This is a genomic window from Paenibacillus sp. FSL L8-0340, assembly GCF_038593145.1.
GTDB lineage: Bacteria > Bacillota > Bacilli > Paenibacillales > Paenibacillaceae > Paenibacillus_AQ.
The window spans coordinates 4,439,835-4,497,505 of sequence record NZ_CP151967.1; the positions used below are offsets into that span (position 1 = coordinate 4,439,835).

At 48.7% G+C, this 57,671-nt stretch carries 58 protein-coding genes and 1 pseudogene (1 of these 59 only partly in view); all 59 read right to left on the reverse strand.

Features of this window, described 5'->3' with window-relative positions; translation table 11 throughout:
* Positions 1-617: the 5' portion of a polysaccharide deacetylase family protein gene (locus NST07_RS19860; RefSeq protein ID WP_341378933.1), read on the reverse strand. Its footprint begins 370 nt before the window's first position; 617 of the gene's 987 nt are visible here — the first part of the coding sequence; it begins with the start codon at positions 615-617; the stop codon falls past the left edge of the window.
* 279 nt (positions 618-896) lie between these two features.
* Positions 897-2,999, reverse strand: a complete 2,103-nt coding sequence (pnp, locus tag NST07_RS19865) for a polyribonucleotide nucleotidyltransferase (protein WP_341093959.1) — start codon at positions 2,997-2,999, stop codon at positions 897-899.
* A 302-nt stretch (positions 3,000-3,301) separates the two neighbouring features.
* Positions 3,302-3,571 carry a 30S ribosomal protein S15 gene (rpsO, locus tag NST07_RS19870; RefSeq protein WP_019910460.1) on the reverse strand — a complete coding sequence of 90 codons (270 nt, stop codon included), beginning with the start codon at positions 3,569-3,571 and terminating at the stop codon, positions 3,302-3,304.
* 150 nt (positions 3,572-3,721) lie between these two features.
* Complete coding sequence (locus tag NST07_RS19875; RefSeq protein ID WP_341093960.1) at positions 3,722-4,669, reverse strand: bifunctional riboflavin kinase/FAD synthetase; 948 nt, start codon at positions 4,667-4,669, stop codon at positions 3,722-3,724.
* A gap of 37 nt (positions 4,670-4,706) precedes the next feature.
* Positions 4,707-5,621 (reverse strand): tRNA pseudouridine(55) synthase TruB, encoded by a 915-nt coding sequence (gene truB, locus NST07_RS19880; protein WP_341093961.1) that lies wholly within the window; start codon positions 5,619-5,621, stop codon positions 4,707-4,709.
* Positions 5,618-6,595 (reverse strand): bifunctional oligoribonuclease/PAP phosphatase NrnA, encoded by a 978-nt coding sequence (locus NST07_RS19885; protein ID WP_038593408.1) that lies wholly within the window; start codon positions 6,593-6,595, stop codon positions 5,618-5,620. Before NST07_RS19885 ends, truB begins: the two co-directional genes overlap by 4 nt.
* A gap of 20 nt (positions 6,596-6,615) precedes the next feature.
* Positions 6,616-6,969 (reverse strand): 30S ribosome-binding factor RbfA, encoded by a 354-nt coding sequence (gene rbfA, locus NST07_RS19890; protein WP_341093963.1) that lies wholly within the window; start codon positions 6,967-6,969, stop codon positions 6,616-6,618.
* A gap of 18 nt (positions 6,970-6,987) precedes the next feature.
* Positions 6,988-9,693 (reverse strand): translation initiation factor IF-2, encoded by a 2,706-nt coding sequence (infB, locus tag NST07_RS19895; RefSeq protein ID WP_341097705.1) that lies wholly within the window; start codon positions 9,691-9,693, stop codon positions 6,988-6,990.
* Positions 9,691-10,009: pseudogene (locus NST07_RS19900) on the reverse strand (YlxQ family RNA-binding protein); the annotation flags it as partial. The pseudogene NST07_RS19900 and the gene infB, both read right to left, overlap by 3 nt.
* On the reverse strand, positions 10,002-10,310 hold the full coding sequence (locus tag NST07_RS19905) for a YlxR family protein (RefSeq protein ID WP_038593419.1): 309 nt from the start codon (positions 10,308-10,310) through the stop codon (positions 10,002-10,004). The gene NST07_RS19905 and the pseudogene NST07_RS19900, both read right to left, overlap by 8 nt.
* 32 nt (positions 10,311-10,342) lie before the next feature.
* Positions 10,343-11,440 carry a transcription termination factor NusA gene (gene nusA / locus NST07_RS19910; protein WP_341093964.1) on the reverse strand — a complete coding sequence of 366 codons (1,098 nt, stop codon included), beginning with the start codon at positions 11,438-11,440 and terminating at the stop codon, positions 10,343-10,345.
* Positions 11,441-11,466: 26 nt separating this feature from the next.
* Positions 11,467-11,934 (reverse strand): ribosome maturation factor RimP, encoded by a 468-nt coding sequence (gene rimP / locus NST07_RS19915; RefSeq protein ID WP_038593427.1) that lies wholly within the window; start codon positions 11,932-11,934, stop codon positions 11,467-11,469.
* A 233-nt stretch (positions 11,935-12,167) separates the two neighbouring features.
* Positions 12,168-16,496, reverse strand: coding sequence for a PolC-type DNA polymerase III (locus NST07_RS19920; protein ID WP_341093965.1), 4,329 nt, complete (start codon positions 16,494-16,496; stop codon positions 12,168-12,170).
* 306 nt (positions 16,497-16,802) lie between these two features.
* The gene (gene proS / locus NST07_RS19925) at positions 16,803-18,251 is read right to left on the reverse strand and encodes a proline--tRNA ligase (protein ID WP_341093966.1); all 1,449 of its coding nucleotides are present in this window, start codon (positions 18,249-18,251) and stop codon (positions 16,803-16,805) included.
* 105 nt (positions 18,252-18,356) lie between these two features.
* Positions 18,357-19,631, reverse strand: a complete 1,275-nt coding sequence (gene rseP / locus NST07_RS19930) for an RIP metalloprotease RseP (protein ID WP_341093967.1) — start codon at positions 19,629-19,631, stop codon at positions 18,357-18,359.
* A gap of 150 nt (positions 19,632-19,781) precedes the next feature.
* Positions 19,782-20,921 (reverse strand): 1-deoxy-D-xylulose-5-phosphate reductoisomerase, encoded by a 1,140-nt coding sequence (locus NST07_RS19935; protein ID WP_341093968.1) that lies wholly within the window; start codon positions 20,919-20,921, stop codon positions 19,782-19,784.
* A gap of 23 nt (positions 20,922-20,944) precedes the next feature.
* On the reverse strand, positions 20,945-21,748 hold the full coding sequence (locus NST07_RS19940; protein WP_341093969.1) for a phosphatidate cytidylyltransferase: 804 nt from the start codon (positions 21,746-21,748) through the stop codon (positions 20,945-20,947).
* Positions 21,749-21,769: 21 nt separating this feature from the next.
* The gene (locus tag NST07_RS19945) at positions 21,770-22,543 is read right to left on the reverse strand and encodes an isoprenyl transferase (protein ID WP_341093970.1); all 774 of its coding nucleotides are present in this window, start codon (positions 22,541-22,543) and stop codon (positions 21,770-21,772) included.
* A gap of 79 nt (positions 22,544-22,622) precedes the next feature.
* On the reverse strand, positions 22,623-23,177 hold the full coding sequence (frr, locus tag NST07_RS19950) for a ribosome recycling factor (protein WP_038593444.1): 555 nt from the start codon (positions 23,175-23,177) through the stop codon (positions 22,623-22,625).
* On the reverse strand, positions 23,177-23,905 hold the full coding sequence (gene pyrH / locus NST07_RS19955) for a UMP kinase (protein WP_038593446.1): 729 nt from the start codon (positions 23,903-23,905) through the stop codon (positions 23,177-23,179). The genes frr and pyrH overlap by 1 nt, the downstream gene beginning before the upstream one ends.
* 108 nt (positions 23,906-24,013) lie before the next feature.
* Entirely contained in the window at positions 24,014-24,664 is a 651-nt protein-coding gene (gene tsf / locus NST07_RS19960; RefSeq protein ID WP_341093971.1) for a translation elongation factor Ts, read from the reverse strand.
* A 129-nt stretch (positions 24,665-24,793) separates the two neighbouring features.
* Positions 24,794-25,495 (reverse strand): 30S ribosomal protein S2, encoded by a 702-nt coding sequence (gene rpsB, locus NST07_RS19965; RefSeq protein WP_036692565.1) that lies wholly within the window; start codon positions 25,493-25,495, stop codon positions 24,794-24,796.
* A 201-nt stretch (positions 25,496-25,696) separates the two neighbouring features.
* On the reverse strand, positions 25,697-26,323 hold the full coding sequence (locus NST07_RS19970) for a hypothetical protein (protein ID WP_341093972.1): 627 nt from the start codon (positions 26,321-26,323) through the stop codon (positions 25,697-25,699).
* Positions 26,320-26,898: a hypothetical protein gene (locus NST07_RS19975; protein WP_341093973.1), complete on the reverse strand. Its 579-nt coding sequence runs from the start codon at positions 26,896-26,898 to the stop codon at positions 26,320-26,322. The genes NST07_RS19970 and NST07_RS19975 overlap by 4 nt, the downstream gene beginning before the upstream one ends.
* A 37-nt stretch (positions 26,899-26,935) precedes the next feature.
* The gene (locus tag NST07_RS19980; protein ID WP_341093974.1) at positions 26,936-27,247 is read right to left on the reverse strand and encodes a hypothetical protein; all 312 of its coding nucleotides are present in this window, start codon (positions 27,245-27,247) and stop codon (positions 26,936-26,938) included.
* Positions 27,248-27,364: 117 nt separating this feature from the next.
* Positions 27,365-28,768, reverse strand: a complete 1,404-nt coding sequence (locus tag NST07_RS19985) for a FapA family protein (RefSeq protein WP_341378938.1) — start codon at positions 28,766-28,768, stop codon at positions 27,365-27,367.
* A gap of 29 nt (positions 28,769-28,797) precedes the next feature.
* On the reverse strand, positions 28,798-29,586 hold the full coding sequence (locus NST07_RS19990) for a FliA/WhiG family RNA polymerase sigma factor (protein ID WP_076110092.1): 789 nt from the start codon (positions 29,584-29,586) through the stop codon (positions 28,798-28,800).
* Positions 29,587-29,662: 76 nt separating this feature from the next.
* Entirely contained in the window at positions 29,663-30,076 is a 414-nt protein-coding gene (locus NST07_RS19995; protein WP_341093976.1) for a hypothetical protein, read from the reverse strand.
* Between the two features lie 2 nt (positions 30,077-30,078).
* A complete protein-coding gene (locus NST07_RS20000) occupies positions 30,079-30,576 on the reverse strand; it encodes a chemotaxis protein CheD (protein WP_038593467.1) in 498 nt (165 codons plus the stop codon).
* Positions 30,569-31,195: a chemotaxis protein CheC gene (locus NST07_RS20005; RefSeq protein ID WP_038593470.1), complete on the reverse strand. Its 627-nt coding sequence runs from the start codon at positions 31,193-31,195 to the stop codon at positions 30,569-30,571. Before NST07_RS20005 ends, NST07_RS20000 begins: the two co-directional genes overlap by 8 nt.
* Positions 31,196-31,198: 3 nt before the next feature.
* Positions 31,199-31,660 carry a chemotaxis protein CheW gene (locus NST07_RS20010; RefSeq protein WP_341093977.1) on the reverse strand — a complete coding sequence of 154 codons (462 nt, stop codon included), beginning with the start codon at positions 31,658-31,660 and terminating at the stop codon, positions 31,199-31,201.
* Positions 31,661-31,687: 27 nt separating this feature from the next.
* Positions 31,688-33,745 carry a chemotaxis protein CheA gene (locus NST07_RS20015; RefSeq protein ID WP_341378940.1) on the reverse strand — a complete coding sequence of 686 codons (2,058 nt, stop codon included), beginning with the start codon at positions 33,743-33,745 and terminating at the stop codon, positions 31,688-31,690.
* A gap of 34 nt (positions 33,746-33,779) precedes the next feature.
* Positions 33,780-35,183, reverse strand: a complete 1,404-nt coding sequence (locus NST07_RS20020; RefSeq protein WP_341378941.1) for a chemotaxis response regulator protein-glutamate methylesterase — start codon at positions 35,181-35,183, stop codon at positions 33,780-33,782.
* Positions 35,184-35,221: 38 nt separating this feature from the next.
* Complete coding sequence (locus NST07_RS20025) at positions 35,222-36,097, reverse strand: MinD/ParA family protein (protein ID WP_341093981.1); 876 nt, start codon at positions 36,095-36,097, stop codon at positions 35,222-35,224.
* The gene (locus tag NST07_RS20030) at positions 36,097-37,527 is read right to left on the reverse strand and encodes a flagellar biosynthesis protein FlhF (RefSeq protein ID WP_342479992.1); all 1,431 of its coding nucleotides are present in this window, start codon (positions 37,525-37,527) and stop codon (positions 36,097-36,099) included. The genes NST07_RS20025 and NST07_RS20030 overlap by 1 nt, the downstream gene beginning before the upstream one ends.
* Positions 37,524-39,557: a flagellar biosynthesis protein FlhA gene (flhA, locus tag NST07_RS20035; protein WP_342479993.1), complete on the reverse strand. Its 2,034-nt coding sequence runs from the start codon at positions 39,555-39,557 to the stop codon at positions 37,524-37,526. Before flhA ends, NST07_RS20030 begins: the two co-directional genes overlap by 4 nt.
* A gap of 20 nt (positions 39,558-39,577) precedes the next feature.
* Positions 39,578-40,672, reverse strand: coding sequence for a flagellar biosynthesis protein FlhB (gene flhB / locus NST07_RS20040; RefSeq protein WP_341093985.1), 1,095 nt, complete (start codon positions 40,670-40,672; stop codon positions 39,578-39,580).
* A gap of 22 nt (positions 40,673-40,694) precedes the next feature.
* Positions 40,695-41,480, reverse strand: a complete 786-nt coding sequence (fliR, locus tag NST07_RS20045; protein ID WP_038600090.1) for a flagellar biosynthetic protein FliR — start codon at positions 41,478-41,480, stop codon at positions 40,695-40,697.
* A 10-nt stretch (positions 41,481-41,490) separates the two neighbouring features.
* The gene (fliQ, locus tag NST07_RS20050; protein WP_038593488.1) at positions 41,491-41,760 is read right to left on the reverse strand and encodes a flagellar biosynthesis protein FliQ; all 270 of its coding nucleotides are present in this window, start codon (positions 41,758-41,760) and stop codon (positions 41,491-41,493) included.
* Between the two features lie 22 nt (positions 41,761-41,782).
* Entirely contained in the window at positions 41,783-42,550 is a 768-nt protein-coding gene (gene fliP / locus NST07_RS20055) for a flagellar type III secretion system pore protein FliP (RefSeq protein WP_076110099.1), read from the reverse strand.
* Positions 42,547-43,074: a flagellar biosynthetic protein FliO gene (locus NST07_RS20060; protein ID WP_341093986.1), complete on the reverse strand. Its 528-nt coding sequence runs from the start codon at positions 43,072-43,074 to the stop codon at positions 42,547-42,549. Before NST07_RS20060 ends, fliP begins: the two co-directional genes overlap by 4 nt.
* A gap of 9 nt (positions 43,075-43,083) precedes the next feature.
* The gene (locus tag NST07_RS20065; RefSeq protein ID WP_019910416.1) at positions 43,084-43,449 is read right to left on the reverse strand and encodes a response regulator; all 366 of its coding nucleotides are present in this window, start codon (positions 43,447-43,449) and stop codon (positions 43,084-43,086) included.
* A 26-nt stretch (positions 43,450-43,475) separates the two neighbouring features.
* On the reverse strand, positions 43,476-44,786 hold the full coding sequence (gene fliY / locus NST07_RS20070; protein ID WP_341093987.1) for a flagellar motor switch phosphatase FliY: 1,311 nt from the start codon (positions 44,784-44,786) through the stop codon (positions 43,476-43,478).
* Entirely contained in the window at positions 44,776-45,774 is a 999-nt protein-coding gene (fliM, locus tag NST07_RS20075) for a flagellar motor switch protein FliM (RefSeq protein ID WP_038593500.1), read from the reverse strand. The genes fliY and fliM overlap by 11 nt, the downstream gene beginning before the upstream one ends.
* 39 nt (positions 45,775-45,813) lie before the next feature.
* Complete coding sequence (locus NST07_RS20080) at positions 45,814-46,281, reverse strand: flagellar basal body-associated FliL family protein (protein ID WP_038593503.1); 468 nt, start codon at positions 46,279-46,281, stop codon at positions 45,814-45,816.
* Complete coding sequence (locus NST07_RS20085; protein WP_038593507.1) at positions 46,278-46,502, reverse strand: flagellar FlbD family protein; 225 nt, start codon at positions 46,500-46,502, stop codon at positions 46,278-46,280. The genes NST07_RS20080 and NST07_RS20085 overlap by 4 nt, the downstream gene beginning before the upstream one ends.
* An 84-nt stretch (positions 46,503-46,586) precedes the next feature.
* Positions 46,587-47,405, reverse strand: coding sequence for a flagellar basal body rod protein FlgG (gene flgG / locus NST07_RS20090; RefSeq protein ID WP_341093988.1), 819 nt, complete (start codon positions 47,403-47,405; stop codon positions 46,587-46,589).
* A gap of 123 nt (positions 47,406-47,528) precedes the next feature.
* Positions 47,529-47,912, reverse strand: a complete 384-nt coding sequence (locus tag NST07_RS20095; protein ID WP_076110103.1) for a TIGR02530 family flagellar biosynthesis protein — start codon at positions 47,910-47,912, stop codon at positions 47,529-47,531.
* Positions 47,909-48,400 carry a flagellar hook assembly protein FlgD gene (gene flgD / locus NST07_RS20100; RefSeq protein ID WP_341093989.1) on the reverse strand — a complete coding sequence of 164 codons (492 nt, stop codon included), beginning with the start codon at positions 48,398-48,400 and terminating at the stop codon, positions 47,909-47,911. Before flgD ends, NST07_RS20095 begins: the two co-directional genes overlap by 4 nt.
* 28 nt (positions 48,401-48,428) lie before the next feature.
* Positions 48,429-50,063, reverse strand: a complete 1,635-nt coding sequence (locus NST07_RS20105; protein ID WP_342479994.1) for a flagellar hook-length control protein FliK — start codon at positions 50,061-50,063, stop codon at positions 48,429-48,431.
* 23 nt (positions 50,064-50,086) lie between these two features.
* Positions 50,087-51,034 (reverse strand): kinesin, encoded by a 948-nt coding sequence (locus NST07_RS20110; protein ID WP_341093991.1) that lies wholly within the window; start codon positions 51,032-51,034, stop codon positions 50,087-50,089.
* Positions 51,035-51,052: 18 nt separating this feature from the next.
* On the reverse strand, positions 51,053-51,496 hold the full coding sequence (fliJ, locus tag NST07_RS20115; RefSeq protein ID WP_341093992.1) for a flagellar export protein FliJ: 444 nt from the start codon (positions 51,494-51,496) through the stop codon (positions 51,053-51,055).
* Between the two features lie 6 nt (positions 51,497-51,502).
* A complete protein-coding gene (gene fliI, locus NST07_RS20120) occupies positions 51,503-52,828 on the reverse strand; it encodes a flagellar protein export ATPase FliI (RefSeq protein ID WP_231578293.1) in 1,326 nt (441 codons plus the stop codon).
* A complete protein-coding gene (locus NST07_RS20125; protein WP_341093994.1) occupies positions 52,809-53,663 on the reverse strand; it encodes a FliH/SctL family protein in 855 nt (284 codons plus the stop codon). The genes fliI and NST07_RS20125 overlap by 20 nt, the downstream gene beginning before the upstream one ends.
* Complete coding sequence (gene fliG, locus NST07_RS20130; RefSeq protein ID WP_341093995.1) at positions 53,656-54,672, reverse strand: flagellar motor switch protein FliG; 1,017 nt, start codon at positions 54,670-54,672, stop codon at positions 53,656-53,658. The genes NST07_RS20125 and fliG overlap by 8 nt, the downstream gene beginning before the upstream one ends.
* Positions 54,673-54,676: 4 nt before the next feature.
* Complete coding sequence (gene fliF, locus NST07_RS20135) at positions 54,677-56,266, reverse strand: flagellar basal-body MS-ring/collar protein FliF (RefSeq protein WP_341093996.1); 1,590 nt, start codon at positions 56,264-56,266, stop codon at positions 54,677-54,679.
* Positions 56,267-56,301: 35 nt separating this feature from the next.
* Positions 56,302-56,610 (reverse strand): flagellar hook-basal body complex protein FliE, encoded by a 309-nt coding sequence (gene fliE / locus NST07_RS20140; protein ID WP_341093998.1) that lies wholly within the window; start codon positions 56,608-56,610, stop codon positions 56,302-56,304.
* Between the two features lie 30 nt (positions 56,611-56,640).
* Entirely contained in the window at positions 56,641-57,087 is a 447-nt protein-coding gene (gene flgC / locus NST07_RS20145; RefSeq protein ID WP_341093999.1) for a flagellar basal body rod protein FlgC, read from the reverse strand.
* Between the two features lie 6 nt (positions 57,088-57,093).
* Positions 57,094-57,501 (reverse strand): flagellar basal body rod protein FlgB, encoded by a 408-nt coding sequence (gene flgB / locus NST07_RS20150; protein WP_076110108.1) that lies wholly within the window; start codon positions 57,499-57,501, stop codon positions 57,094-57,096.
* Between the last annotated feature and the right edge of the window lie 170 nt (positions 57,502-57,671).

Sequence of the window (57,671 nt, forward strand, 5' to 3'; positions counted from 1 at the left end):
GCCCGGCTTAAAGTGCTCATATTGGGATGGGTATACGCATGATTCTCCATCTCATGCCCGCGTTTCAGCATCTCGGCCGCAAGCTCCCGGTTATGGCTAAGCCAGCTTCCATCCAGAAAAAAGGTCACCTTTACCTTTTCCTCATCCAAAATGTTAAGCATCGGTACAATGAATTGATTGCCCCATGCTACATTGATCATCAGCGAGACCATCGGCTTAGCCGGATTCCCCCGGTAAATCGGGTGAGCACCCAGATCATTCAGCGACACCTTTGGCGGGATTTGCCGGTACACCCATTTCAGACCCTCTCCCGGCCCCTGCAGCAGTGTACTGCGGTACGTGGCCTCTACATCCACTTCAAGGCCATTATAACCCGGAATTGCCTTCCACACCCGGTCTACAACAGCATCCACCGGTGCGGCATTCAGCTTGGCCGCTTTGCTCTCAATCAAAGAACGCAGCTCCTGATCACGCTCTTTCGGAATATTACTCCACACAGCCAGTCCATCCTGCGGCTTAAGCTCGGCCAGCATTTCCTTCACCGGTCCAAATGTACTGCCAAGGCCGATTACTACAGCAATACAGGCAAGCACAAGCGCAGCTTTTTCCGTCTTCATGACGTCTTTCCTCCCCGGCAGAAACGTCTCACGCTCGTCCCCGCACAGGGTGCAAGGACGCTTTGTCCCAGCCTATGTATGGTTGGAGAAGAATATGCATACAACCTGCGCCTTACGCAAATTAAAATAACCCCACAAAGTGGGGCCCGAGAAATATAAGGATAATTTATAGTGTGAAGCCTATAAATTCTTATATTTTTAAAAAAGAGCCAGAATGCATAAGCTTCTGTCTCTTCTCAATTATACAATTGACACTGTTTCCAAAAGGGAGAGGCCGGCTTACGCCTTTGCTCCGCTTTCCGAAGTCAATACCGCTTTGCGCGACAGATTCACACGGCCCTGCTGGTCAATTTCGGTAACTTTTACAGTGATAGTGTCGCCGATGGCAACAACATCTTCTACCTTAGCTACGCGCTCAGTGGAGAGCTGGGAAATATGCACCAATCCGTCTTTACCCGGAATCAGTTCAACAAATGCGCCGAACTTCTCGATGCGTCTAACGGTACCCACATAAATTTCGCCGACCTGCACTTCACGCACAATGCCTTCGATAATGCCGCGGGCTTTCTGAATCATTTCTTCATCCGAAGATCCGATAAAGACACGGCCATCCTGTTCGATGTCGATCTTCACGCCGGTTTCTTCAATGATTTTATTGATAATCTTACCACCTGCACCGATAACATCACGGATCTTGTCCGGATTGATATTGATGATAATGATCTTAGGAGCGTATTTCGACAAGCTTGGTCTAGGCTCGGAGATAGCTTCCATCATTTTGCCCAAGATGAACATACGTCCTTCTTTAGCCTGCTGCAAAGCATCCTGCAGGATTTTACGGTCGATGCCGTCGATTTTGATATCCATCTGAATCGCCGTTACACCTTCAGCCGTACCTGCTACCTTGAAGTCCATATCGCCAAGATGATCTTCCATACCTTGAATATCTGTCAGGATTGACACATGCTCTCCGTCCTTGATCAGACCCATCGCTACTCCCGCTACAGGGGCTTTGATCGGCACACCCGCATCCATCATTGCCAGAATGCTTGCGCAGATACTTGCCTGGGAAGTAGATCCGTTGGATTCAATCGCTTCAGATACCAAACGGATGGTGTACGGGAATTCGGTTTCACTAGGAATGACTTTGGACAACGCGCGTTCTCCAAGGGCTCCGTGGCCAATCTCGCGGCGTCCCGGTGCTCTAAGCGGACGTGCCTCCCCTACGCTGAACGGAGGGAAATTGTAGTGATGCATAAACCGTTTGGTTTCTGCCGGATCAATACCGTCAAGAATCTGTACATCACCCAGTGCACCCAGTGTACATACGCTAAGGATTTGTGTTTGTCCACGGGTGAACAGTCCGGAACCGTGCGTACGCGGAAGCAGGGAAGTATCACATTCAATCGGACGGATTTCATCCAGCTTACGGCCATCCGGGCGAATCTTATCATGTGTAATCAAACGTCTGACTTCATCCTTCACGATATCGTGCAGGACTTCCTTCACATCTTTAAGAAGTTCAGGTGTCTCTATGTATTTCTCAACGAAATACTCCACCGTTTCATTGTTGACCAAGTCGATGGCATCCTGACGGGCATGCTTCTCGGCAATTTTCACGGCATCTACCAGACGGCTTTCAGCATAAGCGCGAACCTCTGTGTTGACATCAGCGTTAACCGCATGCAGCTTCACAGCCATCTTCTCTTTGCCGGCAACTGCTACCAGCTGCTCAATTGTTGCTACGATCTTACGGACTTCATCATGACCGAACATGATGGCTTCCAGCATTACATCTTCCGGCACTTCGTTGGCTTCCGCTTCCACCATCATGATGGCGTCTTTAGTTCCTGCTACCACCACGTAGATGTCACTTGCAGCCTGCTGTGCAACGTCAGGATTAATGATGAATTGACCGTCAATGCGGCCGACAGCCACACCGCCGATAGGACCATTGAAAGGAACATCGGAAATACTGAGTGCTGCGGAAGTACCGATCATAGCAGCAATATCCGGCGCACAATCCTGATCCACGCTCATAACCATATTCAATACTTGCACGTCATTGCGGAATCCTTCCGGAAACAGCGGACGAATCGGACGGTCAGTCAGACGGCTGGACAAAATAGCCTTCTCACTCGGTCTGCCTTCGCGTTTAATAAATCCGCCCGGAATTTTACCCACTGCGTATAATCTTTCTTCATAGTTAACCGTAAGCGGGAAAAAATCCAGATCTTTAGGTTCGTTAGACGCTGTAACCGTACACAATACAGCAGTATCTCCGTAACGAACCATTACGGCTGCGTTCGCTTGTTTGGCCAGACGGCCTGTTTCCAGCACAAGGCGTCTTCCGCCAAGCTGCATTTCTACACGTTGTTCCATAAAATCCCTCCTTGAATGGTAGTAGACCCGCTGTACATTATCGCAGGTTCAGTGAATTGTCATTGTTGAAACGGATGTCTTGATCACTTTGGGGTCAAGGGCCGGTTCTCTATGTTTTATACAAGCAAAAACGGCTTGTCCTCCATAAGAGGTAAAATAGCCGTTTTTGCGAATAAGTTAAGCTTGCCTAATTGTAAAAGTTTTCCCTAAATTTTCAAAAAGCAACCCGGCTGTCCCGCTGTCGCTCCGAGAAGGACATACGGTATACAACCAGGCTGCTTTAAGGGTAATCTTATGGAAAATTAACGACGCAATCCCAGTTTTTCGATCAGGGCGCTGTAACGTCTGATGTCTTTGTTCTTCAAATACGCCAGCAGTTTACGACGTTGTCCAACCATCTTCAGCAATCCGCGACGGGAATGATGATCCTTCTTGTGCGTACGCAAGTGGTCAGTCAAATTAACGATGTTCTCCGTAAGGATAGCAACTTGCACCTCAGGGGATCCAGTATCGGATTCATGAGTTTTGTGCTCGTCGATCAATTGGTGTTTACGTTCTTGAGTCAATGCCATCCTGTTCACCTCCTTCATTATAATCGCCAGTAGCCTCGTCACCGTCGGTGAGAACGCGCAACCAAGCTATGGTTATGATGCTGTTTTTCCAGCAACGTTAATCAGTATAGCATTATCGGAAAGAAAAGTAAACGGCTTGTCCCGTGCAGATTAAGAATGATAGCCCAGCAGCTCTTTAGCCGTTTCGGCATCTGCAGCAATCTGTGAAATCAGGGCATCAATCGACTCAAATTTACGCTCAGGCCGGATAAAGGAGACCAGTTCTACCCTAAGTTCCTCTTCATAGATGTCTCCTGCAAAATCAAACAGATGCACCTCAAAGCTCGGGGCAATCATCCCCTCATGGAACGTTGGCTTCACGCCGACATTCATTACGCCGTACAGAACGTCTTCCTTATAAAAGACCCGCACTGCATACACCCCTTTAGCCGGGATGACATAAAGGTCTTCAAGCTGAAGATTTGCAGTCGGAAAACCAATCGTGCGGCCTCTCTTCTCGCCGTGCCCTACAACTCCGCGCAGATGATAGCAGCGCCCAAACCATGCGTTGGCCAGAGTTAGATCTCCGTTCTGAAGGCTCTTCCGAATGCCGGAGCTGCTTACCTTCTCTCCTTCAAGCAGAAAAGGAGGCACCGTCTCCACATTCATCACACCGTCCCCCAGCTCACGGAGCATATCGGCATCCCCTTCGCCCATGTAGCCAAAGCGGAAATCGAAGCCGATAACTGCAGTTACAATATGCAGCGGCAGCAGCATTACAGAGACAAAATCCTGCGGGCTAACCCGGGACAGCTGCTCATTAAATTCAATTACATACAAAATATCGACCCCCATGCCGGCAAGCAGTTCCTGCTTGTCCTTCGCCGGGGTCAAATATCCATCATAGTCACCTTTGCCCATTACATCCTTGGGATGAGGATGAAAGGTCATGACTGCTGCCGGTACGCCTTGTTTACGGGCCAGAGCTACAGCGGAAGTAATGACGCTGGCATGTCCGCGGTGCAGTCCGTCAAACTGGCCAAGGGCAGTCACTTGCGGCTGCGCCCACTGCGCTGCGGTCTCCGCTGGCATTGGATAACTTAAGGTTACGGTTCTCACGCTGTTTCTCACCTACAATTCACTAATAAAATTAATATTATGCTTGTGCGAATACCTTTACAGGGGCTATAGCTCCTGTGTCATCCAATTCATAAATGCCCAGGAACTCTCCCTGTAGATCATAAAGCCGAAAATGGCCGGCCTGCTTTACTTCAGGTGCTACGTAACGTGTTGAAAGGCGCTGCCCCTGCAGGGCGGCCTTCCTCTTCTCATCCATTACCGAATGCCGGGACAGATGGGAAATCGCTTCATCCGCCGCGATCAGATGTTCATCGAGTGTGCCTGCTTCTTTATGCTCGGCAATTTGCTCAAGAGTTAGACAGTGACTGGCAGATATCCCTGCGGACATCGTCCGTTCCAGCTTGACCATCACACCGGGCACTCCAAGCGCCCGGCCGATATCTACGCAAAGCGTACGGATGTATGTACCCTTGGAACACAGCACACGGAAGGTAATATCGGGATAATTGCCGCTGTACACCATATCCGTCATCTCAATTTCGTAAATCTCCACTTCACGGCTCTTTCGCTCTACAGTCTTGCCTTCTCTAGCCAGCTCATAGAGGCGTTTGCCTTCCACTTTCACCGCCGAGTACATCGGGGGAATCTGAGAGATTACTCCTTTAAAGGAGTTCAGTACCGCCAGAACTTCTTCCTCGGTAACTTTCACTTCATCCACACTTTCCGTAATGGTCCCGGTTAAGTCTTCGGTATCGCTTGCCATACCTAGTCTCAGTGTGGCTACATATTCCTTAGGCAGCTCCTGGATATACTCCACAACCCGGGTTGCCCTTCCAAGACAAAGCGGCAATACGCCTGTCACTTGAGGATCCAGAGTTCCGGTGTGTCCGATGCGCTTCATACCAAGAATCCGCCGGGCTTTGGCCACAACATCATGTGAAGTGTACCCTGCTGGCTTAAAAACAGCCAAAACACCTGTAAGCTCACTCATAAAAGACGTCTGACCTCCTCCAGCACCCGTGGTATTGCCTGCTCCAGCGTCCCCTCAACCCGGGCACCTGCTGCGCGGGTATGTCCTCCGCCTCCGAAGACTTGAGCCAGCGCCGCGACATCGACCTTGCCGGCCGAACGCAGGCTGACCTTCACAGCAGTCTCATCGATGACCTTGAACAGCATACCGACCTCTACACCGCGGATATTACGCGGATAATTAACAATGCCTTCAAGATCCTCATTGGCGGCATTACATTCGAGCATATCCTGTGGTGTTACATAAACCCAGGCAACATCGCCCTGCGGAGTTAATTGCAAAGTGTTCAGTGCCCGGTTCAGCACCTTCACCTGAGCTAATGTCATTTCCTCCAGCAACGTCTCCGCCAGCTCGGGACCGTTAACTCCCAGTGCCAGCAGCTCAGAGACAGCCGCCATCACTTTAGGTGAGGTATTGGTGTAGCGGAAGCCGCCGGTATCGGTCAGCAATCCTGTATAGATTGCTGTAGCAATATCTATATCCCATTCCACCTCAAACGTCTTCAGCAGGTCGAACAAAATTTCAGCAGTGGCAGCAGCATCCGGCTTAATCAGCGTAACGAATCCGTAACCGTTGTTGGTGGGATGATGATCAATGTTTGCGATAAGGGCATCCTGAGCAAAAAAGCGCTGGGTCAGCCCCACACGCTGAAAATCTGCACAATCGACGCAAATGACGTTACTGTACGTCCGGGGCAATTCACCGTCCGCCAGATTGACAATCTCATCGGCATGCCATAAGTATTCCATCCGTTTGGGAATCGGGCCTTCATTCAGCATAGTATATTTTTTGCCCAGACATGAGAGAAGCCAGCCCACCGCGAGGGTGGAGCTGACTGCATCTCCGTCCGGCTGAACATGCGACACTACAAGATAATCGTCGTGTTCCAGCAGAAACTTACGGGTCTGCTGGAGACTTTGTTCATAGCTCTGCATTCGCCGTCTCCTTTATTTTCCTAACTTTCTTGGTTCTTGCCGATCTCGCCGAGCAGCTTCTCAATATGGCTTCCGTAAGCAACGGATTCGTCCATCTTGAAGATCAGCTCAGGCGTGTGGCGCAGGCGGATTGCCTTGCCAAGCTCGGAGCGGAGAAAGCCATTGGCTTTCTCAATCGCTTTTAGCGAATCGCTCTTCTGCTCTTCGTCTCCGAACACGCTCAGGTATACCTTGGCCTGCGAGAGATCGTTCGTTACATCTACCCCTGTTACTGTTACGAACCCGATGCGCGGGTCCTTCAGTCCGCTTTGGATAAGCTGGCTCAGCTCTTTCTTGATCTGTTCGCCAACCCGTCCCGCTCTGATTTTAGACATCTATATTCACCTCTTCGCTTAGCGCTCTACCGTTTCCATAATGAACGCTTCGATAATGTCGCCCTCTTGGACGTCATTATAGCGTTCCAAAGTTATGCCGCATTCATAACCCTGCGCCACTTCTTTGGCATCATCTTTGAAACGTTTTAAGGTGTCGATCTTGCCTTGGAAGACAACGATACCGCTGCGGATCAAGCGCATTTCGGCATTGCGGGCAATTTTGCCGGAAGTAACCATACAACCTGCAATGGTACCCACTTTGCTGATTTTGAAGACGTTGCGCACTTCTGCATGACCGATAACGTTCTCTTTATAGATCGGATCAAGCATCCCTTTCATCGCACTTTCAATTTCCTCAATTACGTTGTAGATGATGTTGTGCAGACGAACATCCACTTTTTCTTGCTCGGCAGCCGCTTTCGTCTGGGCATCCGGACGAACATTGAAGCCGATAACAATAGCATTGGATGCAGCAGCGAGTGTAATATCAGATTCCGTAATGGCACCTGCACCGCTGTGAATGATCTTCACGCGTACACCTTCGACTTCGATCTTGGCCAAAGAGCCCTTCAGCGCTTCAACCGATCCCTGCACGTCCGCTTTAATGATTACGTTCAGGTCTTTGATCTCGCCATCCTTGATGTGCTTGAACAGGTCATCCAAGGTTACACGGGTATTCGTGTTCAGCTCGGACTGACGCTGGGTTGTAGAACGTCTGTCTGCGATAGCACGGGCTTTACGCTCATCTTCAAAGGCCATAAACGGATCGCCTGCCTGAGGCACCTCAGTCAAACCGGTAATTTCCACAGGTGTGGAAGGACCTGCTTCCTTGATCTTGCGTCCTTTGTCATTAACCATGGCGCGTACGCGTCCGAAGCAGTTACCTGCTACAAAAGCGTCCCCGACTTTCAACGTACCGTTCTGCACGAGAATACGGGCAACCGGTCCACGGTTCTTGTCAAGCTCAGCTTCGATTACAGTACCGCGTGCCCGTTTGTCCGGGTTAGCCTTGTACTCATTCACTTCAGCAACGAGCAGAATCATTTCCAGCAGTTCTTCCAGGTTGATGCGCTGTTTGGCCGACAGGTTAACGAAGATGGTGTCTCCGCCCCACTCTTCCGGAACCAGCTCATAGCTTGTAAGCTCTTGCTTTACCTTATCAGGGTCTGCACCCGGCTTGTCGATTTTGTTGACTGCAACGATAATCGGAAGACCTGCAGCTTTTGCATGGTTGATGGCTTCAACCGTCTGAGGCATTACACCGTCATCGGCAGCTACTACGATAATCGTCATATCTGTTACTTGGGCACCACGAGCACGCATCGCGGTAAACGCTTCGTGACCCGGTGTATCCAGGAATGTGATTTTCTTGTGGTTGATTTCAACTTGATAAGCACCGATATGCTGAGTAATTCCGCCAGCTTCGCCGCCAGTTACGTTCGTGGAACGAATGGCATCAAGCAGTGTTGTTTTACCATGGTCAACGTGACCCATGATCGTTACTACCGGAGGACGAGCCTGAAGATCCTCTTCGGAGTCATTCTCTTCAACGGTCTCGAAGCTGTCTTCATCCACTGGAATCTTCACTTCTACTTCTACGCCGAACTCACCGGCCAGCAGCAGAATGGTGTCAATATCAAGTTCCTGGTTGATGGTTGCCATAACACCCATCGAGATCAGCTTCTTGATCACTTCAGAAGCATCCTTATGAAGCAGCTTGGCAGTTTCACCAACGGTCATGCTGCCGCGTACGATAATTTTCTTCGGTGTGTTGTCAATCTTCTCGCGGCGTTCCATTGACTGGTTTCTGCCACGGTTGTTCTTGCCGCCACGTCCGCGGTAGTTGCCGCCTTTGCCGTCTTCAAAGCGCTTTTGGCCGCTGTTGTTGTTCGGTCTGCCGCCTGTAGTGTTTCTCTTAGCGCCTCTGTCACCGCCACCGCCACGTGAGAAGTCTCCGCCGGTGCCGCCGCCTTGAGCTTGCGGACGGTTATCGCCAGTGCGTGGTGCGCCGCCTTGAGCTTGTGGACGGGTGCCAGTCGAGCCGCCTTGCGGACGGTTGCCGCCAGTCGAGCTGCCTTGCGGACGGCTGCCGCCAGTCGAGCTGCCCTGCGGGCGGCTGCCGCCAGTCGAGCTGCCCTGCGGACGGTTGCCGCCGGTCGAACTGCCTTGCGGACGGCTGCTGCTAGTGGAGCTGCCTTGCGGGCGGCTGCTGCTAGTCGAGCTGCCTTGCGGACGGCTGCCGCTAGTGGAGCTGCCTTGCGGACGGCTGCTGCTAGTGGAGCTGCCTTGCGGGCGGCTGCCGCTAGTGGAGCTGCCCTGAGGGCGGGAATTTTGAGTGGATCCTGTTGTTCTGCGGGAATCTTGTCCGCTTTGGGGCCTTGGGGACGTCGTCGATTGGTTGTTGTTTTGGTTACTGTTCATACCTACCTGCTTTTCCGGTTGATTTTTGTTGGCATTCTGAGCACTTTGAGGTTCGGCTGTTACCGAGCCGGTAGTTACCGGCCGGCTGCTGGTGCCGGGATCCCGCTTGGCTGCAGCGTTTGACTTAATATCCTTGAAGAACTGTTCTACTTTGGTCACAGAGCCATTCTCCATGACACTCATATGATTATTCACAGGGACATCCAAACGCTTCAGAATTGTAATAATTTCTTTACTGCTCATGTTCAAAGATTTCGCGTATTCATAAACGCGCAGCTTATCTTTATTGTCTTCTTTAGTCAATAACTCCACCTCCGACAGTATCTCCGAGTTGCTTGGAGATCATTTCCGCGAATCCTTTATCCGTAACGGCCAGCACAACGCGCTGGTCTTTACCAATACTTGCACCGAGTTCATCCCGGTGAAATGCGATTACTAGTGGAATATCGTAGGTTCCGCATTTATCACGGAACTTTTTTTGGGTATTATCTGAAGCGTCACCCGCCAGAACGACCAGCTTCGCCTCTGAAGACCGTACCGCTTTAAGCACGGCCTCGTCGCCGGTGACAATCTTGCCTGCTCTCATCGCAAGCCCTAAATAAGAAAGTGCCTTACTCATCGTCCTCACTATCCTTTGCTGCCAAAAATTGCTCCTCCACGGATGCAAAATCCCGGGCAAGCTGGGCATAGATTTCAGGACTCACTTGACATTTTAACGCACGGTCAAGTGCTTTATTCTTTTGTGCCAGTTTAAAGCATTCAAGCTTGCCGCAGATATAAGCGCCCCGGCCTGACTTTTTGCCTGTCAGGTCGATCAGCACTTCGCCCTCGGGCGTTCTAACCACGCGAATCAGCTCTTTTTTGGGCATCATCTCCTGGCTGGCAACGCACTTGCGCAGCGGCACCTTTCTTTGCTTCATCATAAACGCCTCCCCTCTAGTGAGCAGGTTAATTAATCAATGGAGACGGAATCCTGATGCATTTCATCGCTTACCGTTCTAGGTCTGCCGTATTCCTGCTCTGCCTGGGTCTCGCTCTTGATATCAATTTTCCAGCCGGTCAGTTTGGCAGCAAGACGGGCATTCTGCCCCTTGATGCCGATCGCCAGTGACAATTGATAATCAGGCACGATGACACGGGCCATTTTTTCCGCTTCAAAGACTTGAACTTCAAGAACTTTGGACGGGCTGAGCGCGTTGGCCACATATTCCTGTACAGCCTCAGAATAACGGACAATGTCAATTTTCTCGCCTCGCAGCTCTGTGACGATGGTCTGCACGCGTGTGCCTCTTGGGCCTACGCAGGAGCCAACCGGATCCACTTCGGAATTGCGCGAGAAGACGGCAATTTTCGAACGGAAGCCTGCTTCGCGGGCTACAGAACGAATTTCAACCACACCGTCAAAAATTTCCGGAACCTCCAGCTCGAATAGACGCTTCAACAATCCGGGATGACTGCGGGACAACATAATCTGCGGCCCTTTGGTCGTATTCTCCACCTTGGTGATATAAGCCTTGATGCGCTCGCTTTGCTTGAACTTTTCTCCAGGCATCAGCTCGCTAAGCGGCAGAACCGCTTCGATTTTGCCTAGGTCAACATAGATGTTGCGCATATCCTGGCGCTGTACAAGCCCGGTAACGATATCATCTTCCTTGTCGATAAAAGCGTTATAGATAAGTCCGCGCTCCGCTTCACGAATACGCTGGGTGACTACCTGCTTGGCAGTCTGTGCAGCAATACGGCCGAAATCGCGCGGCGTTACTTCAAGCTCGGCGATATCCTCAAGCTGGAAGTGCGGGTTGATTTCCCGTGCAGCCGGCAGTGAGATTTCGGTCCGGGTATCCAGAACCTCTTCAACAATCAGCTTGCGGGCAAATACCTTGATTACGCCAGTGTTGCGGTTCATGTCCACACGCACGTTTTGCGCCGCATTAAAATTGCGTTTATAGCTGGAGATCAGCGCAGCTTCGATGGCTTCAAACAGCACATCCTTGCTGATGCCTTTCTCCCTCTCCAGTTCATTCATAGCTTCGATAAAATCCATACTCATGAAAATCCGGTCCCCCTTTCAAGACGTTAAAAAATAATGGCCAATCTCGCGCTGGCGACTTTGGCATACGGTACTACATGTTCTTTTTTGCCCGCGGAGATGAGCAGTTCCTCGTTCTCGAATGAGAGCAAACGACCTTCGAATTCTTTGAGTCCCTGAATCGGCTCATAAACTGTCACATACACGTCCTTGCCTACCGCTTTGGCAACATCCGCCGCTTTCTTAAGCGGGCGCTCAGCACCCGGCGAGGAAACCTCAAGAAAATAAGCCTCAGGTATAGGATCATTCTCGTCCAGCTTTGAGCTGAAATATTCGCTGATGGCACCGCAGTCGTCAATATCTATGCCGCCTTCTTTATCTACGAATATGCGCAAAAACCAGTTGGAGCCTTCCTTCACGTATTCAACGTCCACCAGTTCGAAACCATTGTCCTCGAGATAGGACCCGAGCATCTGCTCTACCGTTTGTTTAATTTTGGATTTGGGTGTGCTCAAAAGAAATTAACCTCCACGAACTTGTCTTTTGCTATATACCAAAGATAAAGAGTGGGTTTCCCCACTCTTTACACAACGGACTTATCTCATTATTACCAAAAAAATTATACCATAGTGCATCAGCACTGACAAGTGCTAGCCCTTGACTGCCACTTTTCAGGCATCCAATTTCACTTGTTTTTACCCATTAGCCCCGCAAAGCACTCGAAGCTTCACCCCTACTAGGGGGTAGTTTAAAACAGGGATAGCTGGTTGCTTTCCGGCAGGCCGCGGAAGCAGCCCATCCCGGTCAGCAGCTCAATTACCGTCTTGCTCGCCTTGGATTTCTGCTGGAAATCCTCGATGGAGAGGAACTCTCCGGCATCCTTGGCGGCGGCAATGTTATAGGCGGCATTCTCACCGATTCCCGCAAGTGCAGAGAACGGTGGAATGAGGCTTTTGCCGTCAACGGTAAATTTGTTGGCATCGGAACGGTACAAATCAATATTTTTGAAAGTAAAACCTCGGGCTGTCATCTCAAGCGCCATTTCAAGAATCGGCAGCATCGCTTTTTCCTTTGGAAGCGCCTGGAAGCCCTTCTGTTCAATATCTACAATCTGGCGGGCGATGGCTTCATAACCCTGGCAGCAAAGTTCAATATCAAAATCAGCCGCCCGCACCGTGAAGTATGTCGCATAATATTCAATAGGATGATACAACTTGAAGTAGGCGGTACGAACCGCAGAAATAACATAGGCGGCGGCGTGCGCCTTCGGGAACATGTACTGGATTTTCAGGCAGGAATCAATGTACCACTGAGGAACCTTGCACTTTTTCATTTCCTCGATCCATTCAGCAGACAGCCCTTTCCCTTTACGCACGCTCTCGGTAATTTTGAAGGCCAGTCCCGCATCCATTCCAGCCTTGTAAATCAGGAACAGCATAATATCATCGCGGCAGCCGATAACTGTCTTGATGTTGCAGGTGTTGTTCTTGATCAGTTCCTGGGCATTGCCAAGCCAAACTCCCGTACCATGCGACAGCCCGGAGATTTGCAGTAAATCGGCAAAGCTGGAAGGCTTCGACTCTACCAGCATCTGGCGGACAAATTTTGTACCCATTTCCGGAACTCCGTAGGTAGCCACAGGGGTCCGGATCTGGTCAGGCCTTACTCCAAGTGCATCAGTAGAGTTGAACATGCTCATGACCTTCGGATCGTTCATCGGGATGGTTGTAGGGTCCACTCCTGTTAAATCCTGCAGCATCCGCATCATTGTCGGATCATCGTGGCCCAGAATATCGAGCTTTAGCAGGTTGGCATCAAAGGCGTGATAGTCAAAGTGGGTGGTCTTCCATTCCGCATTGACATCATCTGCCGGGAATTGCACTGGTGTAATATCCTCTATCTCCATATAATCCGGCAAAACGACAATACCGCCGGGATGCTGGCCAGTGCTTCGCTTGACCCCGGTGCAGCCTGCGGCCAGACGTCCCACTTCCGCTCCCCGCCAGCGCTTCTGATGATGTTCCTCATATTTCTTCGTGAATCCAAAGGCAGTTTTCTCCGCTACCGTACCGATGGTGCCGGCACGGAATACGTTGTCCGGACCAAACATTGTTTTGGTAAAGTTATGGGCGTTCGGCTGATATTCACCCGAAAAGTTAAGGTCGATATCGGGAACCTTATCACCCTTAAAGCCCAGAAACGTTTCAAAGGGGATATCCTGGCCTTCACCCTTGAGCTTGCCGCCACAGTCCGGGCATACCTTGTCCGGCAGGTCAAAGCCGCTTGGCACGCTGCCGTCGAGGAACCATTCACTATGCCGGCATTCCGGATTTACACATATATAATGAGCAGGCAGCGGATTTACCTCGGAGATTCCGAGGAAGGTGGCAACTACAGACGAACCTACCGAACCACGGGAACCCACGAGGTAGCCATCCTTGTTCGATTTTTTCACAAGACGCTCAGAAATCAGATAGTTGGCAGAGAACCCAAATTTGATAATCGGCGCCAGCTCTTTTTCCAGCCGGGCAACGACGACCTCAGGCAATTCCTCACCATAGATTGATTTTGCCGTCTCATAGCAGGTGTTGCGGATTTCGTCATCAGCGCCTTCGATAATCGGCGTAAACAGCTGGTCCGGAAACAGGTCATATTCCTCAAAGCGGTCAGCCAGCTCCACCGTATTGGTGACGACAACTTCCATTGCTTTTTCCGCGCCCAGGAATTCGAATTCGGCCAGCATTTCTTCCGTAGTGCGGAAATGGGCATCCGGCTTGCGCTGGTCTTTCAGCGGGCTGAATCCTGTAATCCCGTGAATCGTAATATCGCGGAACAGCTTGTCCCGCGGCTCCAGATAATGCACATTGCCGGTTGCAATAACAGGCTTGTTCAGCTGTTCGCCGATTTCACAAACCTTGCGCACTACGCCCCGCAAATCCTCTGCGCTGGCCACGAATCCCTTGTCTACCAAATGCATGTACATCGTCAGCGGCTGAATCTCCAGAATATCGTAGAACTGGGCAACCTCCATCGCTTCTTCAGTAGACTTATTGAGCACAGCCTCAAAGAACTCTCCCCGTTCGCAGCCGGAAATGACCAGCAGACCGTCCCTGTGCTCTTCGAGCTTGGACTTAGGAATGCAGGGAACGCGCTTGTAATACTCCGTATGCGACATGGATATCAGCTTGTAAAGGTTCTTCTTGCCAGTCGGGTTGAGTGCATAGATGCCGCAGTGAAACGGCCGGGTGTTCGACAGGTCATTGCCTACATAATCATTCAGCCGGTCAAGCCGGGTCATCCCCTTCATCTTCTCGGCATCAGCCAGCAGACCGTTCAGAATACCTCCCAGGGCAATGGTATCATCCACCGCACGGTGATGGCTTTCCAGCAGAACCTTATATTTGTCGGCGAGTGTATTCAGCCGGTGGTTCTTCATGCTCGGATACAACAGACGTGCCAGTTCCAGCGTATCCAGGGAAGGATTGGGCAGCACAGGCAGACCCAGTTTCACCAGGGAAGCCTGAATGAACCCCATATCAAATCTGGCATTATGGGCAACCAGGATACTGTCGCCTATGAACTCGACGAATTTCTTCAGCACCGGCTCCAAATCAGGAGCGTCCTTAACCATCTCATCAGTAATATTGGTCAGCTGCTGAATGTGGTATGGAATTTTCTCATGCGGATTCACGAACGTTGAGTAGCGGTCTATCTCCTGGCCGCCGGTCATTTTAATCGCAGCAAGTTCGGTAATATTATTCCGGGTGATCGACAAACCGGTGGTTTCTATATCGAATACGACATAGGTGGCGGTCTTCAGGTCCAGCGGCTGCGCGTTCTCCACAATATTTACCGAGTCATTTACCACATTGGCCTCGACGCCGTAGATCATTTTAATCTTATGCTTATGTGCGGCATGGTTGGCGTCCGGAAAGCTCTGCACAACCCCGTGGTCAGAGACGGCAATTGCCGGATGCCCCCACTTCGCTGCGGTCTTGACATACGCATCAATTGGCGCCACTGCGTCCATCGTGCTCATAGTCGTGTGCAGATGGAATTCTACCCGCTTCTGCTTCGCATTATCCTTACGTGCCGGCGGTGCCGATACTTCGTTCAGATCCGATGGAATCATTACGAGCTCCGGAATCTGCATAAAGCGGTCATATTCAACCTTGCCGCGCGCTCTAACCCATTTGCCGTTGGCCAGCTGGCCCATAACCTTCAGATCTTCTTTAGTCTTTGCAAACATCTTCATTTGCAGAGAATCAGTAAAGTCTGTGATACAGAAGGTGAACAAGGTATTGCCGTTGCGCAGCTCCTTGCTGTCCAGTCCGAAGATCGTACCCTGAATTGTGATTTTCTTCTCTTCATCCTGAATTTCCAGAATAGGTACAGCCTGCTCCTTGATTTCATATCCGACCTGAAGCTTAATGACTTCATTCGGATCTCCCTCATCAACCGGTTCATCCGGCTCGCTGGCCATCATCATCATTTCAACGAGTTCGCGCTGCTCCTGCTGAAGCTTCTGCTGGAACTCTTCATAAGCATCCGCTTTGCTGTTTTCGTTCTCGGCAATCTGCAGCTTCACTTTCAGGGGCAGGCCAAAATATTTATCGTAAAATTTAATTATGGCGCCTTCGATTCCCTTTTTACGGGCCAGCTCTAACGACATCGAATCATTTAGACTGAGCAGAAGTGTACTGTCTTGAAGCTCCTGAGTGGAGCGGGTCAGCCAACCATTCACTGAAGGGATCTCGCGCTGCGCCCATTCCAGAAATAAACCCCAGTATTCCTGTACAAGCTCTGCTCTGCTTACTTTTTCATCATATAGAAACAAGAAGCTGACTTTGGCGATATGCTGTAGCTTCTCACGCATTCTCAAACAAAATGTCCGGTAGGTTTGTGCCGGAACAAGAGTATCTTTGGCAATGACGATGTGCCAGTCCCGGTTACCGCGGCTGATTTCCACACGTTCGATATGCCCGTCCAAAAAGTAGGGATCAATGAGTGCAGGCGGAATCTCTCCCTGCTTCATCAACAGCTCGAATCTTTTTCTTCTTTCCACGTTCTGTTCCATGCTTCCCCCACCTAACTTTTAAACAGATAATAAAATCTCCCCGCAAGTAGAAAGGGCTTCGCCGTCCTCAAAAGGACGGAAACCGTTTCAGCGAGAAATAGAAGGATAATTTATAGCGTGCAGCATATAAATTCATATATTTTGAAAAACCTAATTTCCAAAACCAAAGAAGACATAAGGAAGCCTTGAGTCCACTATTTTAAAAAGCTCCCGGGAGGTGAAAGCATTGGGTTCTTTCGGCCCGCCGACTCCTCTCCCAGAAGCTACATTCAGATACTGAAGAATTATATAGTATTGGGCAAAGAATTAATACGCCTTGGCAAAAACAACCGTATGCGCAGCGGGCTTCCCGCAGCAAATACAGGTATCCTTATTCACCGCAGGCTCAAACGGAATATTACGGCTGCCTGCACCCGTTTCTTCCTTGACTTTAGACTCGCATTCTTCGGAACCGCACCAGCCTGCCAATGCAAAACCACGCTGTTCTTCCATCGAATCCTTCATTTCTGCTAACGTATCCACTGAATAGAAATGGTCCTCACGGAATTTCAACGCGCGTTCAAACATTTCATTGTGTACTTGCTCCAGCATGGTATTAACCTCTGCGACAAGGTTCTCCTGCTGAATGATTTTCTTCTCGCCTGTAATACGCGATACCAGAACACAAACCCCGTTTTCCATATCACGAGGACCTAATTCAAGACGGACTGGCACTCCACGCATTTCGTATTCATTGAATTTCCAGCCTGGAGTAACATCAGCACGGTCGTCTACACGCACACGGATGCCTGCGTCTTTCAGATCCTTGAACAGCTCGTCCGTCCGTCCAATGACCGCTTCACGGGTCTTAGGAGGTCCGATTGGAATCATGATTACCTGTGTTGGAGCGACCTTAGGCGGCAAAGCCAAGCCGCGGTCATCCCCGTGCACCATAATAAGCGAGCCGATTAAGCGTGTTGTGGAGCCCCATGAGGTTGTATGAACATATTCCAGCACATTGTCACGGCTTAAATATTGAATATCAAATGCTGCAGCAAACTTGGTTCCCAGATAATGTGAGGTTGCCGCCTGTACAGCTCGTCCATCCTTCATCATGGCTTCTATAGAATACGTGTCAACCGCCCCGGCAAAACGCTCGGAAGGTGTCTTCTGTCCAGTGATGACTGGAATTGCCAAATAGGTCTCGACAAAATCACGGTAATTCTCAAGCATCCGCATCGTTTCCTCACGTGCCTCAGCTTCATTCTCATGCGCCGTATGGCCTTCCTGCCACAGGAACTCTGTGGTACGGATAAACGGCAGCGTACGCTTCTCCCAGCGGACTACGTTGGCCCATTGGTTGATCAATACCGGAAGATCGCGGTAGGATTGAATCCATTTGGAATACATATGCCCGAACATGGTTTCGGAGGTCGGGCGAATCGCCAGACGTTCTTCCAGCACATCACCGCCAGCTTCCGTAACCCAAGGCAGCTCAGGGTTAAAGCCCTCGATATGATCCTTCTCCTTCTGGAAGAAGCTTTCCGGAATAAAGACCGGGAAATAAGCATTACGGTGACCCGTTGCCTTAAGGCGGCGGTTCATTTCCTCCTGAATATGCTCCCAAATCTCGTATCCCTCCGGTTTGAAAACAATACAGCCGCGAACCGGAGAGTAATCCATCAGATCCGCTTTCTTAATTACATCAATATACCAGCGCGAGAAATCCTCGCTCTGTGGGGTGATTTCCGTAACAAACTGCTTATCTTTTGCCATATGATGGAACTCCTCCTAATGCCCTGCAAAGTGTGGCTTTGGTTTCACAACATCGTTCAAGTCCTTTGCGGGGACTGCCAAAGCTCATATTCATTCAAGTAAAAATCAACCGGTGATTAGCCGCAGGATATCATTATAGGTAACGGCGATCATAACCAGAAATAGCAAGGCAAATCCGACAAAATGAACCATCCCTTCACGGCTTGGATCTACCGGCTTGCCGCGAAGTGCTTCTACGCCCAGGAAGACGAGACGGCTTCCGTCAAGTGCAGGGATCGGCAGCAGGTTAAAAATACCCAGGTACAGACTTAGAATAGCCGCCCAATAGGTCAGGTATTGAATGCCTTGCTGAGCGATTTGCCCCGTCATCTTCGCTGTTCCGACCGGACCTGAAATATCATCCATATTAAAGTTATTAATCAGTGTTTTAAAACTTACAAAAATCGTTTTGGTCCAATCCACCATGGCAGTTCCTGATTTAGTAATGGTCTCGCCAAAACCTGGCTGCCTTGTAGGCAACTCAGGAGTGATCCCCACTTTGCCGCCTTCTTCACCCTCCATACTGCGGGGAATCATGGCCACATTTAAGGTTTCATCGCCACGCTGAAGTGTCCACTGCATCTCTTTACCTTTGGAAGCGGAAGTTAATGAGATCATCTTCTGGTAGTCTCCGCCAATCTGTTCTCCATTAATAGAGACGACAATGTCACCTTTTTGCACTCCGGCTTCCTGAGCAGGCATACCTTCGCTGAGATCTCCAATCTTCACAAAGGTTGGATTCTCAATGACGATACCGGCCATCTGCAGATGTACTGCAAATAGCACAAAAGCAAGCAGAAAGTTCATCACCGGCCCGGCAACGATGGCCAAAGCACGCTGACCTACAGTTTTACTGCCGAATTGACGGTCTTTGGGCGCAATCTGTGTCTGCTGACCCCGTTTGATCATCATTGCCTGTGGATGAACATCATAAGTGGTTACATCTCCATCGACATCAAGGCGGATCTTCAGCTCGTTCTCAAGGTCGGTATATTGCGCTTCCCCACGGATTACATTTCTGCGGGTATCGAGCGCGTCTAGAAAGATGCTTTTAACTTTGTTATCCTGCCCCAGTCTTACGGCAATCGTCTGCCCTGGACCGATCTCAATAATTTCGGGATCTTCACCGGCCATCCGTGCATAACCGCCAAAAGGCAGCAGGCGAAGCGTGAACTGGGTTTCATTGCGTTTATAAGAAAACAGTTTCGGACCGAAACCGATAGCAAATTCTCTTACAAGGATACCCGCGCGTTTGGCAAAGTAATAATGCCCCCATTCATGCACGGTCACCAAAACAAAGAACATGAACACCGTTAAAAAGACGACTCTTACCATTTCCATGCGTTACATTCCCCCTTAAGGTGTAAGACCGAAGTATGTCCTCTTAATTTATCATTATTCCAAGGCCTTGCACAAGAGAATCAACTGTCCCACCCAATTTTTCAGGGCAAAGCATATATTTCCATTTTTTAAGTACATAAAGTGATTTATTTAAAGTTTAGCTGCAAGCTCCCGGGTCATCTCATCGCAATGCTGAATCTGCTGTAAATCCGGTTGATTGACATTCACCAGGCGCTGGAGCACTTCTTCAATAATCTCTTCAATACGCAGGAAGGGAATCTCATGCCGGAGAAAACGGGCAACTGCAATTTCATTAGCCGCGTTGAAGGCTGTGGTTGCCGTCCCTCCCGCTTTCCCGCATTCAATCGCCAGCTTCAAGGCTGGAAACCGTACAAAATCCATTTCCCGGAAAGTCAGGCGTCCTATTGCGGCAAGAGACAGCCGCGCGGCAGGCGACTCCCAACGTTCCGGATAGGTCAGTGCATATTGGATCGGGACCCGCATATCCGGATTTCCGAGCTGGGCGACAATACTGCTGTCCCGGAATTCTACATAGGAGTGAATGATACTCTCCGGATGCAGCAGGACATTTATCTGCTCATAGGGCAGATCGAACAGCCAATGCGCTTCAATGACCTCAAGTCCTTTGTTAACCATGGTTGCCGAATCAATTGTTATTTTGGCTCCCATACTCCAGTTGGGGTGGCGAAGCGCATCCTCTACGGAAACCTTCTTCAGCTGCTCGCGGTTGTAATCACGGAAGGACCCTCCGGAGGCGGTGATGGTAATACTGGAAACATCCTCGCGGTTCTCACCGTTCAGACATTGAAAAATTGCAGAGTGTTCACTGTCGATGGGCAGCAGCCTAACACCTTTACGGTTGGCAAGCTCGGTAACCAAATGTCCTGCCGTGACAAGCGTTTCCTTATTGGCTAACCCAATATGCCGTCCGGCTTCGATCGCGGCAAGCGTTGACTGCAAGCCCACGCTGCCCACCACTGCCGTGACGACCGTATCAGCGTCCCCCCCTGCAGCAATTTCTACCAATCCCTCACTTCCGTAAAAAAGCTCAATACCGGAAGGCAGCTCCGGTCTGATCTGCTCAGCGAGTTCTTTCGTGGACACTGATACTCGGCGAGGCTGGAAGCGGCGGACCTGCTCCAGAAGCAGGGCGGTATTGCTACCTGCAGCCAAACCATCAACATCGAAAGAGTCAGGATGCATTGCAACTACATCCAGTGTTTGAGTGCCGATCGAGCCGGTAGATCCGAGAACACTTATTTTCTTCACATGTGAACCTTCTTTCCCGTCGTTTAATAGTAAGGCATAAGCATTACGATATGTACGAAAGGAAATACGATAATCCAGCTGTCGCAGCGGTCAAGAATTCCTCCATGACCTGGCAGCAGCGAGCCTGAATCCTTAATACCGTACACCCGTTTATAGGCAGATTGTACAAGATCTCCAAGCTGACCGAGCACAGCGCAGGACAAACCGATAAGCAGCGCGCGTCCGTAAGTCAGCAGATCAGGAACAAATATCGCGAAAATAATGGAAATTACGATAGAGATCAGTACCCCGCCAAGGGCTCCCTCTACCGTTTTATTGGGACTGATCGCCGGCCAGAGCTTATTTCTCCCAAAGCTTCTCCCTACAAAATAAGCACCTGCGTCACTGCCCCAAATGCAGCACAACAAAAGGAAGGTCCAGAAGAGCCCATGACCGTCGCCCGCAGCCCGGGCCGCAGCCATATAGGAAAAGCCCATTCCTATGTATACAATCCCTGTGAACAGGAGTGAAGTAATCTTAATATCCTGCTTATTCTTACTGAACACCGTCACCAGCAGGAACAGCAGCAACAGAAGCCATATGCCTTGTTCCCAGGACAGCCATGGATTCGCTCCGAGCAGGCTCCAAGGAATCATGTAGAAGGCTACAGCAGCATAACCAAGTATCGCAGTACCACCAAACCCCCGGACACCTGTCATTTTAACAAATTCATAAAACCCGATGAGCGCCATACCGGCAAGCAAAAGCTGATAAGCCCAGCCGCCTAAAAAACACAATCCCAAAAACACTGCTCCGGCAACAATTCCGGTGATCAATCGCTGCTTCAAAGATTCCCATCTCCCATCAGGCTACTTCAGTCCACCATAACGGCGTGTGCGTCTCTGGTACTCCGCCACAGCCTGCAGCAAATGCGTTTTATCAAACTCCGGCCAGAATACATCTGTAAACCAGAGCTCGCTGTAAGCGACCTGCCAGAGCATAAAGTTGCTGAGCCGCATCTCTCCACTGGTCCGGATCAGCAGATCCGGATCCGGCAGCCCGCCTGATAACAGTCGGCTGTCGATCAGCTCCGATGTAATCTCCTCCGGGGACAGCAGCCCTGCTTGGATATCCTGACCCAATCTGCGCATGCAATCCTCGATTTCTTTACGTCCTCCATAATTCAGGGCAAAATTTAATATAAGTCCAGTATTCCCTTGTGTCCGGGCAACGGCTTCTTCCATCGCCTTCCGGGTATGTGTAGGCAAAGCATCGGTATCACCCATCACGCGCACTTGTACGTTTTTCTCAATCAGCTCGTCCAGTTCAAGGGCCAGGAACTCCACAGGCAAACGCATCAGGAAATCAACTTCATCCTTAGGACGTTTCCAGTTCTCTGTAGAAAAAGCGTACATGGTCAAAAACTCAACGCCTAGGTCGTTCGCGGCAATCGTTGCACGTTTTACAGCTTTCATCCCATTCTGATGGCCGACAATGCGTGGCAAACCACGCCGTTTAGCCCAGCGTCCATTGCCGTCCATAATTACAGCCACATGCCGGGGAATGTTGTCCGGTGAAATCTCGACTGGCTGTGGCTCCTGCCTGTCTTTACGGCTCAGCCATGCTTGAATCCGTTTGATCATTTCCGTTTCCTCCAAGCTCTTATCAGAAAGAGACAAACCCCACCATAAACGGAGGGGCCCTGAAGTCTCTTGATTGTCATTATACTTCCATAATCTCTTTTTCTTTGGACAAGAGCACCTTATCAACTTCAGCTATGAACTTATCCGTTGATTTCTGAATATCTTCTTGGTGTCCGTGTGATTCATCTTCGGAGATGCCGTTCTTCTCCATTTTCTTGATATCATCGTTGGCATCGCGGCGGATATTGCGGATGGCTACCTTTGCTTCCTCACCGAACTTTTTGGTGAACTTCACAAGCTCAGTACGACGTTCCTCGGTTAGCGCAGGGATGGACAAACGGATGATTGTACCGTCGTTAGCCGGTGTAAGTCCCAGATCGGACTTCATAATTGCCCGTTCAATGTCGGAAAGCGATGATCTGTCCCAAGGCTGAATCAGCAGCGTCCGTGAATCCGGTGTACTGATGTTGGCCAGCTGGTTGACAGGGGTAGGTGCACCATAATATTCAACTTGAATGCGATCCAGCAGCGCTGTCGAAGCGCGTCCCGCCCGCAATGAGGCCAAATCACGTTTCAGCGATAAAATCGCTTTTTCCATACGCTCTTCGGCATTTTTCTTGACCGCTTGTGGCATTAATCTACACTCCCTTTAACAATCGTCCCGATCTTCTCACCGAGAACGACACGTTTGATATTGCCTTGCTCTGTAATAGCAAACACAATGAGCGGTATATTATTGTCCATGCACAGAGAGGATGCAGTGGAATCCATGACACCAAGATTTTTGTTCAGCACGTCCATATAGGTCAGCTGCTCGTATTTCTCAGCAGTACTGTCTTTGAAAGGATCTGCTGAGTAGACACCGTCCACTTTATTCTTCGCCATCAGGATAACTTCCGCTTCAATCTCAGCTGCTCTGAGAGCTGCTGTCGTATCCGTCGAGAAGAAGGGGTTGCCCGTTCCTGCGGCAAAGATTACCACGCGGCCTTTCTCCAAATGGCGAATGGCGCGGCGGCGGATGTAAGGCTCAGCAATCTGCTGCATCGAAATGGAGGTCTGTACCCGGGTAGGAACATCGATTTGCTCCAATGCATCCTGCAGTGCAAGTGAGTTCATCACTGTTGCCAGCATCCCCATGTAGTCGGCTGTTGCACGGTCTATACCGCTTGCGCTTCCTGCGATTCCGCGCCAGATATTGCCTCCGCCGCAAACAATAGCGACTTGAACTCCAAGCTCAACAACTTCCTTGACCTGCTCTGCGATGGAAATAATCGTCTCGGCATCAATGCCATATCCGTTTTGTCCTGATAGTGACTCACCGCTTACCTTAAGGACTACTCTTTTAAATACCGGCTGTTCCAAATGTATACCCTCACTTTCTTACAAAAGACGGAACACGATTGTGCCTGTGTTCCGTTCATTTGATGCTTGCATTATTCAGTTCAATGAAGTTGTAATCAGTCTTGCTTCTTATTGATTAACTTGCGCCATTACTTCTTCAACAAAGTTGTCGACTTTCTTTTCCAGGCCTTCGCCCAGTTCAAAACGAACAAAACGACGGATGGAGATGTTTTCGCCAATGGTGCTGATTTTTTCGTTCAGCAGCTGGGAAATAGTTTTGTCCGGATCTTTAACGAAGGATTGCTCAAGCAAACAATATTCTTCGTAGAACTTGCTGATACGGCCTTCAACCATTTTTTCAACGATTTTCTCAGGCTTGCCTTCATTAAGTGCTTGTGCCTTCAGAATTTCTTTTTCTTTCTCTACAGCTTCTGCCGGAACTTCTTCACGACGAACATACAGCGGGTTAGCTGCAGCAATTTGCATTGCGATATCGCGTGCAAATTCTTTGAAGGAATCCGTTTTACCTACGAAGTCAGTTTCGCAGTTGATTTCTACAAGTACGCCAATACGTCCGCCAGCGTGGATGTAAGATTCTACTGTACCTTCAGTAGCAATACGTCCAGCTTTGTTTGCTGCTGCGGAAAGACCTTTTTCGCGAAGCAATTCAGCGGCTTTGGTGATGTCATTGTTAGCTTCTTCAAGCGCTTTTTTGCAATCCAGCATCCCTGCGCCTGTTCTTTCACGAAGTTCCTTTACTGCTTTTGCATCTACTGCCATTGTTATTCCCTCCAGATAATTGTCGTTTTATACCATTTTGGTCCATTATCCTAAAAAAAGGGCAGTGAGAGGTTATCCACCTGCCAACCACCCTTTTCATTTAAGTTCTTGTTTGATTCCGGCTGCTATTTAAGCAGTAGTTGTGTCTTCGCCCTGGTGAGCTTCGACAACGGCATCAGCCATTTTACCAGTAAGCAATTTCACGGCGCGGATTGCGTCGTCGTTGCCCGGGATAACATAGTCGATTTCGTCCGGATCACAGTTAGTATCAACGATAGCCACGATAGGAATACCCAATTTGCGAGCTTCCGCAACAGCGATGCGCTCTTTACGCGGGTCGATGATGAACAGCGCGCTTGGCAGACCTTTCATGTTCTTGATGCCGCCCAGGAATTTTTCAAGACGATCTTTCTCTTTGCGGAGAAGGATTACTTCTTTCTTAGGCAGAACTGCGAAGGTACCGTCTTCTTCCCAAGCTTCCAGTTTCTTCAGGCGATCAATACGCTTCTGAATAGTTTGGAAGTTAGTCAGGGTACCACCCAGCCAACGTTGGTTAATGAAGAACATACCCGAACGTTCAGCTTCTTCTTTTACGGAATCTTGAGCTTGTTTCTTTGTTCCTACGAACAGGATTGTGCCGTTGTCGCCAGCGACGCTTTTCACAAAGTTGTAAGCTTCCTCTACCTTTTTAACCGTTTTTTGCAGGTCAATAATGTAAATTCCGTTTCTTTCAGTGAAGATATAACGATCCATCTTTGGATTCCAACGACGAGTCTGATGACCGAAGTGTACCCCAGCTTCGAGAAGCTGCTTCATGGAAATTACTGCCATCTTCACACACCTCCTAGTTTTGGTTTATTGTGTGTCTCCTCCGCCGTGCGTCATTTTTCTACAAGACTTTCTTCTGAAGAAAGCACCCCTTGTCGAAATCAACCGGCGTGTGTTTTAACACCGTCAATTACTATACCATAATAAAATAATGTATGCAACGATTCATGAAAAGTTTTGTGAATTCCAAAGTTCTAAGATAAATTATTTCACTGTAATCAGCTTATCAATGATAACATTATTACTCTCGCCTTTAGTAAAGCTGTACCGTCCATTTTGAATTTTTGTGTTGGCTTTACGGCTTACTGCCGTCTGAAGAAACTTGTTCTTATCCGTAATTACACCTGCTTTGACCAGCAAATCGGCAGTTTCCGTAAGTGTGCTGCCGGTAGGAATTGTAACAGATATCGAGCCGTTTACGGCAACCTCCGGAGTGGCTGGCGCAACTGGGGCACTTGATGGTTTCTTCTCGCTTGCAGGCTTTGACGGGGTAGCCGGCTTAGAAGGAGCAGCGGCAGCGCTTGGCTCCACCGCTGCTTGCGGCGTAGAAGCAGGCGAAGCTGGAGCAGCGGATTCAGTTGCTGACGGAACAACCGCAGCTGTCCCCTCTTTCCCTGATCCTTCTGTTCCCTCTCCTGTGTTACCTGTATTACTAGTGGCAGTAGGTGTTGCACTCGGATCGGTTACGGTAAGGTTCAGCTTCGCAGCTTCCTTGATTAGCTTCTCCTTGGACAAGGGAGCGGCTCCCCCGGTGATCATCACTTGCAGCAGCAATGCTCCGGCAATCAGGCCTGTACCTAGTCCGAACATGAAGGAACGATTCTTGATCATACCGTTTCCTCCTGCTTGGCCAGCTGCAGAATCAGTTGAACCTCTCCACGCTGAAGTCCTGCTGTCTTAGCGATAGCGTCAATAGACTTTCCTTGCTCATGCAGCTCGAACAATCGCGGATAACGCAATTTGATCGAGTTGACCGGCTTTGGTTTCGGCTCCGGCTGTTCTGCAGCGTGCTCTGTTGAAGGCGGTCTCACAGCTTCTGAAGCGCGGCTGGCTGAAGATTCCTTGGCAAATGAAGCTGTTAGCTGCAGCAGGCCCTTTTCTTCAGCCGTCAGACGCGTTTCAAGCAGCATTGAGTTCTTCTGCAGATCGGCAACTTGCTCCCGAAGTGAATTGATCTCCTCCTGCATTGCTGTTCTGTTGTTCTGGGATTGCTGTTTGATGCCGCTGACAAGCTGCAGCATTTTATCATTTTCCCGCTCGATGTCCGCCATATATAGTTCAAGCGCCGCTTCTGTTTCCTTTAGACTCTGCTTATCGGCTGAGTCTTCTTTTGCACGCGCCGGCAGTCTCAGGGCATAAACGATAGCGACAGCGCCTACCAGCACGATATATACCCATGGTTGCAAGTGCCCTATCTCCTTTTACATATCAAATTATATCCTCTCAGAGACTGAGATCGATCCGTCGGCCCTTATAGGGATGTTCAGCGTCGTGAGACGTCTGCTGTTTCTCTTGTTGATGGGAAGAGGACTGACTTCCCGCATGATTTCCCTGGCTATCATCATTGCGCAGCGCAGCTTCCGCAGATTCGTCAACCTCAGTGCTGCGATGGGCCAGCTCCGAGCTCTGCTTGACATTCTGTCCTGCGAGCTGCTGCTGATCCACAGCAGGACGATGCTGCAGCCCATGCTGGACTTTGCCCGCGTCAGTTGTCCGGGGCAGGGCAATCTGCAATTCCACCGGTTTCAGACTCATAGCAACCCTCTTCTCATAAATAGAAACGGACGGGCCGTCCCAAGATTCGCAAATCCTTCCGAAGCCTGCTGTACTTAGACATCAAGGATGGCCGGCCGCCTGTCGCTGCCCGCCTGATTAAACGTACGGCGCCAATGTGATATCGCCTTCACTATAAATAAATACAACCCGTTCCGTAGGATCCTTGACAAAACGTGTATATCTGCCAATTACGATTTTGGAACCTCCGTAAATGGTCTTAACTACTTCCACCCTTGCTCTAACCGTATCCTCGAGCATTCTTTCAATTTCTAGTACACGCTCTTTAATGCGCTTCTCCTCACGCATATGCGATTGCTTAGTGGCGTTCAGTTTAACGCGCAAAGCCACCTTATCAGGAGCAAGCTGACCATTGTTCGCCAATTGATTCAGCAGGTACAGCGCTTTGTTGGTTTTATCCTCATTTTCAAGCAGCTGCCGCAGCTCATGGCGCAGATCGTTAATCTCATTCCGGAGTTCTGGTACAACGCCAACCTCAATAGCCGTCGCCGTAGACATCGTATTTCCGATGGTTCTTGCTACAACTCTTTCACCGGCTTGTACAACTCCACCTACTATAAGTCCCTTTGATCCATTACAAAGCACATCCCGGCCTGCCCGGATATTAGAGTGCATAATACTTTGCGAAACGATAACATCCTCTCCGGCGACAACATTTCCATCCTGGATGAACGATACTTTTACATTTTTGCCTGCACTGACGAGTCCCTTGTTGTATCCGATAATTCCGCCGGCAATCTCGATCGATCCCCCGGAAATCAGTTCAGCACCTTCCACTCCGCCAACCACACGGATATCTCCGGCAGATTTAACCGTAAACCCGGTCAAGACATTGCCACGAATAACAACTGTCCCTACAAAATCAATATTTCCCGTACTGTAATCAACATCACCGTTGACTTCATAAACCGGGAAAACATTGACCTTTCCCTTCTCCGTCAGAGTAACGAGTCCGTCCATCGCGGCATACATCGAAGTTTCATCTTGATCGATCAGAACATTTTTGCCGACTTTAAAGTGTGCGTCTTTTCCCGCCCGATACGGAATTTCCTCACCGGTAACCGTATTGCCGCTTTTGCCGGGCATCGGCGGAATTTTTCTGGCAATCAACTGGCCTTTCTTAACATTGTGAAGCCGGACCAGGTCCTTATAATCGACCTTTCCATCAGCTTTTTCGAGCGGTTTGCGGTCCTCCTCCATATCAATAGTAAGGACCACCCGCCCATCCGTACCATTCTCCGCGGGATCACCAATCGCAATTGGCACCCTGTTGAAGAAATACTCTTCTGGATTACTGCTGATTCGCTGTACAATATCCCGCTGAATACCGTAACGAATATTGTGACTGTTTAGGAAGCTTTCGAGATCTTCACTCGAACAGGAGAAGTTTTCATCCCTTTTGGAAAATTGGAGGTACGCAATCCCTTTATCCTCCGAAAACGTGATACTCACGTACTGGTTCAAAGCATAATTACCGATCAATTTTGCTCCCCCTTGTCACCGTCGCCCGGTTAATCGTTTTGCATGAGAAGATCGCGATTTTTCTCAAGCGTTCCTCTCAGCCGCAAAATAGCTTTTGAATGAAGCTGCGAAATCCGTGAAGGCGACAGTGACATCACCTCGGCGATCTCGCTTAATGATAAATCTTCATAATATAAAAGGGACACAACGGTCCTTTCTTTCACCGTTAGTTTCTCGATGCCTTTAGTCAGCGTATCGCGCAAATAAAACTCATTTACTTTGCGATCCGGATTTTTGGCTTTGTCATCCACCAGGATGGACAAGCGTGTCTCTGATTCTTCCTCGCGAATAGGATCCTCTAGTGAGCAGAGCGACATTACTGCTACGTCCTGCAGCATATTCTGAAATTCCGTCTCCGAAACATTCAGATATTCGCTCATTTCCTCGTCACTGACTGATCTTAGGTATTTCTGCTCCAGCTGCTGGTAAGCATCTTCGATTTTTTTGGCTTTCTCCCTCACGGACCTGGGAACCCAGTCGCTCTGGCGCAATGAATCAAGAATCGCTCCACGCACACGCCAGGAAGCATAAGTCTGAAACTGGAGTCCCCGCTTATAGTCGAATTTCTCGATGGCATCAATCAAACCCATGACACCGTTGCTGGCCAAATCATCTTTAGATACATTTTTGGGTAATCCGACTGCTAAGCGGCTGGACACGTAATCTACAATATGGAGGTAATTCTCAATCAGCTTTTTTTTGGCTTCGGGATTACCTTGCTCTTTCCACTGTTCCCAGAGCCCGTCAGTTTCCGATTGAGAAGCTTTATGCTCGTTCAACGGCTTTCACCCTTCCCAAAGTTTAGTCAGCGGGCATAACACGGAACAGGTGAGCCACTTCCGCAATAGCACACGCTTATTCTTCTTTCAGGTGACGAACGGCCTTGGCCAATTCTTCAGGATCTTTCATAGAGACCAGCTTAGGCGGCTGCAGCGGTGTAAAACCTTCTGTGCTTCCGCTTTCTTCGGCCGGCTTCGGTTTCAGCAGGTTTATTAATTCTTCATCCTCATCCGGAGTAATGACATCGAAATTGCCACCCAGCGCCTCATTGCCCTCTAAGCTTGTCTCATCCTCTTCTGGCTGTACAGACTGTCCAGCAATAAAACCCAATACCCAACTTAAGAGGAATGCAAGCACAAACCAAATAATAAATCCAAAACTGGCCCGAATTAAACTTGTTCCAAGTAAATTATGCCCATAGTTCACAAAAAAGGTAAACAAAAATCCTATCGCTCCGACGATGGTGTTCACTACTATTTTTCTGCTCATGGTTATATTTCCCTAGTGCCTTTTTGCACGCTGCGGATATAGAGTATACCGGTACTGCAGGAAATTTCAATGGTGCGGCCAAAATTGCCGCCTGTGTCCTCGGCAATCAAAGGGATCTTTAGAGCCTCCAAAGCAAGCTTACAGGATTCCACATTACGAGGCCCGATCCTCATGGTGTCATTCCCCCCGGCAAAGGCAAACATTTGAGAGCCTCCGGCCATCTTGGCCACGATCCTGCTGCGCATTGCTCCAAGTGCAAGCAAGCGGTTCAGAAGCTCCGGCACTGCGGTATCTGCAAATTTGGCAATGTTCATTTGTCCCTCACGTGCGATATCCGACGAAGGCAGCATCACATGCGCCATCCCCGCCAGCTTCTTCCCAGGATCAAACAATGTAAGCCCCACGCAGGAACCAAGACCTGTTGTACGCACAAGGCTGTCTTGGCTTCCTACATTAAGATCTGCCATACCTACTTTAATAATGCTTTGTTCTTCAATCATTATCAAACGGTACTCCTAGTGATTTAAAGATCTTCGGGAATGATTCTGGATCGGGAATAAGAAAGAACTGTCCTTCAATTTCGTCCTTGCCTTCCAGGAAAGTTGTGTCGATCAGCAAAGCATCATCGCCCATCTGACCGAACTGCAGCAGACCGTATCCCAGAATGGCCCCGGCCATGTCCATGGCCAGTGCAGGCACTGTAGGGTACATGGAAAGCGATGTGAAGTCGGCAAGTGAAGAAAGGTAAGACCCGGCAAGAATGTTACCAATTTCATTCAAAGCCGAAAGCTCCATTTCACCCAGCTCCTGCTCGGGAGAAATCTCAATACCGGCAACCCGGTTAAGCAGGCTTATAGCCGCTTCCGGAGTAAGAATGAAAAAGAGATTGCCCGGTGCTTCACCTTCGACCCGCAGGAAAACCGCATATACCAGTTCTTCTGCTCCTCCGACCTTTTCAGTGATTTCTTCAAAGCTCAGCAGCTGCACTTTCGGAACAGCCATGTCGATCGGTTTGCCAAGAAGCTGAGATAACGCGGTGGCGGCGTTACCAGCTCCAATGTTGCCCACTTCCTTAAGGACATCCATTTTAAAATCCTTGAAGTTTTTGAAAAGCTCCATATGTTAGCCCTCTAGGCTTTCCAATTGCACGATTTCGCCCTTGTTCAGCACCTCGTTCAAATTGAGCATGATCAGCAAACGTTCTTCTCCAATTTTGGCCACCCCGTCCAGATACTTCGCTCTGATGCCCCCCACAACCTCCGGTGGTGTATCGATGGAATCGCGGTTCAAGTCAATAACATCATTGGCCGAGTCCACAATAAAGCCAACTTCCATTGCATTTACATTGACGATAATGATACGGGTCTGATCAGTATGATCAGCTTCCTCAATTCCGAAACGGCCCCGCAAATCAATTACCGGAATAACCACTCCGCGCAAATTGATAACTCCCTTAATAAAGGAGTAGGTCTTCGGCACACGGGTAATTGGCATCATGCGTTCAATCGTTTGGACTTTCTCCACTTCGATGCCGTACTCTTCAGCGCCTAGTTTAAATACGATTACTTTGATATCTTCAGCCATGGAATGAACCTCCCTGTTCTATCCTGATTATTTAATAAAAGCGTTCGGATCAATAATAAGTGCGACCTGACCGTCACCAAGTATGGTCGCCCCGGAGATGCCTTGAACCTCAGGCAGATACTTGCCAAGATTCTTGATGACGATTTCGTTCTGCCCAATAAAATCCTGAACGGCCAGGGCTACGAGGCGTTCCCCTTTGCGGACTACTACTATTTCCGTTTCCTCTTCAGTACTTTCATCAAAATCAGGTACCGAGAAGAATTTGCTCAGAGAAAGCAGAGGGATATGACCGTTACGGAATTCAATCATTTTGTTGCTATGAATCGTGCGGATCTGAGTTTTCTTCACAATTCCAGTCTCCACGATGGAAGAAAGCGGGATGGCATATTTCTCAGAACCAAGCCGCACCAGCATGGCCGCGATAATCGATAAGGTTAGTGGAAGCTGTACTGAAAAGTTAGTTCCTTTACCAAAGGTGGAATAAACAACCACGTTGCCGCCAAGAGAAGTAATCTTGGATTTCACGACATCGAGTCCGACTCCGCGCCCTGATACGTCAGAGATAACCTCTGCGGTACTGAAGCCCGGTGAGAACAAAAGTTGAATGGCTTCATCATCCGAATAGCCAGCAGCCTGATCCTGAGTAAGAATTCCCTTTTTAACGGCAGATTTCAGGATTTTCTGCGGATTTATTCCGGCTCCGTCCTCCTCAATTTCGATAAAGACGTGATTGCCGCTATGGAAAGCTCGCAGATTTATCGTACCCGTCTCCGGTTTGCCGGCAGCAATACGCTCCTGTACGCCTTCAACCCCATGGTCAACGGCATTACGGAGCAAATGCACCAGCGGATCACCGATCTCATCAATAACAGTACGGTCAAGCTCTGTTTCAGCACCCGTAACGATCAGATCGATTTTTTTGTCCAGAGATTTGGCAAGGTCACGAACCATGCGGGGGAATCGGTTAAATACCGTGTCGACCGGTACCATGCGCAGCTTCATGACAATGTTCTGCAAATCGCCGCTGACCCGTCCCATATGTTCAACAGTCTCAGTAAGGTCACTATTCTGCACTTCTGTAGCCAGTTGTTCCAGACGGACACGGTCGATCAGCAGTTCACTAAACAGGTTCATCAGCACATCCAGGCGTTCGATATCTACGCGGATCGTCCGGGAAGGCGCTGCAACTGTTTTGGCAGCTGCCGCTTTGATTGCTTCTTCTCTGACCGGTGCTGCAGCCGATGCCGCTACGGGAGCAGTTTCCTCTTGAACCGGTGCTTCCACAGTAGCGGCAGCCATATCCTGCACCATCTGTTCCAGTGTCTCTTGATCAAGGGCTAAAGCCGTAACCTTATCAATTTCCGATAAGTTTAGGATCATGGATTGAATTTCACTTGCGTCCTTTTGGGTTATGTAATAGAGGGAAAAGCCGTAATCGAATTTTTCCTGCTCTATATCCTGAACCGAAGGGAAGGATTTGACCACCTCTCCTGAACGTTCAAGGAGATCGAAAACCATATATGCCCGCACTGCTTTAAGCTGACAATCCTGACGGATCGCTACATCCACATACAGCACCTGATGGCCTTCCTGCAGCGACTGCTGCAGAACCGAGTATTGGAATTCATCTAAAAACACCGGAGCGTCTCCAGTCTTTTGAGCTGCAGCTGTAACCTCGGCAGCGGCACCGGCTGCAGTAGGAACTTCACCTCGAACAATGGCCTGAAGAGAAGTCACAATTGCCGAGACATCTGCCTTACCTTCGCCCCCAGCCGTAATATCCTCAACCATTGATTCCAGGGCATCCAGACTTTTGAACAGTGTGTCAAAAATGAAATCCTGCATCCGCAGCTTGTTATTGCGCACTAAATCCAGAACATTTTCCATCTGGTGGGTAAGAGAAGCCAAATCCTCAAAACCCATCGTAGCCGCCATACCTTTTAAGGTATGCGCAGAGCGGAATATTACCTGTACAATACTTAGATCATCAGGATTTGCTTCCAACCCCATCATACTTTCGTTCAATGACTGCAGATGATCATTTGACTCATCAATAAACATGGATAAATATTGGTTCATGTCCACTAACGAGCACCTCCCCTTCAAGTTCGCTTTTCCATTATTTAACGGCTTGCACCAGCCTTGGAGCAATTTCATGCAAAGGCAGGATATGTTTAACGCAATTCAATTCCACCGCAGATCGCGGCATTCCATATACAACGCAGGTTTCTTCACTTTCAGCGAAGGTTGAGGTTACACCCGAATCATATAGGGACTTCATCATCCTGGCACCATCGCTGCCCATGCCCGTCATAATCACCGCATGCCGTTCCAGCGTGGTAAGCGGCAATAGTGATTCGAACATCATGTCCACGGATGGACGATGCCCGTTGCGGGCATCCTCACTCGTAAGTTCAATCGCATATTGTCCGCCTGCTGCTGGAACAACCTTCAGATGATAACCTCCGGGAGCAATATAAGCCGCTCCTTGGCGAAGGATCATGCCATGCTCCGCTTCTGCAACCTCAAGCGGGCTGAAGGTATTAAGCCGCTGGGCCAATGATTTGGTGAAATTGGGCGGCATATGCTGGACAATGACTATCGGTGCCGGAAATTCAGCCGGGATGTTCTCCAAAAACGCTTTGAGCGCACGTGGCCCGCCTGTAGAGCAGCCTACAGCAACGAGCTTACGCAGCCCTTTAATACTGCCGGACTTCCGGTCAGCCGAAGCTGCAGGAGGTTCGGCGAACGTACCGGGGACACCCTCCAGTTGCAGACGTACATCAGGTGTGACTGGAGTAGAGTTCGCTTTGGAGCGGTTTTTTGCTTTTTCAGAAGATGCCGGGCTTGCTGGAGCTGCAGCAGGATTGACAGGATTTCGCGGGGATCCGCTATTCCCTGGCTGCTTATCAAGCAAATTCTTGCCCGTTTCCTTAGGGGACGCGGTCTTTGCCTCCGGCTTCAACTTGTTTTGTGCTGGTGTGCCGGGAACTTCCGCAGCTTTTGCTTTCTTGGGAAGTTCCTGCTTGCGTACAGGAGGATCCGCCAGAGGTTTTGGAGTAACCGCAGCTGGCGGCTTGTCCTCACTCTTGGAGGCGGATGCCCGAGCTTCACGCTGCTCACGGGCCATCATCGCTTCTTTCATTTGCTCCCGGAGAGATTCTCCTACAGCAATAATATCCTGGGAGTTGGAAATGGATGGCTTACGTATGAAATCAAATGCTCCTGACTCCAGCGCCATAATCGTTTCCTTCATGCCCTGCTCATTGATTCCTGAGAGCATGATCACCGGCAGCGGACGCTGGGCCATTATTATTTTCAGCGCCTCCAGGCCGTTCATTTCCGGCATCTCCACATCCATCGTTACCAGATCCGGAGAAAGCTGATTCACTTTCTCAATAGCTTCACGGCCGTTTGAAGCCGTAGCGGTAACCTGGAAGTTCGCGTCATTTTCAATCAAATCGGAAATGATCTTGCGCATAAATGCAGAATCATCAACAACCAAAACTTTATATGGCTTCATATCATTTCCACCTCTGCTCCTCTAATTCAGAACAATTATTATTTACGCTTCAACCACCTGTTGATAAATCCCTTTATGCCCTCTACCTTGATTGGTTCCGCTGAATCCGCGGCCAAATAGTTTTGGGCAAGCCGCTGTACGTCCTTGGCTGCTGCACTGTTCGGAAAAGCCACTGAGAATGGAACTTGTTTCTTAACTGCCTGAACAACATGTGCATCACTACTCATATACCCGAGAAACGGAATATCTAATTGTAAAAAGCGGCTTGCCGCCATGCGGATTTTGTCGCTGGTTGCTTTCGCTTCCCTCTCGTCTCCTGCTTGGTTCACAATCAGTCTAAAAGAAGTTTCGGGAAAAGAATTGTGCACTACCTTCATCAATGCATATGCATCAGTTATAGCTGTAGGCTCAGGGGTTGTTACCACAAGGCAATCATCCGCCGAGCTAATAAATTTGAGCGTTTCTTTGGAAAGTCCTGCCCCCGTATCGAACAGGATAAAATCCATAGTATCAGCAATTTGCGCAATCTGTGTTGTAAAGTAATTCAAATCTGATTCCGAGAGAGAAAACAGCTCATCCATACCCGATCCGCCTGCAATGAATTGTAGACCTCCTGGGCCCGTCTGAATAATTTGTCCGATATCCGCCTCTCTTTTCAGCAGGTGGTACAAATTATATTTAGAAGAGACACCCATTAACACGTCTATATTGGCCATTCCGATATCGGCGTCGAACAATAGCACCTTACGGCCCATTGCCTTCAGCGCTAAAGCAAAGTTCAGCGTGAAATTCGACTTTCCGACACCGCCTTTTCCACTGCATACGGTGATGATTCTGGCGGATACCCCGTCTTTGGGCACGAGTTTGGTGTCCTTGTTGGACACCAGCTGTCTCAAGGACTGCGCCTGATCCATTACGCCCCTCCTGTTCCCAGCAACATCCCTGATAGCTGCTCTTTGGTAGCCATTAGCAGGTCATCTGGCACATTCTGGCCATTAGTTATATAAGACAGCATAAGAGGGAAGTCATTCAGAACATTAAATAACGGACCATAGCTTCCTGTCTCGTCCAGCTTTGTGAAGATAACCTTATCAAGCTGATAACGGCCGAAATGCTCGGCGATCGTCTTCATATCGCGGCTTTTGGAGGTCAGGCTGAGTACAAGGAAAGTTTCACTCTTAAGTTCCTTGGCCAGCAGGCTCTGAAGTTCAGCGACGAGCATCTCATTACGGTAATTCCGTCCTGCCGTATCCATCAAAACGAGGTCACAGCTCTCCAGGCGGAACAACGCTCTTTGCAAATCTCCCGGGGACTGAACAACCTCCAGCGGAATATTCAGTATGGATGCATACGTGCGCAGCTGCTCCACCGCGGAAATCCGGTAAGTGTCGGAGGTAATGAGGCCTACCTTCCTGCCTTGTTTAAACAGCTGCTCTGCCGCCAGCTTGGCGATTGTTGTTGTTTTGCCCACTCCGGTTGGCCCGGCAATGTAAACAATCCGCGTATCCGCCGCAATTCCTTTTGCAATTCGGCCTGACAAAAATTCATCCACCTGAGCTTTCAGCATTTCACCGAATTGATCAGGAGCTCCGGTACGCCCCTCATCATTCCAGCGGGTAAACACATTGCTGATCCATTCCTCCACCAGCACCGGGTCAGTCTCCTGGTCCAGTAAACGGATCTTAAGCTGTTCCAGCTGCTCGGGCAATTCCACTCCGCTTGAAGAGTAGCGGGCGATACGTTCCATCCAGTGCTTCATGTCCCTGATTTCGCGAAGGACATCACTTTCCGCTACCGAGACTGCGGGAGGATTGGGTTCAGCACCAAAGTTCTCGTAAAGTGCCGTGACCGATCCAGGCTGTTCCTTCGGAGCAGAAGCCTGCATTGCATATGCAAGCTCTCTATCCAATTCCTCTTTCTGTTCCTCAACAGCAGTTACGGTTGCGGTTGCAGTTGAAGGTAGAACGGCTACATTCCCTCCTGCCTCAGCAATCCCGGTGGCTTCCGATATGGCAGCGGCAATTTCAGCAAAGCTCCGGCCAGCCGCAGGCTCCTTCGTGAGCGATGCTGACGGCGATGATGCTGTGGCGGCTTTCTGATAGGCCTGCGGCACTGCACTACGCGGAATATTCAGCGATTGTACAGGGGCCTTATCAGGTACAGCCGGCTTCCGCACCTCTTCTACTGCGGCTACAACTTCAATTTTTTTCTTTTTAAACATGCCCATAAATCCGCCGACTTTAACTTCCTTGGTGCTTAGGATGACGGCATCGCTTCCTAGCTCGCTGCGGATGGAATGCATGGCGTCAGGCATCGTATCGACCACATAACGCTTCACTCTCATAAGTTCACCACTCCAACGCTTTGAATTTCGATATTAGGTTCCAGTTCGCTGTAGGACAACACTGGAATATCCTGCATCGTCCGCTCAATAACCTGCCGCAAATACATACGAATGGTCGGTGAAGTCAGTACGATAGGCTGCTGCCCGGACTGAAGCAGACGGTTGATCTGTTCTGTAAGCCGCTGATACACGGTTTGTGTCGAAACCGGATCCAGTGCCAGATAGCTGCCCTGTTCCGTTTGCTGCACACTTTCGGAAATTTTCTTCTCCAAATTAGGCCCGACAGTAATTACACGCAGCGTCTCTCCCACTTGGGAAAATTGCTGTGTAATCTGTCTCGACAACGACTGGCGGACATACTCGGTCAGGATATCAGGATCTTTGGTGTAAGTACCATAGTCCGCCAGCGTTTCGAAGATCGTCACCAAATCGCGGATCGAGATCTTTTCGCGCAGCAGCTTACCGAGCACCTTCTGAACATCACCAATTGCCAGTACCGAAGGAATAAGTTCATCAACCAGCACGGGGTAATTCTCCCGGAGATTGTCAACCAGCTGTTTGGTTTCCTGACGTCCTAGCAGCTCATGCCCATGACGTTTGATCAGCTCCGTCAAATGCGTAGCAACCACGGAAGGCGGATCAACTACGGTGTAGCCGGATAATTCCGCCCGTTCTTTCACCGATTCGTCAATCCAAAGTGCCGGAAGTCCAAAAGATGGTTCAACAGTCTCAATACCGTTTATAGATTCATCATCATAACCGGGACTCATGGCAAGATAGTGATTAAGTAATAATTCACCACCGCCGACATTATTCCCTTTAATTTTTATGACATATTCATTCGGTTTTAGCTGAATATTGTCGCGAATACGAATAACGGGCACCACAAGTCCCATTTCTAGGGCACATTGCCGTCTAATCATGATAATTCTGTCGAGTAAATCTCCACCCTGACCTGTATCGGCCAGAGGAATAAGTCCGTAACCGAACTCAAATTCAATGGGATCCACTGTAAGCAAGTTTATGACGCTCTCTGGACTCCGCACCTCTTCAATCTGCTTCTCCTCGACCAGTTGTTCCTCGGCCATTTGTTTTTGGTTTGCCTTCTGGCCCATGCTGTAAGCCGCATATCCCATGAGTGCTGCCAGGGGCAAGGTAGACAGTATTGTAATCGGAGTGAAGAATCCAAGGAAGGCAATTGTCGCCGCAACGATATACAAGAGCTTCGGATAGGACAATAATTGGCCTGTCAAATCCTCTGCCAGGTTTCCTTCTGACGCCGCCCGTGTAACGATCAAACCGGAAGCGGTTGAAATGAGCAAAGCAGGAATTTGGCTGACCAGTCCATCACCAATTGTCAGTACGGAATATGTCGAAAGTGCCTCCTGAAACGACAGTCCATGAATAGTCATCCCGATGACGAAACCGCCGATCAGGTTGATCAGCAGGATGATGATACTGGCAATTGCGTCACCTTTGACGAATTTACTCGCACCATCCATTGCTCCGAAGAAGTCAGCTTCGCGTTCCACATTCCGGCGGCGTTCCCGTGCCTGCTGTTCATTAATCATCCCTGCATTCAAATCAGCATCAATACTCATTTGTTTACCGGGCATCGCGTCCAATGTAAACCGGGCGCCTACTTCAGCAACACGTTCCGAACCTTTGGTAATAACAATGAACTGCACAACAACCAGAATTAGAAAGACGATGAATCCGATAGCGATTTGTCCCCCGGCAATCCAGCTGCCGAACGTGGCAACAACTTCACCCGCATGACCATCCTTAAGGATCAGCTTAGTTGTGGAAATATTGAGTGCGAGACGGAATAAAGTTGTGATCAACAGCAAAGAAGGGAAAATCGAAAATTGCAGCGGATCCTTTGTATTCATTGCGACCAAAATAATGGTTAGTGCTATCGAAATATTGACAATCAGCAGTACATCCAGAAGCCAGACCGGGATGGGCAGAATCATCATAAGCACAATACCGATAACGCCCAGTAGAACTGTTAGATCTTTAGCTTTCAATGTCCTTTACCTCCCCCGGCTTATCTCCTCTTACCTTTAAGCTTGTATACATAGGCCAGCACTTCGGCAACCGCCTGGAACAGATCGGCAGGAACGACATCGCCAATTTCTGCTCTTTGGAATAATGCCCGTGCCAGCGGCTTGTTCTCCATAGTCACAACACCATGCTCCTTAGCCAGCTCTCGAATGCGGAGCGCCACATAATCCTGGCCTTTGGCTATAATCTGCGGAGCCTCCATTTTGGAACCGTCATATTTAAGGGCAACGGCAAAGTGCGTAGGATTCGTAATGATCACATCCGCCTTTGGCACTTCCTGCATCATCCGCTGCATTGCCATTCGGCGTTGGCGCTCCCTGATCTTTCCTTTAATTAAGGGATCGCCCTCCATCTTTTTGTATTCATCTTTAATGTCCTGCTTGGACATTTTCAGACTTTTTTCATGTTCGTACTTCTGGTACATATAATCAAGAACTGCCATAATAAACAATACAGCTGCTATTTTGATGCCAAGGTTCATGGTCATCTTTGCAGTGAAACGGTATACACCCTCCGCATTCACATGTGAAAGAGCAGCAAAACTCTCTTTCTCTCCCCAAAGCGTGCTGTAAACCAGATAGGCAATCAGCACCAGTTTAAAAACCGATTTCAGGAATTCCACAAACGAACGCATGGAAAATATATTTTTGAACCCCTTGATTGGATTAATCTTGCTGAACTTAGGCGTAATCCCCTCACCTGAGGCCATAAAGCCAACCTGTGCAAAATTTACGACTAGTGCGAGTAAGAAGGTAATCCCGAGCAGCGGGGCCAGCAGAATCAGTATCTGCAGACCATACTCGTTGAACATCTTGGACACATTTTCCGCTGTTACTTCCATCATCATGCGATTCTGAAAAACATCCATATACAAACTCATAAAACGTTCTTTCATGAAACTTCCGAACATCGTCAGACTAAGCAGCGCCGAAAATAATACAACCGCACCGGAAAGTTCGGCACTTTTGGCTACCTGACCCTTTTTACGGGCATCCTGACGTTTTTTCGGGGTGGCTTTCTCTGTCTTGTCCCCCCCAAAATGCTGAAGATCCAGTTTATATCGTTTCGGCTTCGGCATTACACTCTCTCCTTACAGTCACCTAAGGACTCTTCCCCATAAGCCCCAGCAAATTTTGCATGGACTCAAACATAATGTCGAAGAGATTCTGGAACAAGGCAGCCAGACTCGGCATCAGAATAAGAAGCAGCGCGAGACCTATAATAATTTTGAGCGGTACCCCGATGACGAATACATTATATTGCGGAGCGGTTCTTGCCAGAAAGGCTAAACCGATATCCGTAAGAAACAGCGCGGTAACCAAAGGTGCCGACATTTGAAAGGCCAGCATAAAAGATTGGGCAAAAGAGCGGACCAGAAATTCTGAAAGGCTGCCATTGATCATTTTGACAAACAAATCGTTGTCTAGAGGTACCCAGTTATAGCTGTATACGATCGCATTCAGCAAGTAATGATGTCCATTCATGCTCAGAAACAGCAGCAGGGCGATCATGTACTTAAAGTTACCTATGATTGGGGCCGATGCTCCAGTCATTGGGTCAATAACGTTGGCGATCCCAAATCCAATTTGAATATCAATGAAGGAGCCGGCCGTCTGAATCGTCATAAACATCAGATAGCCGATGAACCCGAGCAGCAAACCTATCAACGCTTCCCTGGCCACTAGCAGAATGTAGGTGAGGTCCTGCGGAACAACAATGCCGGTCCCCCTTGAGCTGAAGACAACTAAGGCGACAAAAAAGGACAATCCGATTTTGAAAGTTGCCGGCAGACTCTGAGAAGAAAACACTGGTATTACAACAAAAAAAGCGGAAATTCGACAAAAAATCAACAGAAAGACGGGAAAACTTTGCAGAAGGGTCTCCATATCCATAGTCTTAACCGATATACATGTAGAGACTGCCCAAAATTTGACTGGTGAAGTCTACCAGCTTCGTAATGATCCAAGGGCCGAACAGCAGTAATGCAAGCAGTACGGCGACGATTTTGGGAACGAACGCAAGCGTCTGCTCCTGAATCTGGGTTGTAGCTTGGAAAATACTGACTATCAGTCCTACCACCAGACCAAGAATCAGCATGGGAGCGCTTGTTTCCAGCACCAAATATACGGCTTGGCCGGCTAGACCGATAATAAACTCCGTATTCATCCCTTATGCCTCCTCTTATACGTCAGGTGTTAAAACTCATCAGCAGTGATTTTACAACTAAGTACCAGCCGTCTACCAGTACGAAGAGCATTATTTTGAACGGTAATGAAATCATGACCGGAGGCAACATCATCATCCCCATGGCCATCAGTGTACTCGAAACTACAATATCAATGATCAGAAAAGGTATAAAAATCATGAAGCCCATTGTAAACGCCTTTTTCATTTCACCAATGGCAAAAGCCGGCACCATCACTGTCAACGGAATATCATTGTACGTGGCGGGTTTGACCGTGGCATTGTTGCCCGTGTAATTCATAAACAAAAGCAGATCTTTGGTGTTCGTCTGTTTGAACATGAATTCCTTCATCGGTTCGGCTGCTTTATTAAGCGCTTCGGACTGAGTTAAGGTACCTTTCATGTACGGCTGCAGCGCCGTTTCATTCACCTGTGCAAGTGTAGGCGACATTATGAAGAGAGTAAGAAAAAGCGCCAATCCTACAAGCACTTGGTTCGGAGGCATCTGCTGTGTACCGAGTGAGGTTCTGACGAAACCCAATACGATGACGATCCGTGTGAAGCTGGTCATTAGAACAAGAAAAGCCGGGGCTACACTCAGAACTGTCACAAGTAGCAGAATAGAGATGGAACTGGTCCCCCCGCTGCTTGAGCCGTTACTGTCGCCTACTTGAATATTAATGTTCGGTATAGGATCTGCGTGTATCGGATGCAAAAGCAAAACACTGAACATACCGAGCAGCAGAAATGAAAGAATCAGCTTTTTTTTCATAAATCCCTCGACTCATCTTTAAGTGCATCATCCCGGAGAAGCTCTTCCATCTTTTCGTTGCGCTCAGGTGCAAGTGCAAGCTTGGATTGCAGGGTCTCATAAAAAGAGGATGTTTCACTAAGTTCGATTTCCTGAGATGGAACCTCACCGCGCACCTTGGCTTTGATTTTGGAAATGAGCGGCACCAGAAAGTTGTTCTGTCCTGACGACTCTTCTTCAAACGTAGAAATGATAAGTGCCACTTCCGCCGGGTCCGTGATTTTATCCAGCATGGATATATTCTCACCGACCCCAATCATGTAAAGGCTGCCGCCGATTTCAATAATCTGCACAGACTTATTGGGGCCCAGTCCGAGCGCACCCAGCGTTCGGATGGAGCGCCCGCTCATTAACGTCTGATTGCGGCGGCCAAGAAAACGGATCAGCAGCACTATTAGAATGACGATTGCCGCAAGGACAAAAATAACGTTGAGTAAACTCAGCAGGGGGTTACTGTTTCCCAGCGGTTCGCTGTTAGCCGGCATGTCTGATTCCTACACGCCCAGCGTTTTGTTGATCGCTTCAATAACACGGTCAGCCTGGAACGGTTTAACAATAAAGTCCTTGGCACCCGCTTGAATCGCGTCAATGACCATAGCCTGCTGACCCATGGCTGAACACATGATGACCTTGGCATTGGCATCTACTTTTTTAATTTCTTTAAGGGCGGCAATTCCGTCCATTTCAGGCATGGTAATATCCATCGTGATCAGATCCGGACGCAGTTCTTTAAACTTCTCAATAGCCTGCGAACCGTCCTGGGCTTCACCCACTACCTCAAATCCGTTCTTTGACAAAATATCCCGGATCATCATTCTCATAAATGCTGCATCGTCCACGATTAGAATTCGGTTAGCCATTTTTAAAAAATCCTCCCTAAGTATGCTTATTGTAATTTTTGAATTCGGTCCCACTGGCTGACGATATCCGTAACGCGAACTCCGAAGTTTTCGTCGATAACTACGACTTCACCCTTGGCAATGAGCTTGTTGTTCACCAGAATGTCAACAGGCTCACCAGCCAGCTTGTCCAGCTCGATAATCGAACCTTGCGACATTTCCAGAATATCTTTGATCTGCTTCTGGGTCCTTCCTAATTCTACGGTCACTCTCAGTGGTATGTCCATCAATAAATTTAAATTATTTTCATCAATATTACCAAAGGCTCCTGCGCTAAGATTAGCGAATTGAACAGGCTGTACATTTACATTGCGTCCAAGAGGCGGCGCCTGTGGTGGAACCTGTCCGTAAGGCATTCCCTGCGGCGGTACTCCATATGGCGGCACGCCCGGCGCTCCATAAGCGGGCATTCCTGCCGGTGGATAATAATAGCCTCCTTCAGGCATCCCCGGATAAGGCGGCATTCCCTGCGGCGGATATTGCGGCGGCACTTCGCCAGGTCCAGGCGGTGTCTGCTGCACTGGAGGTGCTGCAGGAGCCTGGGCAGGTGCAGATGCAGGCGCTGGTGCAGCAGACTTATCCGCTGTCGACACAGCCGCCTCCTGATCCGCCTGGCTGACATCACCGAGCAGCATGCTGACCATATCCTTGGCGAACTGAACCGGTAAAAGCTGCATAATCGTGGAGTCGATAAGATCCCCGATTTTCAGACGGAAGGAAATTTGAATCAAGGTTTCGTCATCCGGAAGACTGCCTACCCCTTCTCCACTCGACATATTCAGGATATCAATTCCCGGAGGCGAGATGTTGACGAACCGGTTGAAGATCGTTGACATGGAGGTAGCAGACGAGCCCATCATCTGGTTCATTGCTTCCTGCACGGCGCTGATATGAATTTCATTCAGCTCTTCATCCTTCGGTTCTCCTTCACCGCCAAGCATTAAGTCGGCAATGACTTGCGCATCCCTGATCTTAATTACCAATGAGTTAATGCCTTGAAAACCATCGACGTACTGTACATGTACGGCAACATGAGGCTTAGGAAAAGCTTCCTCAAACTGTCCGCGGGTAATGATGGACACTTGCGGAGTCGTAATATCTACCTTCTTACCCAGCAAAGTGGAAAGTGCAGTCGCTGCACTGCCAAAAGTAATATTACCGATTTCCCCCAGCGCATCCTGCTCAAATGGTGTCAGGTAATCATCAACTGTCTTTTCCTGTGGTTCCATTGAGCCTTCCGCGGACTGTCTGAGAAGAGCATCGATCTCTTCTTGGGATAAATAGTCTTTACTCGTCAAACTCTTCAGCTCCTTCACTGACAATCTCGTCTATTTGCACAGCTACACGCTCTTTAATCATCCCTGGACTTCCGATGAATTTCAGCTTGTCCCCTACTTTGATCGACAGCCCGGAATCCACGGTCTTATTGAGAGAGATTACGTCGCCTACGCTAAGCCCGAGAAATTCAGCTATGGATAACCTGGATTCACCCAGCTCTGCAACTATAGGCAGCTGCGCCCTGTGAACTCTCGAACGGATAGATTCAAGTTCAACCTCGTCCCGCACCTTCTTCTCAGAAACAAACCATTGGTGTACGGACAGCCTTGTCATAATCGGCTCCAGTACGACATGAGGGATACATAGATTGATCATCCCGGTAGTGTCGCCTATTTTGGTGCTTAACGAGATCAGCGCAATCGTTTCATTCGGTGATACAATCTGCATGAATTGCGGGTTCGTCTCCAGAGCTTCCATCCGTGGATTAATATCCAGAACCGTCTTCCAGGCTTCCTGTAGACTTTCAAAGCATCTGCTGAAAATTCTCTCCATGATGGTTGTTTCAATTTCGGTCAGTGCATTAATCTTGCTTGGTGCTGTTCCAAAACCGCCCAGCAGCCTATCGAGCATGGCGAAGGCAATATTCGGATGCACCTCCATGACCATTCGTCCCTCCAGCGGTTCCGCTTCGAAAATATTCAGAATCGTCATTTTTGGAATGGAACGGATGAACTCATCATAAGGGAGCTGCTCTACTTGTACGACACTGATCTGCACAAAGGTACGCAATTGGGCCGAAAAGTACGTCGTAAGATAGCGGGCAAAGTTATCATGAATCCGCGTAAGACTGCGGATATGATCTTTCGAGAAGCGCACGGCCCGTTTGAAATCGTAAGAGCGGATTTTTTTCTGGGTTTCTTCTTTTTTAAGTTCGTCGGCATCCATTTCACCGGATGAAAGTGCGGCAAGCAGAGCATCAATTTCATTTTGTGATAGTACATCAACCAATTCAATCACCCCCCATCAAACAATTAAACCCGCCAGCAGCTAAATAGAAGCCATAATGAATTTAGTGAATTCGATCTGGGTTATAGACCCTTCAGTCAAATTCTTGTTGATTATATTCACCAGCTTGCTGCTGATTTGATCTTTGCCGCTAGCACCATTCAGATCCTCTGGCTTGGTATCGGCAATCGCCTTAATAATTAGCGGCGTGATCTTAATAGCTTTTATCTTTTCGAATTCTTCCTTGGACTTCGCTGTATCCAATTGGAACGCGATGTCTACTGAAAGGATGTAATCGGGATCGGCAAGATTAGTTTTGATATCGGTGATTTGCGCCGTCAGTTCGACGATTTGATCAGCACTCATTCTGTTGGTTTCCACATTTTGAACTGCCGCTTTCACATCATTCGCATCGCTTGGGAAGATCTTATCCATTAGTAAAAATGCAGCTACTACGATGAGTGTTACCGCAAGTAAAATTGTAATGAGCCACGGCATCATCTTTTTCATGAGAGCTCCTCCATAGACTGGACTTTAATGGTGGCAGCATATGTGCCTATGTCCCTGTTATAATCTCGGATCTTACGTATGACCTCATCGGCTTTTTCAAGCACGATCAGTCTTTTTCCGGTTACCAGTGTAATGTAAGTATCCGGGCCTTCCTCTACCATTTCTACCAGCAAAGCATTTAAAAACATTGGCGTTCCATTCAATCTTGTTACCGAAATCATAACAGGCCTCCTAACAAAAATAGGGGGAGGAGTTCCTCCCCCAAGACTTCACAATACAGCAAGTTTATGATTATGGTTTAAAAATTAACGCTTGAGGTTAACAACTTCCTGAAGGACTTCATCAGAAGTTGTAATAATACGTGAGTTCGCCTGAAAGCCGCGCTGGGTTACGATCATTTCAGTAAACTCACCCGTCAGATCGACATTGGACATTTCCAGCTGACCGGAAACGATTTTCCCTGTACCTGCTTCCGCATCATTCGGAGTCGTTATCACAAGCTCGCCATCGGCATTCGCATTCAGCGTCATGCGGTACAGATTGCCGCCAATTTTCTCCAACCCTTGCGGATTGCTTACTTTAGCCATACCGATTCTAACGCCCGGCTCTGTTGTTCCGTCAGCCATCGTCTGTACGATAGTGCCGTCGCTGGAAATTGAAAACGCCGTTACCTCCGGAGCAAGTTGAATAGCCTCGCTATCGGAATTCAGAACATGCAGTCCATCGGAAGTGATCAGGTTGCGGGCTGCATCCATATGGAAATCACCGGCACGGGTCAGAAAAGGAGTCTCTTGATCATCCGAAAGTCTAACCACGAAGAAGCCGTCTCCGTCAATCCGCAGGTCGGTAGGATTGTTGGTAGTCATGGCACTGCCCGCCAGATGCATGGTGTCTACGGAACCGATGCTTACTCCAAGGCCAATCTGCTGCGCATTGACCCCGCCTTGACCGCCATCAACCGGAGCAGTAACGCCTGATACAGTTTGGCTCATGATGTCCTTGAACATTACACGGCCTGATTTGAAACCGAGTGTGTTCACATTGGCAATGTTGTTGCCGATGACATCCAGCTTGGTTTGAAATCCGCGCATACCTGAAACGCCTGAATACATAGATCTTAACATGATTAATATCCTCCCGGATTATAGAGTCAACGGACCCATAATTTATAAAGTAATTTATATTTGAGCTGTAGACACGTCAGTCGGTCGGCGTCCACTCCGGCTCTCCCGATAGGACCGGCCGGTTTATGAGATAATAACTGCACTATCAATTTGTGTGAACACATTGTCCTTCATAGAGCTTCCATCCATAGCTGTGACTACAGTACGGTTAGGCACACTGACAATTAGAGCCATATCCTTCATTAATATCAAGGATTCTTTGCTACCCTTGGCTGCAGCTTTATCCACTGCCGAAGAGATCTCATCCAATTGACGGGTTCCAAGTTCAATCCCCCGTTGCTCCAGTCGTTTCGCGGCATGATTGCTGAATTTCAGTAAATTCCGCTGAAGCACACTTTCAAATGAAGCTTCTGTTTTGACCGTATTCTTTGCTGCCTGCTGTCGCTGTAGAGCCTGAGGATGTACACTTGAGGGATACAGTTGTCCTATAGTCAACCTGTCGCTCATATTGTCCCCCCGCTCTCCCCGGCGCCGTCTTGAGTCTTATCGCTCACAGTTTCCACTTTAGATGCTGCATTCTGGATTTGTGTAATGTCAGTTAAGGCAATTCGCTCGGTGCCTACAACTGCATATTGCACACCCTTATTGACAACGATGGATTCCACATTTCCTGTCTTTGGAAGTTTGGTTTCCGTATCAGTCCAGGTGACATCCTTGCCGATCAATCCGGAGACCGAACCAAGCGACTGACTCATAGCCGTCATTTGGGTCGAAATATTCATAAGTTGCTCTACTGATGAGAATTGAGCCATCTGGGCGATAAATTCTTTATCCTCCATAGGCTGCGTGGGATCCTGATTCTGCAATTGAGTCATGAGGATTTTCAAGAACTGATCCTTGCCCAGGACGGAGCTCCCTGTTGTTTTCTTGCTGCTGTCAGGAACTACATAATTCCATTGATCTTTGGTAGTCGTTATCGGAGTCGTTGATTCCATTTCATTTCACCTCACTTTTTTCAAAATATTAAGCTTTGGCTGAAAAGCCTCCGCCTTCGTTACGGATATCCTCCTGGCCGTTTGCTACCCAATCCTTCCATTCCCCATTAAGCTCTGCAGCAAGCACCGCATCAGCAATTTCCTCACGACGTTCCTTGGAGCGACCATCCTGCTGTTGCCCTCCGGAAGCCGATTGACGTCCCTGCTGCCCGTTGAACTGGGAAAGAAGCGCTGAATTCTGCGAAACTTCCAATTTCTCGACCTGAAGTCCTTGAGACTGCAATGCGCTGCGCAATTGACTCATCTGCTGCTCAAGCATATCTTTGGCTCCGGAATGCTCAGTCAAGAACTGGGCAATCAAATTGCCGTTTTGCATCGTAATCTTAACATCTACTTGTCCCAAATTTTCCGGAAAAAGCGTAATTGTAGCTTCAGCTACCCCGCCTTTTTTTAGAATTTCAAGTTTCCCCGTGATCATTTTGTCCATTTCTTGAGCAAATTGATGAACGGGCACTTGGACTGTCGCTGCCTTCAGCGGCGCTGTGATACCGCCTCTAAGCGACAATTGTCCTGCAGTCACGACATTGTTCTCATCTGCAGTCCCATTGATCTCGGGCAAAGCTTCTTCTAAGATTCCGGATGGTTTAATCTCCGCTCCAGTCTTGGAGGCCGGTGTTGTGATCACCTCTGCCGCAGCAGCACCCGTATTTGTTACAGGCGTAAGCGGCTCTGCGCTCTCAACGTTAGCGGCAGTTGTGGCGGCAGCAATGCCGACAGTTGGTACAGGTGCCTTAGCTTCAAAATGATATACAGGCTTGTTATTCTCAGCCATTGCCTGTTGTTTCAATGTCACAGCAGGAGTATTGCTAAGGATCGTTGCCTCTACCGTTTTGGCTTTATTGTCCTGTACAGAAGTTTCTGCCCGAGTTAACTCTATAGCACTACCGTTATTCTCTAGGGCTGATGACTCCGCATGGACAACTGGTTTTGACTTAAGTTTACTCTCAGAAACAGCAGCTTGGGCCATAATGACCGTGAACTCGTTCAACAGCTCAATACCCTCGGCCGCATTTTTTTCATTCCCGGTAACGGACGACTGCTGAATCAGATTCACTAGACTAGTAAGGTCATCCTGAACAACAAAACGCACAGTCTCTGAATTCTGGGCAAGCGGAGATAAGCCCGATGCAGGGTCGATGTCCATGTTTGCTGCAACAGTCTCAGCAGGGTTGTTACTGCCGGACAGCAGTGCCGATACCTGAATCAGCCAGCCTTGCAGGGCAGTGAGCAAAGCAGGGTCAGCGCTGATGTTGTCATCCAGCTTCTCAATATCCTGCAAAAGCCCTTCCAGCTGCTTAGAGCTCCCGGAACTTTCTGCATCCTTACCGCCCAGCGATTGACCAGCTTCTTCCCCCGTCGGGCTTGCGCTATTCAGCAAACCCTGCAGCAATGAAGCCAGGTTGCCCAGTAAAGGCGTCTCTGTTTCCTTTGCAATTCCTCCAGTCATACTCTGAACTAGAGTCTGGGCAAAAGGCATTGCCGTTGTTGTTCCATTTGCAGCAGTTGCTCCACCAAGGGCTGAAGCTGCTCCGGCTGCAGCAGAAGAAGTTCCTGCCGATGTTGTCAGGTTACCGCCAGAAAGTGATGGAACGACTAAACTCATTATTTTTCACCTCCTTTCAAGTGTTATTTACCACCCATCAGCCGATTTACAATTTTGGCAGTTTGAGTGCTATTTTTCTTCGTCATCTCGCCTAAGATTGAGGATCTTACACTGTCACTCACCGTGTTCAATATCGTAATCACCTTATCAGGGCTAATACTGTACATGGAACCAAGCAAGGTTGCCGCTTCTGTCGCAGGCATGGATGTGAATGTCTGGCTGAGCTTGTCCTTATTGAGATTAGCGCTTGAAGTTGTTGTGGCCACACTAGCCTCATTCTGCTTCAACCTCGATTGAAGGGCTGCAATAGCCATATCGGTAGAATCCGTCGTTTCTTTTAGCTTAATCGAGACATCTGCAGCCTTTTTAGGATCCATTTTTTCCAGAATCGCTGTTTTGCTGGCTTTACTCATGGCGCTGAAAACTTGAACCATTTCTTCGGTAGTTAAATTTTCCATAATCGGAGCTGCCTTGGAGGCTTTCATGCCCGCATACAGCTTGGCTAATTCAGCAACCTTCACTTCATACGGATCTTCCGTCTCCTCAGGAGCAACCTCCGCAGCTGCAGCTTCTTCCTTCATACCGTCAATCTGCTTTTGGAGCGCCTGAACCTGTGTTTGCTGAGTCGTTTTTTCTTCGGTCACCTGCTGCAGCTGTTTGGACTGCTCAGCAACCTGGGCCTTAAGTTTTTTGATCGTTGTTTCCGAACTTGCCTCCTGCTCTTCGCTTTGCGCTTCAGGATCAGCGGCAGTCTCGCTCCCCGGTTCGGCGGGAGGATCAGGAATCACCTTTTCGATAAAAGGGATCTTGTTTCCGATTGCCAGCACGTTGTTGCGGATATCCATATTAAATAGAGTCAACAACACACCAAGCAGTACGAGAGTGAATATGATCGGAATCATTAAGAACAAAAACCGCTCGAATTTACCTGCTGACTCTTCATTTTCAAATTCCATATCATTGTTAGCCACTAGCGGAAACCTCCCGGGTTAGAGGGATTTCATCGCGAAGCGGACGGTAGCCATCTCATCCAGTTCGTTTTGTTCCCGTAAAATCATATTCTGCTGAAATATAGTTTGAGCCTTGTCTTTGGCTTTCAGCCAGACCTTCTCGTCAAGGACCTTGGTGCTGAGATGATCCTGCTTATGCTGCACCTCTACATGAGCCCGGCGGATATCCAAATGCTTGCGGGTGATACAGGTATCCAGATAATCCATGTAATCCTGCATCTCTCGAATCTTGGCCATCGGTGTCTTTTGTTCGGCTGCACTTTGCAGGGACAGCATCAGTGTGCTGCGCTGAGAGATTAATTCATCAAGACTTTTTTCCTGGGCTTGCAATTCTCCGAGCGCACTTGAAAGCATCCACTCTGCCTGTGTTTTTTCGTTGCCTTTCAAGTCCACAACTTTTTGAAAAGTATAATGGAACCTCACTGCTGATCAACTCCTCGAGAACTGTGAAATTAATGATTGTTGAACCTCGGCCAGCGTCACTTTTTCGTTAACTTTCTGTTTCGTGAAATCCCAGATGCTGTCTATATAATGCATCGACTCATCAATCTGGGCATTGGAGCCTCTCTGATAGGCACCGATATTGATCAAGTCCTCTGAATCCTTATATACCGCCATAAGTCGTTTTACATTCTCGGCCGCGTCAATTTGCTCCTCGGGAGCAATATCCTTCATTACACGACTGATGCTGGCCAGTACATCAATTGCAGGAAAGTGGCCTTTATTGGCGATATTCCGGTTGAGCACAATATGTCCGTCGAGTATACCCCGCACAGCATCGGCAATGGGTTCATTCATATCGTCACCGTCAACCAGCACTGTGTAAAAAGCGGTAATGGAACCCGTTGGCCCTGTTCCCGCCCGTTCCAGCAGCTTGGGCAGACTGGCAAATACGGAAGGGGTGTAACCTCTCATTGCAGGAGGTTCGCCTACCGCCAGCCCTACTTCGCGCTGTGCCATAGCGTAACGTGTTACCGAATCCATCATCAGCATCACATTCAGTCCCCGGTCGCGGAAATATTCAGCAATCGTTGTGGCGATCAGTGCACCTTTGATCCGGATGAGTGCCGGCTGGTCGGATGTGGCAACAATAACTACCGAGCGCTGCAGTCCTTCCGGCCCTAAATCACGTTCAATGAAATCCAGCACTTCCCTGCCCCGTTCACCGATAAGGGCAATCACATTCACGTCCGCCGAAGTATTGCGGGCGATCATGCCCATTAGAGTACTCTTACCGACGCCGGACCCTGCAAAAATCCCTACCCGCTGACCTTTGCCGATCGTAAGCAGACCGTCGATCGCCCGGACGCCAATACTGATAGGCTCATGTACCCGGGGACGATTCAGCGGATTGGACGGAATATTGAAGGTAGAGCTATGCGGCATCCGGGCCGGAATCAGTGAGCCGTCAAGCGGCTGGCCCAATCCATCGAGCACCTTGCCAAGCAGTTCGGAACCAACCTGAACGCTCAGCGGTTTGCCTGTACCTACAACATCACAACCGGGACCTATCGCCTGCAATTCTCCAAGAGGCATCAGCAGCACTTTATTATCGCGGAAGCCTACAACCTCAGCTTGCAGCGGCTTATTGCCTTTTGAAGGATAGATGTAACAGACATCACCGATGCTGGCATCCGGTCCTTCTGACTCAACCATCAGCCCGATCACCTGGGTAACCTTCCCGTTAATTCTTACAGGATCGAAATTACGCAGCTGTTCTTTATATCGCCCACTGTCAAGCATCGCCTTCCCCATTTCTGTGCTCCTCGGTGTCTAATGCGATTCGAACCAGCTCTTTCTTAATTTCTGCAAGCTGAGTGTCGATTCGTGCATCAATGCTGCCGAAGGAAGAGCGGATCACACAGCCAAGATCCTTAACTGTGGAATCAGGCAGGATTTGTAGTTCGGCCTGCGAATCCACCGCCAGTGCCAATTCTTCCCTGGCCGCATTGACGAAAGCGAACTGTGCAGGTGAAACGCAGAGGGAGATAAGTCCCTGCTCGCGTTTGCGGGCCAGATTCTTGCGGATCAGATCCAGTGCGAACTGCGGTTCAACCGTCAGCTGCTTGTCCACAATTTTCTCGGCGATACTGCAGCTAAGTTCCACCAGGAAAGGTTCAGCCTCCTGAATAATGACGTCTCTACCGCGGTATGCTTCTTGAAGAACATTACGTGCTTCCTCCATCATCTCCGCAAGCTTCTGCACCATATCCTGTTCAGCCTGTGTGACGCCTTCCTGATACCCTTGCTGAAACGCCTCGGCCTTGATAGCTTCTATAAGGTGCTCATCCTGCTCCCTGCGCTGTCTCCACCATTCCTCAGCTTCATTCCGTGCCGATTCCACAATATTCTCTGCTTCCTGCGATGCGTTCCGGACCTGTCCTTCAGCGAACTCCTGAGCGTCCTTCAGCATTTGCTTGCGTGCTTGCTCTGCCTCTTCACGGGCCGGGTCCTGATATTGAACCTCTCCTGCTGCTGCTGTTTCTTCGTGAGCCGGTTCTTCAACAAGCCCTGCATGCTGCCTGGCTTGTTCCAGCCGTTTAAGCACATCTACAGGAACATATTGAGAATGTTTAATCAGCTTAGACAATGATGTCATCTCCTCCACCACGGGCGATGATAATCTCACCTGACTCTTCGAGTCTGCGGATCGTGCCTACAATGCGGGTCTGTGCTTCCTCAACATCACGCAACCGCACCGGACCCATATATTCCATTTCCTCGCGGAAGCTTTCGGCCATCCGTTTGGACATGTTGCGGAAAATAACATCGCGCACTTCTTCGCTGGCCACTTTGAGTGCAAGCTGTAAATCCGTATTCTCGATATCTTTGATAATGCGCTGGATGGAACGATTGTCCACATTGACAATATCTTCGAACACGAACATCCGTTTTTTGATCTCTTCGGCCAGCTCCGGATCCTGTATTTCCAGGGAATCCAGAATCGTACGTTCTGTCCCCCGGTCAACACCGTTCAGGATCTGTACGATAGATTCGATACCGCCTGCATTCGTATAATCCTGCGTTACTGTTGCAGAAAGCTTCTGCTCCAGCACGCGTTCGATTTGCGTAACGACCTCTGGTGAAGTACTATCCATAATCGCGATTCTTCTCGCAACTTCAGCCTGCTTCTCTTGTGGCAACGAAGAAAGAATGGAAGCTGCCTGCTCAAACTGCAGATAAGATAATACAAGGGCAATGGTTTGTACATTTTCATTCTGGATAAAGTTTAATATTTGATGCGGATCAGCTTTGCGTGCAAAATCAAAAGGTCTGACTTGCAGCGTTGCCGTCAGGCGGTTAATGACCTCCATAGCCTTGGTTGAACCAAGCGCTTTCTCCAGAATCTCCTTGGCGTAGTTAATACCGCCTTGAGAAATATATTCCTGAGCGAGGCATATTTGGTGAAACTCGGACATGATTGACTCTTTCTCGCCGCTGTCTACCTTACGGACATTGGCTATCTCCAGAGTCAACTGTTCAATCTCCTCGTCTCTTAGATGTTTGAATATTTGTGCCGATACCTCAGGGCCTAGTGTGATAAGCAGGATCGCCGCTTTTTGACGGCCGCTGAGACCCTGCTGGCTAGCTTTTGCCATTAGTTCACCTCTGTTCGTCTGCAAGCCATGTACGCAACAAGTTTACGAATTCATCCGGCTTTTTCTTCGCCAGACTTTCCAACTGCTTGCGAACCTGACTTTCATTCGTCACGCTCTCCAAGTTAATAGAAGGAAACTCGGTAGGAACCTGCAGCGGAATGTCTTCTTCCACTTCTTCTTCTTCTGTCTTCTTGCGGCTGCGGTAAATGAAGTATCCCCCGCCTGCGCCGACCAGCAATGCTGCCGCGGCAATGGCCCAAATCATCCACGTAGCAAGTCCGCCCGACCCTGAATCAGCAGCTGTATCTCCAAATTGTTGCGAGAATACCGAAACTTTTTTGGTCAAATCTGCGTCTGTATAAGTGACTCCTGAATCTGCTAGAGTAGCTCTTACAATATTGGTCAGAATATTCTTAATTGCTGCTGAAGTAGTGTCATCCAAAATATTTTTTCCTGTAGGTGGTTCAACCGCAACATTTATGGTTAAATCTTTTACAGTATACGGGCTAGCGATAATATCCTTGGTGATCCGGTTCACTTCGAAGTTCCGGGTCTCTGATGATTCTTCAGATGTAGAAGTGCCTGTATTAGTTCCAGATGGATAACCTGAGACATCTTCTGAGCCCGTACCCGCAACGCCTCCGGTAGTATTTCCTTGCCCCGAATAGGAATTGCTGATAATCTGCGAACTGATTTCAATCCCTTTCATATTCTCTGTATCTACCGGAGTAACAAGATCTTCTTTCCGGTTCTCTTTGTCAAAATTCAACTTAGAGAAGACAAGGACATCGACTTTATCTGGTCCTGTGAGCGTAGTTAGGAACTGTTTCACATTTTTCTTAACTTCTTCTTCAAATTTCTTTTGAAGAGCAAAGTTTTCTTCAACTTGGTTGGTAACTCCTGCCTGTCCGCCTTTAGCTGTCGGCATCAACTCGATCTCGTTATTTGCAATCGTGATGTTGTCAATCGGCAAATTCGGCACAGCAGTTTTTACAAGGTTGAAATAACCGTCAATATTGTCCTGTGAGGGTCTAAATCCTGGATCAAAGGAAAGTACAACGGAAGCCGAAGCCTGCTCCTGACCCTCTTGAGCGGCAAAGACCGTCTCTTTGGGCAAATTAATCAGCACCTTAGCATCCTTGATTCCCTGCATCCGTCTCATCAGCTGTTCCACTTCACCATTTAAAGCATTGTTGTATTTAACATCAAACTCACTGTCCGTCGTACCGATCATCGACGAAGATTCGTCAAACACTTTATATCCGATGGAACCTCCCTGCACGATTCCCTGCGAGCCAATATCCACTTTAATGCGAGCGGCTTCTGTGCTTGGTACGGATATGCTGTGTCCATCTGGACTTAACCGGTATGAAACTCCTTTTGTATCCAGGTAAGTCATGACTCCAGCGGAGTCTGTGCTGTCCAGATCTCGAAATGCTACTTCATATTCCGTTTTCGAAAGCCTCATGGTCAAAACTACGATTATTAAAATAATAATAAACAATGTAGAAAAAAATAAAATCTTCTGTTTAGCGCTAAATCTGTTCCAATACTGGGTGATTTTCTCCCGGTACTGGGCCAATCGTTCATTCACAGTGTCACCCCATCCGAAACTAAGCTAAGGATTATTTAGATTTGAGTTCTCATAATTTCCTGATAGGCTTCGATCACTTTGTTCCGGACTTGTGTAGTCAGCTGCAAACTCAGCAATGCCTGCTGGGAAGAAATCAAAGCCTCATCAATGTTGACTTCTCCCAATACGAATTTATTATTCATTTCCTTGGAATATTGCTCTTGCTCTGCCACTTGATTAAGTGCATCCTGCAGATAAGAACCAAAGCTTTGCTTGGAACCGCTAACCGCTTCTGACTCTGTAGCTACTGGCTTCATAGCAAGCGGTTGAACAGCTTGGCTTCCGATAGTTAAATTCTGTATCAACTGTTTTCCTCCTAAGATGTCATTTCAAAATTACCGTCCAATTTCAAGCGCTTTACTTACCATAGCCTTGGACGCGTTCAGCATCGTAACATTAGCTTCATAGGAACGGTAGGAAGACAGCATATCCACCATTTCCTTCGTGACATCTACGTTAGGCATATACACATAACCTTCGGCATTCGCATCAGGATGGCTGGGGTTATATACCGGCTTCATAGGTGAGGCATCATCAATAATTGACTGTACCTTAACCCCTTCGCTTTCACCATTCATCTTTGCATTCAATATGTTGGAAAAGCTTTTGTTCTCGGCTGTTTCCAGCACTACCAGCTTTCTCCGGTAAGGTACGGCTTTGCCGTCCACTACAGAGGCTCTGGTTGTTTCAGCGTTAGCAATATTAGAGGATATTACATCCATCCGCAACCGCTGAGCGGTTAAAGCTGAAGCGCTTATTCCAAAACTGCTCCCAAAATTCACTATTTGCTACCTCCCCTCAACTGCTGTGCGCATTTTAGTGATATCACTGTTTAACAGATGTACATAAGAGTTGTACCGAAGCTGATTCTCGGCGCTTAACGCCATCTCGCGTTCCATATCCACATTATTATCATTGTTGTTCATCGAGGTGGTGTGGTCGGTAGTGACTACTGCTGACGGAACGGCTGTAGCCGATCCGAATTGGAAATGGCGGGAATCCGATATCTTCGCGTTAAGCGTTGACTTCAGCCCACTTTCCTGTTGCCTAAGCAAACTTTCAAAAGAAACGTCGGAGCGTTTGAAATTCGGTGTGTCGTTATTTGCCACATTGTTGGCCAAAACACTTTGTCGTTTATTGGCGGCATCAATGCCTGCCTGTAGTCTTTGAAAACTGACATTGTTTAGCAAACCCATGCAAATCCCCCCCTTCCAAAGCTATCATAATGAAAAGAATTCCACAACTTCTTCCGAAATCCTGCTACTTTCGACAAATAAAGCTAAATTTTTAACTTTTAATCCTAGCGCGCAGGTCGAAAGCTGTCGATGAAGATTTAAAATGTCAATCTCATATACATTGATTCTCT

Excerpts from the sequence above, each read along its gene's own strand:
- NST07_RS19970 (WP_341093972.1), bottom strand. The coding sequence starts at position 26,323 with ATGATCAAGAATCGTTCCTTCATGTTCGGACTAGGTACAGGCCTGATT.
- NST07_RS19980 (WP_341093974.1), bottom strand. The coding sequence starts at position 27,247 with ATGAGTCTGAAACCGGTGGAATTGCAGATTGCCCTGCCCCGGACAACT.
- NST07_RS20025 (WP_341093981.1), bottom strand. The coding sequence starts at position 36,097 with ATGGATCAGGCGCAGTCCTTGAGACAGCTGGTGTCCAACAAGGACACC.
- flgB (WP_076110108.1), bottom strand. The coding sequence starts at position 57,501 with ATGGGTTTGCTAAACAATGTCAGTTTTCAAAGACTACAGGCAGGCATT.
- NST07_RS20095 (WP_076110103.1), bottom strand. The coding sequence starts at position 47,912 with ATGAGCGACAGGTTGACTATAGGACAACTGTATCCCTCAAGTGTACAT.
- NST07_RS20030 (WP_342479992.1), bottom strand. The coding sequence starts at position 37,527 with ATGAGAGTGAAGCGTTATGTGGTCGATACGATGCCTGACGCCATGCAT.
- rseP (WP_341093967.1), bottom strand. The coding sequence starts at position 19,631 with ATGGAAATGGTAAGAGTCGTCTTTTTAACGGTGTTCATGTTCTTTGTT.
- truB (WP_341093961.1), bottom strand. The coding sequence starts at position 5,621 with ATGAGTGAGCTTACAGGTGTTTTGGCTGTTTTTAAGCCAGCAGGGTAC.
- pnp (WP_341093959.1), bottom strand. The coding sequence starts at position 2,999 with ATGGAACAACGTGTAGAAATGCAGCTTGGCGGAAGACGCCTTGTGCTG.
- rpsO (WP_019910460.1), bottom strand. The coding sequence starts at position 3,571 with ATGGCATTGACTCAAGAACGTAAACACCAATTGATCGACGAGCACAAA.
- flgG (WP_341093988.1), bottom strand. The coding sequence starts at position 47,405 with ATGTTAAGATCTATGTATTCAGGCGTTTCAGGTATGCGCGGATTTCAA.
- proS (WP_341093966.1), bottom strand. The coding sequence starts at position 18,251 with ATGGCAAAAGATAAGCAGTTTGTTACGGAAATCACCCCACAGAGCGAG.
- flhB (WP_341093985.1), bottom strand. The coding sequence starts at position 40,672 with ATGCCGAAGCCGAAACGATATAAACTGGATCTTCAGCATTTTGGGGGG.
- NST07_RS20080 (WP_038593503.1), bottom strand. The coding sequence starts at position 46,281 with ATGAAAAAGATGATGCCGTGGCTCATTACAATTTTACTTGCGGTAACA.
- NST07_RS19905 (WP_038593419.1), bottom strand. The coding sequence starts at position 10,310 with ATGAAGCAAAGAAAGGTGCCGCTGCGCAAGTGCGTTGCCAGCCAGGAG.
- NST07_RS20005 (WP_038593470.1), bottom strand. The coding sequence starts at position 31,195 with ATGGAGCTTTTCAAAAACTTCAAGGATTTTAAAATGGATGTCCTTAAG.
- tsf (WP_341093971.1), bottom strand. The coding sequence starts at position 24,664 with ATGGCAGTAGATGCAAAAGCAGTAAAGGAACTTCGTGAAAGAACAGGC.
- NST07_RS20085 (WP_038593507.1), bottom strand. The coding sequence starts at position 46,502 with ATGATTTCGGTAACAAGATTGAATGGAACGCCAATGTTTTTAAATGCT.
- NST07_RS20000 (WP_038593467.1), bottom strand. The coding sequence starts at position 30,576 with ATGATTGAAGAACAAAGCATTATTAAAGTAGGTATGGCAGATCTTAAT.
- NST07_RS20020 (WP_341378941.1), bottom strand. The coding sequence starts at position 35,183 with ATGAAGCCATATAAAGTTTTGGTTGTTGATGATTCTGCATTTATGCGC.
- NST07_RS19885 (WP_038593408.1), bottom strand. The coding sequence starts at position 6,595 with ATGCAGAGCTATGAACAAAGTCTCCAGCAGACCCGTAAGTTTCTGCTG.
- NST07_RS19945 (WP_341093970.1), bottom strand. The coding sequence starts at position 22,543 with ATGATCAAACGGATTCAAGCATGGCTGAGCCGTAAAGACAGGCAGGAG.
- NST07_RS19920 (WP_341093965.1), bottom strand. The coding sequence starts at position 16,496 with ATGGAACAGAACGTGGAAAGAAGAAAAAGATTCGAGCTGTTGATGAAG.
- fliR (WP_038600090.1), bottom strand. The coding sequence starts at position 41,480 with ATGGAGACCCTTCTGCAAAGTTTTCCCGTCTTTCTGTTGATTTTTTGT.
- flgD (WP_341093989.1), bottom strand. The coding sequence starts at position 48,400 with ATGGAATCAACGACTCCGATAACGACTACCAAAGATCAATGGAATTAT.
- NST07_RS20065 (WP_019910416.1), bottom strand. The coding sequence starts at position 43,449 with ATGGCTAACCGAATTCTAATCGTGGACGATGCAGCATTTATGAGAATG.
- rbfA (WP_341093963.1), bottom strand. The coding sequence starts at position 6,969 with ATGTCTAAAATCAGAGCGGGACGGGTTGGCGAACAGATCAAGAAAGAG.
- NST07_RS20060 (WP_341093986.1), bottom strand. The coding sequence starts at position 43,074 with ATGCCGGCTAACAGCGAACCGCTGGGAAACAGTAACCCCCTGCTGAGT.
- NST07_RS20010 (WP_341093977.1), bottom strand. The coding sequence starts at position 31,660 with ATGGCTGAAGATATCAAAGTAATCGTATTTAAACTAGGCGCTGAAGAG.
- fliQ (WP_038593488.1), bottom strand. The coding sequence starts at position 41,760 with ATGAATACGGAGTTTATTATCGGTCTAGCCGGCCAAGCCGTATATTTG.
- frr (WP_038593444.1), bottom strand. The coding sequence starts at position 23,177 with ATGCCACAAGCGGTCAAGAAAAATGCCGAAGAGCGTATGGAAAAAGCG.
- NST07_RS19995 (WP_341093976.1), bottom strand. The coding sequence starts at position 30,076 with ATGAGCAGAAAAATAGTAGTGAACACCATCGTCGGAGCGATAGGATTT.
- nusA (WP_341093964.1), bottom strand. The coding sequence starts at position 11,440 with ATGAGTATGGATTTTATCGAAGCTATGAATGAACTGGAGAGGGAGAAA.
- fliP (WP_076110099.1), bottom strand. The coding sequence starts at position 42,550 with ATGAAAAAAAAGCTGATTCTTTCATTTCTGCTGCTCGGTATGTTCAGT.
- rpsB (WP_036692565.1), bottom strand. The coding sequence starts at position 25,495 with ATGGCAGTAATTTCCATGAAGCAGCTTCTCGAAGCTGGGGTACACTTC.
- fliG (WP_341093995.1), bottom strand. The coding sequence starts at position 54,672 with ATGGCAAAAGCTAGCCAGCAGGGTCTCAGCGGCCGTCAAAAAGCGGCG.
- NST07_RS20105 (WP_342479994.1), bottom strand. The coding sequence starts at position 50,063 with ATGAGTTTAGTCGTTCCATCACTTTCTGGCGGTAACCTGACAACATCG.
- fliI (WP_231578293.1), bottom strand. The coding sequence starts at position 52,828 with ATGGGGAAGGCGATGCTTGACAGTGGGCGATATAAAGAACAGCTGCGT.